Annotated in this window: 53 protein-coding genes and 2 pseudogenes; 23 read left to right on the top strand and 32 right to left on the bottom strand. The window is 65.9% G+C overall.

The annotated features are described in order from the left end of the window. Positions 1 to 142 precede the first annotated feature (142 nt). The 7 genes from ADT71_RS07765 to ADT71_RS07735 all read right to left on the bottom strand — a co-directional run bounded on the left by ADT71_RS07765 (position 143) and on the right by ADT71_RS07735 (position 7,205). Positions 143 to 1,321: a hypothetical protein gene (locus tag ADT71_RS07765; RefSeq protein ID WP_054436061.1), complete on the bottom strand. Its 1,179-nt coding sequence runs from the start codon at positions 1,319 to 1,321 to the stop codon at positions 143 to 145. A gap of 476 nt (positions 1,322 to 1,797) precedes the next feature. Continuing rightward, positions 1,798 to 2,640: a SapC family protein gene (locus tag ADT71_RS07760; protein ID WP_054436060.1), complete on the bottom strand. Its 843-nt coding sequence runs from the start codon at positions 2,638 to 2,640 to the stop codon at positions 1,798 to 1,800. A gap of 350 nt (positions 2,641 to 2,990) precedes the next feature. Further along, on the bottom strand, positions 2,991 to 3,704 hold the full coding sequence (locus ADT71_RS07755) for an SDR family NAD(P)-dependent oxidoreductase (protein ID WP_082370216.1): 714 nt from the start codon (positions 3,702 to 3,704) through the stop codon (positions 2,991 to 2,993). Then, entirely contained in the window at positions 3,697 to 4,911 is a 1,215-nt protein-coding gene (locus ADT71_RS07750) for an MFS transporter (RefSeq protein WP_082370215.1), read from the bottom strand. The genes ADT71_RS07755 and ADT71_RS07750 overlap by 8 nt, the downstream gene beginning before the upstream one ends. Before the next feature lie 55 nt (positions 4,912 to 4,966). After that, positions 4,967 to 5,716 (bottom strand): SDR family NAD(P)-dependent oxidoreductase, encoded by a 750-nt coding sequence (locus tag ADT71_RS07745; RefSeq protein ID WP_054436057.1) that lies wholly within the window; start codon positions 5,714 to 5,716, stop codon positions 4,967 to 4,969. After that, on the bottom strand, positions 5,716 to 6,264 hold the full coding sequence (locus ADT71_RS07740; protein WP_054436056.1) for a cupin domain-containing protein: 549 nt from the start codon (positions 6,262 to 6,264) through the stop codon (positions 5,716 to 5,718). Before ADT71_RS07740 ends, ADT71_RS07745 begins: the two co-directional genes overlap by 1 nt. Then, positions 6,261 to 7,205 (bottom strand): fumarylacetoacetate hydrolase family protein, encoded by a 945-nt coding sequence (locus ADT71_RS07735; RefSeq protein ID WP_054436055.1) that lies wholly within the window; start codon positions 7,203 to 7,205, stop codon positions 6,261 to 6,263. Before ADT71_RS07735 ends, ADT71_RS07740 begins: the two co-directional genes overlap by 4 nt. A 173-nt stretch (positions 7,206 to 7,378) precedes the next feature. On the opposite strand from ADT71_RS07735, the gene hisD reads away from it, so the two are divergent. The 5 genes from hisD to ADT71_RS07710 are packed head-to-tail and all read left to right on the top strand — an operon-like array spanning position 7,379 to position 11,345. Next, positions 7,379 to 8,710, top strand: coding sequence for a histidinol dehydrogenase (hisD, locus tag ADT71_RS07730; protein WP_054436054.1), 1,332 nt, complete (start codon positions 7,379 to 7,381; stop codon positions 8,708 to 8,710). 2 nt (positions 8,711 to 8,712) lie between these two features. Next, positions 8,713 to 9,468 (top strand): SDR family NAD(P)-dependent oxidoreductase, encoded by a 756-nt coding sequence (locus ADT71_RS07725; RefSeq protein ID WP_054436053.1) that lies wholly within the window; start codon positions 8,713 to 8,715, stop codon positions 9,466 to 9,468. 25 nt (positions 9,469 to 9,493) lie between these two features. After that, positions 9,494 to 10,645: an alpha/beta hydrolase gene (locus ADT71_RS07720; protein WP_054436052.1), complete on the top strand. Its 1,152-nt coding sequence runs from the start codon at positions 9,494 to 9,496 to the stop codon at positions 10,643 to 10,645. A gap of 5 nt (positions 10,646 to 10,650) precedes the next feature. Beyond that, complete coding sequence (locus ADT71_RS07715) at positions 10,651 to 11,058, top strand: VOC family protein (protein ID WP_054436051.1); 408 nt, start codon at positions 10,651 to 10,653, stop codon at positions 11,056 to 11,058. Further along, positions 11,055 to 11,345 carry an antibiotic biosynthesis monooxygenase gene (locus ADT71_RS07710; protein ID WP_054436050.1) on the top strand — a complete coding sequence of 97 codons (291 nt, stop codon included), beginning with the start codon at positions 11,055 to 11,057 and terminating at the stop codon, positions 11,343 to 11,345. Before ADT71_RS07715 ends, ADT71_RS07710 begins: the two co-directional genes overlap by 4 nt. Before the next feature lie 8 nt (positions 11,346 to 11,353). On the opposite strand, the gene ADT71_RS07705 is transcribed toward ADT71_RS07710, so the two are convergent. The 5 genes from ADT71_RS07705 to ADT71_RS07685 form a co-directional block, all read right to left on the bottom strand. Continuing rightward, the gene (locus ADT71_RS07705) at positions 11,354 to 12,325 is read right to left on the bottom strand and encodes a nucleoside hydrolase (protein ID WP_231635707.1); all 972 of its coding nucleotides are present in this window, start codon (positions 12,323 to 12,325) and stop codon (positions 11,354 to 11,356) included. 92 nt (positions 12,326 to 12,417) lie between these two features. Further along, entirely contained in the window at positions 12,418 to 13,488 is a 1,071-nt protein-coding gene (locus ADT71_RS07700) for a VOC family protein (RefSeq protein ID WP_054436048.1), read from the bottom strand. Between the two features lie 110 nt (positions 13,489 to 13,598). Next, positions 13,599 to 13,835: a hypothetical protein gene (locus ADT71_RS07695; RefSeq protein ID WP_054436047.1), complete on the bottom strand. Its 237-nt coding sequence runs from the start codon at positions 13,833 to 13,835 to the stop codon at positions 13,599 to 13,601. Then, entirely contained in the window at positions 13,835 to 15,418 is a 1,584-nt protein-coding gene (locus ADT71_RS07690) for an NAD(P)/FAD-dependent oxidoreductase (RefSeq protein ID WP_054436046.1), read from the bottom strand. The genes ADT71_RS07695 and ADT71_RS07690 overlap by 1 nt, the downstream gene beginning before the upstream one ends. Beyond that, positions 15,415 to 16,227 (bottom strand): SDR family NAD(P)-dependent oxidoreductase, encoded by an 813-nt coding sequence (locus tag ADT71_RS07685; RefSeq protein WP_054436045.1) that lies wholly within the window; start codon positions 16,225 to 16,227, stop codon positions 15,415 to 15,417. Before ADT71_RS07685 ends, ADT71_RS07690 begins: the two co-directional genes overlap by 4 nt. Before the next feature lie 104 nt (positions 16,228 to 16,331). Here ADT71_RS07685 and ADT71_RS07680 point away from each other — a divergent pair, with 104 nt between their 5' ends. Beyond that, complete coding sequence (locus ADT71_RS07680) at positions 16,332 to 16,763, top strand: helix-turn-helix domain-containing protein (RefSeq protein WP_054436044.1); 432 nt, start codon at positions 16,332 to 16,334, stop codon at positions 16,761 to 16,763. Positions 16,764 to 16,783: 20 nt separating this feature from the next. On the opposite strand, the gene ADT71_RS07675 is transcribed toward ADT71_RS07680, so the two are convergent. The 3 genes and pseudogenes from ADT71_RS07675 to ADT71_RS33225 form a co-directional block, all read right to left on the bottom strand. Further along, positions 16,784 to 17,686 carry an SDR family NAD(P)-dependent oxidoreductase gene (locus ADT71_RS07675; RefSeq protein WP_054436043.1) on the bottom strand — a complete coding sequence of 301 codons (903 nt, stop codon included), beginning with the start codon at positions 17,684 to 17,686 and terminating at the stop codon, positions 16,784 to 16,786. An 11-nt stretch (positions 17,687 to 17,697) separates the two neighbouring features. Further along, positions 17,698 to 17,934, bottom strand: coding sequence for a hypothetical protein (locus ADT71_RS33230; RefSeq protein WP_231635706.1), 237 nt, complete (start codon positions 17,932 to 17,934; stop codon positions 17,698 to 17,700). Positions 17,935 to 18,077: 143 nt separating this feature from the next. Next, positions 18,078 to 18,623 (bottom strand): annotated as a pseudogene (locus ADT71_RS33225) (SDR family NAD(P)-dependent oxidoreductase); the annotation flags it as partial. Between the two features lie 135 nt (positions 18,624 to 18,758). On the opposite strand from ADT71_RS33225, the gene ADT71_RS07665 reads away from it, so the two are divergent. The 6 genes from ADT71_RS07665 (at position 18,759) to ADT71_RS07645 (ending at position 25,231) form a co-directional block, all read left to right on the top strand. Then, a complete protein-coding gene (locus ADT71_RS07665; protein WP_054436065.1) occupies positions 18,759 to 20,174 on the top strand; it encodes an MFS transporter in 1,416 nt (471 codons plus the stop codon). Positions 20,175 to 20,221: 47 nt separating this feature from the next. Continuing rightward, positions 20,222 to 20,986 (top strand): nuclear transport factor 2 family protein, encoded by a 765-nt coding sequence (locus ADT71_RS07660; protein ID WP_054436042.1) that lies wholly within the window; start codon positions 20,222 to 20,224, stop codon positions 20,984 to 20,986. Between the two features lie 82 nt (positions 20,987 to 21,068). Continuing rightward, positions 21,069 to 22,499 carry an NAD-dependent succinate-semialdehyde dehydrogenase gene (locus tag ADT71_RS07655; protein ID WP_197282944.1) on the top strand — a complete coding sequence of 477 codons (1,431 nt, stop codon included), beginning with the start codon at positions 21,069 to 21,071 and terminating at the stop codon, positions 22,497 to 22,499. Positions 22,500 to 22,503: 4 nt separating this feature from the next. Next, positions 22,504 to 23,601, top strand: a complete 1,098-nt coding sequence (locus ADT71_RS07650) for an amidohydrolase family protein (RefSeq protein WP_231635705.1) — start codon at positions 22,504 to 22,506, stop codon at positions 23,599 to 23,601. An 8-nt stretch (positions 23,602 to 23,609) separates the two neighbouring features. After that, positions 23,610 to 24,170 (top strand): MFS transporter, encoded by a 561-nt coding sequence (locus ADT71_RS33220; protein WP_231635704.1) that lies wholly within the window; start codon positions 23,610 to 23,612, stop codon positions 24,168 to 24,170. Then, complete coding sequence (locus tag ADT71_RS07645; RefSeq protein ID WP_231635703.1) at positions 24,101 to 25,231, top strand: MFS transporter; 1,131 nt, start codon at positions 24,101 to 24,103, stop codon at positions 25,229 to 25,231. Before ADT71_RS33220 ends, ADT71_RS07645 begins: the two co-directional genes overlap by 70 nt. A 104-nt stretch (positions 25,232 to 25,335) precedes the next feature. Here ADT71_RS07645 and ADT71_RS07640 read toward each other — a convergent pair whose 3' ends face one another. Next, complete coding sequence (locus ADT71_RS07640; protein WP_054436040.1) at positions 25,336 to 26,805, bottom strand: carotenoid oxygenase family protein; 1,470 nt, start codon at positions 26,803 to 26,805, stop codon at positions 25,336 to 25,338. Positions 26,806 to 26,910: 105 nt separating this feature from the next. On the opposite strand from ADT71_RS07640, the gene ADT71_RS07635 reads away from it, so the two are divergent. Next, entirely contained in the window at positions 26,911 to 27,378 is a 468-nt protein-coding gene (locus ADT71_RS07635; protein ID WP_054436039.1) for a MarR family winged helix-turn-helix transcriptional regulator, read from the top strand. Here the strand turns inward: ADT71_RS07635 and ADT71_RS07630 are convergent. The 3 genes from ADT71_RS07630 to ADT71_RS07620 form a co-directional block, all read right to left on the bottom strand. Further along, positions 27,286 to 29,097, bottom strand: coding sequence for an acyl-CoA dehydrogenase family protein (locus tag ADT71_RS07630; protein WP_054436038.1), 1,812 nt, complete (start codon positions 29,095 to 29,097; stop codon positions 27,286 to 27,288). The genes ADT71_RS07635 and ADT71_RS07630 overlap by 93 nt on opposite strands. A gap of 78 nt (positions 29,098 to 29,175) precedes the next feature. Continuing rightward, on the bottom strand, positions 29,176 to 30,417 hold the full coding sequence (locus tag ADT71_RS07625; RefSeq protein ID WP_369818200.1) for an MFS transporter: 1,242 nt from the start codon (positions 30,415 to 30,417) through the stop codon (positions 29,176 to 29,178). Positions 30,418 to 30,486: 69 nt separating this feature from the next. Continuing rightward, entirely contained in the window at positions 30,487 to 31,212 is a 726-nt protein-coding gene (locus ADT71_RS07620) for a nuclear transport factor 2 family protein (RefSeq protein ID WP_054436037.1), read from the bottom strand. Between the two features lie 67 nt (positions 31,213 to 31,279). Here ADT71_RS07620 and ADT71_RS07615 point away from each other — a divergent pair, with 67 nt between their 5' ends. Further along, positions 31,280 to 32,194 carry an SDR family oxidoreductase gene (locus ADT71_RS07615; RefSeq protein ID WP_054436036.1) on the top strand — a complete coding sequence of 305 codons (915 nt, stop codon included), beginning with the start codon at positions 31,280 to 31,282 and terminating at the stop codon, positions 32,192 to 32,194. Positions 32,195 to 32,268: 74 nt separating this feature from the next. Here ADT71_RS07615 and ADT71_RS07610 read toward each other — a convergent pair whose 3' ends face one another. The 4 genes from ADT71_RS07610 to ADT71_RS07595 are packed head-to-tail and all read right to left on the bottom strand — an operon-like array spanning position 32,269 to position 36,170. After that, positions 32,269 to 33,705 (bottom strand): aldehyde dehydrogenase family protein, encoded by a 1,437-nt coding sequence (locus tag ADT71_RS07610; RefSeq protein ID WP_054436035.1) that lies wholly within the window; start codon positions 33,703 to 33,705, stop codon positions 32,269 to 32,271. 40 nt (positions 33,706 to 33,745) lie between these two features. After that, entirely contained in the window at positions 33,746 to 34,567 is an 822-nt protein-coding gene (locus ADT71_RS07605) for a glutathione S-transferase family protein (RefSeq protein ID WP_231635702.1), read from the bottom strand. Between the two features lie 14 nt (positions 34,568 to 34,581). After that, positions 34,582 to 35,403: a beta-etherase gene (locus tag ADT71_RS07600; protein WP_054436034.1), complete on the bottom strand. Its 822-nt coding sequence runs from the start codon at positions 35,401 to 35,403 to the stop codon at positions 34,582 to 34,584. Positions 35,404 to 35,417: 14 nt separating this feature from the next. Beyond that, positions 35,418 to 36,170 (bottom strand): glutathione S-transferase family protein, encoded by a 753-nt coding sequence (locus tag ADT71_RS07595; RefSeq protein WP_054436033.1) that lies wholly within the window; start codon positions 36,168 to 36,170, stop codon positions 35,418 to 35,420. A 233-nt stretch (positions 36,171 to 36,403) separates the two neighbouring features. On the opposite strand from ADT71_RS07595, the gene ADT71_RS07590 reads away from it, so the two are divergent. From ADT71_RS07590 to ADT71_RS30170, 4 genes and pseudogenes are all read left to right on the top strand, one after another. Beyond that, on the top strand, positions 36,404 to 37,084 hold the full coding sequence (locus ADT71_RS07590) for a glutathione S-transferase family protein (RefSeq protein WP_054436032.1): 681 nt from the start codon (positions 36,404 to 36,406) through the stop codon (positions 37,082 to 37,084). A 2-nt stretch (positions 37,085 to 37,086) separates the two neighbouring features. Continuing rightward, a complete protein-coding gene (locus ADT71_RS07585; protein ID WP_054436031.1) occupies positions 37,087 to 37,509 on the top strand; it encodes a thioesterase family protein in 423 nt (140 codons plus the stop codon). 56 nt (positions 37,510 to 37,565) lie between these two features. Further along, positions 37,566 to 38,435 (top strand): CmcJ/NvfI family oxidoreductase, encoded by an 870-nt coding sequence (locus ADT71_RS07580; RefSeq protein ID WP_054436030.1) that lies wholly within the window; start codon positions 37,566 to 37,568, stop codon positions 38,433 to 38,435. Continuing rightward, positions 38,374 to 39,762, top strand: a pseudogene (locus ADT71_RS30170) (MFS transporter); the annotation flags it as partial. The gene ADT71_RS07580 and the pseudogene ADT71_RS30170, both read left to right, overlap by 62 nt. 47 nt (positions 39,763 to 39,809) lie before the next feature. On the opposite strand, the gene ADT71_RS33215 reads toward ADT71_RS30170, so the two are convergent. Next, entirely contained in the window at positions 39,810 to 40,607 is a 798-nt protein-coding gene (locus ADT71_RS33215) for a helix-turn-helix transcriptional regulator (RefSeq protein ID WP_231635701.1), read from the bottom strand. 189 nt (positions 40,608 to 40,796) lie between these two features. Between ADT71_RS33215 and ADT71_RS07570 the strand changes: the two genes are divergently transcribed. From ADT71_RS07570 to ADT71_RS07555, 3 genes are read left to right on the top strand one after another with little or no spacing between them, the layout of a single operon-like run. After that, entirely contained in the window at positions 40,797 to 41,684 is an 888-nt protein-coding gene (locus ADT71_RS07570) for a 3-keto-5-aminohexanoate cleavage protein (RefSeq protein ID WP_082370213.1), read from the top strand. Then, on the top strand, positions 41,588 to 42,613 hold the full coding sequence (locus ADT71_RS07560) for an SDR family oxidoreductase (RefSeq protein WP_231635708.1): 1,026 nt from the start codon (positions 41,588 to 41,590) through the stop codon (positions 42,611 to 42,613). Before ADT71_RS07570 ends, ADT71_RS07560 begins: the two co-directional genes overlap by 97 nt. Then, a complete protein-coding gene (locus ADT71_RS07555; protein ID WP_231635700.1) occupies positions 42,610 to 43,047 on the top strand; it encodes a VOC family protein in 438 nt (145 codons plus the stop codon). Before ADT71_RS07560 ends, ADT71_RS07555 begins: the two co-directional genes overlap by 4 nt. Positions 43,048 to 43,084: 37 nt before the next feature. On the opposite strand, the gene ADT71_RS07550 is transcribed toward ADT71_RS07555, so the two are convergent. The 7 genes from ADT71_RS07550 to ADT71_RS07525 form a co-directional block, all read right to left on the bottom strand. Further along, complete coding sequence (locus tag ADT71_RS07550) at positions 43,085 to 43,831, bottom strand: SDR family NAD(P)-dependent oxidoreductase (RefSeq protein ID WP_054436025.1); 747 nt, start codon at positions 43,829 to 43,831, stop codon at positions 43,085 to 43,087. Between the two features lie 61 nt (positions 43,832 to 43,892). Beyond that, entirely contained in the window at positions 43,893 to 44,711 is an 819-nt protein-coding gene (locus tag ADT71_RS07545; protein ID WP_231635699.1) for an amidohydrolase family protein, read from the bottom strand. After that, entirely contained in the window at positions 44,708 to 46,852 is a 2,145-nt protein-coding gene (locus ADT71_RS07540; protein WP_054436024.1) for a PQQ-dependent dehydrogenase, methanol/ethanol family, read from the bottom strand. The genes ADT71_RS07545 and ADT71_RS07540 overlap by 4 nt, the downstream gene beginning before the upstream one ends. Positions 46,853 to 46,925: 73 nt before the next feature. Continuing rightward, on the bottom strand, positions 46,926 to 47,183 hold the full coding sequence (locus ADT71_RS33210) for a glutathione S-transferase family protein (RefSeq protein ID WP_231635698.1): 258 nt from the start codon (positions 47,181 to 47,183) through the stop codon (positions 46,926 to 46,928). After that, positions 47,138 to 47,707 carry a glutathione S-transferase family protein gene (locus ADT71_RS07535; RefSeq protein WP_231635697.1) on the bottom strand — a complete coding sequence of 190 codons (570 nt, stop codon included), beginning with the start codon at positions 47,705 to 47,707 and terminating at the stop codon, positions 47,138 to 47,140. Before ADT71_RS07535 ends, ADT71_RS33210 begins: the two co-directional genes overlap by 46 nt. Then, positions 47,707 to 48,474: a glutathione S-transferase family protein gene (locus ADT71_RS07530; RefSeq protein WP_054436023.1), complete on the bottom strand. Its 768-nt coding sequence runs from the start codon at positions 48,472 to 48,474 to the stop codon at positions 47,707 to 47,709. Before ADT71_RS07530 ends, ADT71_RS07535 begins: the two co-directional genes overlap by 1 nt. Positions 48,475 to 48,559: 85 nt before the next feature. Beyond that, positions 48,560 to 50,974 (bottom strand): TonB-dependent receptor, encoded by a 2,415-nt coding sequence (locus ADT71_RS07525; protein WP_054436022.1) that lies wholly within the window; start codon positions 50,972 to 50,974, stop codon positions 48,560 to 48,562. 526 nt (positions 50,975 to 51,500) lie between these two features. Here ADT71_RS07525 and ADT71_RS33205 point away from each other — a divergent pair. Further along, positions 51,501 to 52,004: a CmcJ/NvfI family oxidoreductase gene (locus ADT71_RS33205; RefSeq protein WP_054436021.1), complete on the top strand. Its 504-nt coding sequence runs from the start codon at positions 51,501 to 51,503 to the stop codon at positions 52,002 to 52,004. Positions 52,005 to 52,045: 41 nt separating this feature from the next. Here ADT71_RS33205 and ADT71_RS07515 read toward each other — a convergent pair whose 3' ends face one another. Further along, complete coding sequence (locus tag ADT71_RS07515) at positions 52,046 to 53,449, bottom strand: aminomethyltransferase family protein (protein ID WP_082370212.1); 1,404 nt, start codon at positions 53,447 to 53,449, stop codon at positions 52,046 to 52,048. A gap of 172 nt (positions 53,450 to 53,621) precedes the next feature. On the opposite strand from ADT71_RS07515, the gene ADT71_RS07510 reads away from it, so the two are divergent. Continuing rightward, positions 53,622 to 54,089, top strand: coding sequence for a MarR family winged helix-turn-helix transcriptional regulator (locus ADT71_RS07510; RefSeq protein WP_231635696.1), 468 nt, complete (start codon positions 53,622 to 53,624; stop codon positions 54,087 to 54,089). Positions 54,090 to 54,260 lie beyond the last annotated feature (171 nt).

Raw genomic sequence — 54,260 nt, 5'->3', positions numbered from 1 at the left:
GCAACACCGGCGCTGCCGCCGCCGCCGCCGACCGACTGCGCCAGCACCGCGCTGCCGCCGCCGCCGCCGACCGACTGCGCCAGCACCGCGTAAGAGCCGGTGCCGGAGGTCGAGGCATAGGCACCGGCGGCAAGATTCACGATCACGGAGCCCGCGTCGCTGCCCTGGCTGCCCGCGCTGCCGAGCGCCACCAGACCCACCGTGGTGCCGCCGTTGCCGCCGCCGCCGCCGATGGACTGCGCGAAGAAGGCAGGGCGAAATCGCCGGAAGTCTTGGTGGACGAATTGCTGCCGGCCGTGATCGTCGCGTCGCCGCCCGGACCGCCGGCGCCGCCGTTGCTGCCGTCGGCGAACAGGCCGCCGCCGCTGCCGCCATCGCCGCCCGAACCGCCGATGGATTCCGCGAGCACGCCGTGCGCGCCCTCGCCCTCGGTCTGGACCACACCGTTCTGGTTGACCCGGACGTCACCGCCCTTGCCGCCGTAGCTGCCGCCGCCGCTCGACGAGACGAGGCCCCAGCTACCGCCGCCGTCACCGGCCGAACCGCCGAGGCTCTGTGCGAGAATGCCGATCGAGCCTGCACCCTGCGTGGCGACCGTGCCGTTGTTCGTGGCCGTGGCGTCTCCGCCTACGCCCGGAGACCCGCCGCCTGAACCGCCGCCCGACAGGAAGCCGGAACCACCCGCGCCGCCCTTGCCCGACGAACTGCTGACGAGAATACCGTAGCTGTTGCTGCCGGTGGTCAGGACCTGGGCATTGCTGACGAGGTTGACGTCTCCGCCGACGCCGGCGTTGCCGCCCGAACCGCCGTCCGAACCAAGATAGCCGTTGCCGCCCTTGCCGCCGTCACCGCCGATGCTCTGCACGATGACGGCCGCCAGATTGTTCGACCGCGAGGTATAGGACCCCGAAATCGTCTGGTTGATGTCATCGCCCTTGGCGCCGGAGCCACCGTCCCCGGCGGAAATGAACAGCGCGCCGATATGGCCATTGCCGCCGTTCCGCCCGCGCAGGACCTTGCGGTAGATGCTGTCGTTGATGCCTGACTGGAACTGCACCTCGTCGGCGCCGGTGGCATTGGTGGCAGGCGCAATCGAGGTGACGGCGTCGGTCGTGCTGATCGTGTTGTCGGCAGAGCTTTCCAGCGAAACCGCGGTCACGGCGCCGCCCGCATCCGTGGTGACCGCGGTGACCGTGTAGGTCGTGCCCGAAACGTCGAACGTCTGTCCGACCTCGTCCGCGAGCAGGATAACGTTGTTGCCGTCCGTCTGCACCTGCATCGGCGGCAATTGCTTGGTGACGGTCTCGAACTCGCCGGTCACCGGGTTGAGGACCTGCGCGCGACCGGCGGCATGACGATCGGGGACGGCGTGGGGGCAGGCGCGGGGGATGGCGTCGGGGTTGGAGCGGCAGAAGCCTGAGCCGGCAGGACACCGCCGAATACCATCATCGCTGCAAGCGTCGCCACGGACGCGCTCGAACGCCAGGAACGGGACGGGCGGTCCTGCGCCGTGCTCGCGGTGGAACGGCCAGCGAAAGGTTCAGAAGTGTACAAGGTATGCCCCCCGGATGCCTGGTCGGCAAGTTGCCCGGCCCGCCCCCGGGGCGGGATTTCACAGCTGTACGACACGGGATCGCCAGCGGGGAATCCGGGACAACACTTAGAAATGAAGAGGAAGAATTTCTTACTTATCAGATTGTTAAGAAATTTTTTCCGGTTTGATTACGCGCACGCGAGTCAACGCCGCCCTCCCCGCTCCCATCGGGAGCAGGCAAGGCGGTGCCGGTCGGGTCGGTGTCAGGTGTCGCGCGCGACGGCCGCCAGGGCGTCCCACTTCGCTTGCGAAGCGATCTGCGCATGGATCGCGGGCAGCGCTCCCGCTTCGCGCAGCCGCAGGAACTGTTCGGAATCCAGCCCCTCGAACCGGGCGCGGTTCACGGTCACATATTCCACCAGCAGGCTAGGCTCGGTCGAATTCGGCGCCGTGTAATGGACCCGCTTGGGCTCGAACAGGTCGAGTTCGTCCAGAAGGGCAATGAGAACGCGGGTGCGTGCCTGAGCCGCTTCGTAATTCTCGCAGAAGTGCAGCGCCTGCAGCGTCAGTTCGGTAGGTTCGCCCTTTTCGAAAAGGACGACCGAATCTTCATCGCCCCTGTTCGCAACGCGGCCCGACGCGTGGTCGAGGCAGAGGATCAGGCGATCGCTTCCCTCGTCACGGGCGAAGACGAAGGGATAGCGGCGCAGGTAGGCCGGAATGTAGGCCCCCGCCTGATAGCGCCCTTCCGAAACGAAAAGGTTCCGCTCGGCTTCGAGGCCGGTAACGACGTAGGGCTGACGATCTTCGCCGAAGAACAGGATCGGATAGTCGAGTGCCGCGCGCTCGAACTCATCAACAGTGAGCTGGATCATCGGTGCGGTAGCGGCAAAGCCGAAATCGGTCGGCGCGACGACGACAGCTGCATCGGCGTGCGTGACGCTGTGTACAGGCCGCGGTTCGCGGTAGAGCGGCAGACTGCCGTTCACCTGCGGCTCAGCCACGGCCCCACCCGCGACAGCGCCTGCAACGGTGCCACCGACAGCGGCGTCAACACCGGCTGCCACATCGACGGCCTTGCGATTCTTTTGCTTAATTTCGGTCATGCCCCACCAAACTATAATGCCCCAAAATCACCCCCCCCGACAGATCGCACCCCAATCGCGCTATCCATCGGAATTCAGTGACTTATACAGTTTGCGGCCTAGGGAAAGGTAAACAAGGCCGCAAGGATGAATTCTATCGGACACACCAATCCGCGGTGCAATCCGGACATTTACCTATTGGCTAATATAGGAGGTAAACGGCCCCTGCGATTTCGCGGCGCCGAAATTGTGCGCGACACGGGCAATTGGGGGCTTCAAACCCTAACGCGGAGGGCACTGGTCCGGATGTTTCGGGGCAGCAAACACCGCCGGCACGATAGGCGGGCACGATAAGCCGCCTCTGGCCGCTGTCACCAACCCGTGGCGCCGGCATCGATCGCGATATCTGCAGCGGTAACGTAGCGGGCCTCGTCGCTTGCGAGCCAGGTGGCGGCCCATGCGATGTCCTCGGGCTCGCCGAGTCGCTTGAGCATGTTCTTCGCCAGAACCTGCTGCTCGAAGGCCGGGTCCGCCTCGAGGTGGCGCGCGGTGGCCGCGGTGCGGATGAAACCGGGCGCGATGGTGTTGGCGCGGATCCCATGCGGAGCGCCTTCCATCGCGAGCTGCCGCGTCATGGCCAGTACGCCTCCCTTGCCCGCACAATGCGCCAGCGCAGGAGAACCTTCAAGGGCATGACGGGCATTGGCGGAGGCGAAGTTGACGATGCTGGCCCTGCCGCTTGCCCTGAGCCACGGCCAGGCCGCGCGGGTCGCCAGATAGACGATGTCGAGTTCGCCGGTCAGCGTTTTCCGCCAGTCGGCATAACCAAGGTCCTCTATCCAGCCGAACACCGCAAAGGCCGCCGCGTTCACAAGTATGTCGATGCGCCCGCACGAAGCGCCGATTTCCGCAAATAGTGCGTTCGTGGCCGCTTCGTCAGTGAGGTCGCAGTTCCGATCCGTTCCCGAAAGGTCGACACCGATCACCGCGGCGCCCTCCTTGCGGAACATGTCCGCCACGCCTTCTCCGATGCCGTTCGCCGCACCCGTGACGACCGCGATCTTGTCGTTCAGACGCTCAGCCATGCGCCATCGCTCCGTTCCTGCCATGAGACGCGCGCGCAGCCAGCAAGGCGACGATCACGCCGCCCAGCGCCGCTATCGAGAGCACCGAGAAAGCGCCAAGCAAGCCCCCGATGCGCTGACCCGCGAAGGTCACCACGATGGGCGAAAGGAACTGGCCGAAAGCGAAAGCCGATTGCCAGAAGCCGGTTCCGCGTCCACGGAATTCGAACTTCAGGATCGACATGGACCACACCAGCAAGGTCGGCAGAAGCAGGCCCGCGCCTACCTGGTTGACGAAGCACCCGGCGAGAAAGCCCGGCACCGCGCCAGACCGGGCCATCAGCATGAAGCCCATCGAGAGCAGCGCGAATTCAAGGAGCAGCAGCCTGCCGACAGGCCACTTACGGCCCAGCCGCGAATAGAGGAAGGTGCCCAGCGGCACGCCGATCGAAGCGATCGAGGTCAGGAAACCTCGCTCGGCCGGGCTGGCGAGGCCCAGTTCGGCAAGCCCGCTCGGTGCCTGGATCTGCACCGTATAGAAGAACACCGAACCGTAGACGGTAATGGCAACGATCATCGCCATCCTTGCCCAGGGGAACCCCTCCCAAGAGCGGTTATGCGGCGCTGTATCGGCGCCCTCTTCCCCGGAGCCGTCCCCCGAGGGCTCCCAGGTGAACTTCCAGACCAGGACAAACATCACCAGCGCCGAGGCATAGGCCCAGAACGGCGTGCGCCAGCCACCCTCGCCCATGATACCGCCGAGGTTGAAGAAGAGCAGCGCCGACATCGAGGCGAAGGCGGTCTGCGCCGCCAGCCATTTGTCCCGCGAGGCACCCTTGTAATAGTCGCCGATCATCGTCGTCGAAAGCACGTAGATCAGCGCTTCGGCAATCCCCACGCCCACGCGCGAGATCAGGATATGCGTGAGGTCGGTCAGGAAGACCGGCATGACGCCAACAACCGCATAGAGCAGGAATGCCGCCAACAGAAGGCGCCGCCGGCCGAACCAGTCACCCAGCATCCCTGCGAGCGGACAGAGCAGCGCCACGCAGAGCGAAGGCAACGTCAGGACCATCGGCACCCAGTATTCGTGTCCGGGTACCGTGCGGTAATGCGCCATCAGATCGGGGATGATCGGCGTCAACAGCACGATCGCCATCGTTGTCAGCGTGATCGGCAGCAGCAGCGAGATGCCGGTCAGCATGCCCGGTTCATGATGGCGTGTCATTCTCTCCCTTTCCTTCGGCCGGTTCTCTTTCCGGCCTGATATCAAAGCGCTTTTTTCAGCTACCGTCGGTTATCAGCGTGCCGCCGTCCACCACGAGGTTGTGCCCGGTGACGAAAGCCCCTGCGTCGGAAGCCAGGAACACGGCAGCGCCTGCGACCTCCTGCGGCGTGCCGGGGCGGCGAAGCGGCGTCATCGCCATGCGGCGGGCCATGAAGGCCTCGTCCGCCAGCAAAGGTCCTGACAGTTCGGTGGCGATGAAACCGGGCGAGATCGCATTCACGCGCACCCCGCGCGGCCCCCACTCCACCGCCAGATTACGCGCCAGTTGCGCAACACCCGCCTTGGCGAGAGCATAAGCGTTGATTCGCCCGTTGCCCCTCAGCCCCGAAAGGCTGGAAACCAGCACCGCAGCCCCGCCGCCGCGCTCCGCGATTTTCGGCAGGGCCAGATTGCAGAGCGCGACCTGACTGGTAAGATTGATCGCCATGACACGGGCATAGTCGGCCATGTCGAGATCGGCGAAAGGCCCCGCCCTGCCGGTGATCCCGGCATTGCAGACAAGCACGTCCAGCCCGCCGAATTCAGCCACCGCGCGATCCACCAAGGCGGCCAGCGCCGCATCGTCGGTCACATCGCAAGGCTGGCCCGGCATCTCGAGTTCGGCAGCGACGCGTGCGGTGTCCTGCGCATCCTCGCTGGAGATCACCACGCGCGCGCCTTGTGCGATCAGCCCTTCGGCAATGGCGCGTCCGATCCCGCGTGTGGAGCCGGTGACGATCGCGCTTTTGCCGGAGAGGTCGAACATCAGCCCTTGTCCGCCGCCGCGTTGTAGACCGGATCGACCTGCTCGGGCTTGGCCTCGTCCAGCGGCACGCCGTTGTGGAGATAGGCCGGTGCCTCGATCAGGATGAAGGCGATCCGGCAAACCTCTGCGGTAGTATTGCGCCAGAGATGGTTGGTCCCGCGCTGGACGATGATGCCGCCTTCGCGCACAATCGTCTTGCGGCCGTCTTCCAGCTCCAGTTCGATCGTGCCCTTCAGCACGATGCCGTAATCGATCGAATTGGTGCGGTGCATAGGGCTCTGCTTGCCCGGCAGCATATCGACCACGCGGATCACCGATCCACCTTCGAGCGTGGTGCCGGTGGGGCGTTCGCGGCCTTCGGTCTCGTCGTTGTTGTCCGCAGGGACAGTGGCTGTGGTCCAGATCGTCAGGAACGAGGCATCGCCCGAGGGGATCATCTTCGTTGGCGTCACATCTTCGGAGCGGAACACCGCGCGGCCTTGCGCATCATGCCCGGTAACGACGCGCTGGATGGGCGGGAGGCCGGAATCGGATAGAACTTCACTCATGCCTTCACGACCTTCTGTTCGATGACGCCGAACGGCGCGCGGCCATCGGCAAGGGTTCCCTGCATCCGCACGGTGTCGCCAAAGCGCATGAATTCGGTGCGGGGCTCTCCGAAATCGACCAGTTCGATGCCGCGACGCTCGGCGATGCAGGAGGAGCCGATCTCGCGGTAGTTTGCGTTGGAGACGGTGCCCGATCCGATCACCGTGCCCGCCACCAGATCGCGCGTGGCGCAGGCGTGGGCGACCAGTTCGTGGAAGCCATGGCCCATCGGTTCGCCATTGGCGGCGCCGAAGCGCTGGCCGTTCCAGTCCACCAGCAGGTCCATACAGACGCGGCCATCGCGCCACTCACCGCCCAGTTCCTCCGGCGTGACCGCGAAGGGTGCCATCGAACACGGCGGCTTGGCCTGAACCCAGCCAAAACCGGTCTTCATCTCCGGCCCGGCCAACTTGCGCAGTGACCAGTCGTTGATCTGCACGATCAGGCGGATGTGCTTCATGCAGTCTGCCGCCGAAGTGCCCATCGGCACGGCATCGACGATCACGCCGAACTCGCCCTCGAAATCGATGCCGGTCTCTTCGGTGAGGAAACGCACATCCTCGGCGGGACCGTAGAATTTGTCGGAAGTGCCCTGATACATCAGCGGCTTGCCGGTTTTCACCGGCACCACGCCCAGTGCCTTGTCCATCAGATCGCCGTGGCAGGCGAAAGCGGAACCATCGAGCCACTGCCACGCACGCGGCAGCGGAGCACGCAGCAACGCGGCATCCAATTCTTCGGGAAACTCCGAAATCCCGGCCAGCACGGGCGCGACGAAGGCCCAGCTTTCCATCGCCTGCTGCAGCGTATCCACAGGCGCAGGCGCGAAACGGTCGCCCTCGGGCGAAACGACGACGAGGCGCCCGTCGGGGGTGCCGTCATCGAGAGTGGCGAGGCGCATTGTTCCTTGTTCTCCCGGAATGCTCTTTGCTTGGAAGAACGGCTAGCGAAGCCCCCCTGCGGCAACAACGGCATAGGATCGATAGCAAGCCATCGATAACATGCGATGGTCCCCGCTCGCCCGCCGACGCTAGGTCCGATGAAAATCACGTCACACCGGATCGGGAGAATACAATGGCCACCTGGCTGAAGCGCGGCGCCACTGCCGAGGCAAAGGCAGACGCGGATCGCAAGGTTCGCGACATCGTCGAGGCGGCACTTGCCGATATCGAGAAGCGCGGCGACGAAGCGGTGCGCGAGATGTCCATCAAGTTCGACGGCTGGGACCGTGACGACTATCGCCTTTCACAGGCCGAGATCGACGCCTGCGTCGACAGCCTGACCCCGCAGGAACGCAAGGACATCGAGTTCGCGCAGGCGCAAGTGAAGAACTTCGCGCAGATCCAGCGCGATTCGATGAAGGACGTGGAGGTCGAGACGCTGCCCGGCGTCGTGCTCGGCCACAGGAACATCCCGCTGGGTTCGGCCGGCTGCTACGTGCCCGGCGGCAAGTATCCGCTGCTCGCCTCCGCGCACATGTCGGTGATCACCGCCAAGGTCGCGGGGGTAAAGCGCGTCGTGACCTGCGCCCCGCCGTTCCAGGGCAAGCCGGCGCGCGCCATTGTCGCAGCCCAAGCCATGGCCGGGGCCGATGCGATCTATGCGCTGGGCGGCATTCAGGCCGTCGGCGCGATGGCGATCGGCACGCAGAGCATCGATCCGGTCGATATCCTCGTCGGCCCCGGCAATGCCTTCGTCGCCGAAGCCAAGCGCCAGCTTTTCGGCCGCGTCGGCATCGACCTCTTCGCCGGGCCGACCGAAACGCTGATCATTGCCGACGAGATCGGCTGCGACCCCGAAATCGCTGCCACCGATATCCTCGGGCAAGTCGAGCACGGGCCTGACAGCCCCGGCGTGCTGCTGACCAATTCCGAGAAGTTCGCCCGCGCCACCATGGCCGAGATCGAGCGACTGCTCCAGATCCTCCCCACCGCCGATCATGCCCGCAAGGCCTGGGAGAACTTCGGCGAAGTGATCGTGGCCGACAGCTACGAGGAGATGGTCAACATCGCCGACGAGATCGCCAGCGAGCACGTGCAGGTGATGACCGCCGATCCGGACTACTTCCTCCAGAACATGACCAATTACGGCGCGCTGTTCCTGGGGAGCCGCACCAATGTCAGCTTCGGCGACAAGGTGATCGGCACCAACCACACGCTGCCCACCAAGAAATCGGCGCGCTACACGGGCGGTCTCTGGGTCGGCAAATTCCTGAAGACCTGCACCTATCAGCGCGTCACCACCGATGAGGCTTCGGCGCTGATCGGCGAATATTGCTCGCGTCTCTGTGCGCTGGAGGGCTTCGCGGGGCACGGCGAGCAGGCGAATATCCGCGTGCGCCGCTTTGGCGGGCGCAACGTGCCCTATGCCGGGCAGGCCGAACCGACACCCGAAACGGCGGCCTGACCGTGGCGATCCCGCAGACGCCGAGCCTGCGCCTTGACGGGCGACGGGCTCTGGTGACCGGGGCGGGCCGAGGCATCGGCCTCGGCGCCGCCGCCTCGCTGGCGGCAGCGGGCGCGGAGGTCACGCTTGTTGCCCGCTCCTCCGCCGAGATCGAAGCTGCAGCAGCAGAGATCGGTAACGGTGCTCGCGCGGCGGCACTCGACGTTTCGGACCTCGGCGCCGTCGCCGCATTCTTCGCGGACCGCGCCCCATTCCACGTCCTCGTCAACAATGCCGGCACCAACCGCCCCAAGCCGATGTGGGAGGTGAGCGAGGACGATTACGACGCCGTGCTCGACCTCAATCTCAAGTCCGCCTTCTTCGTGGCGCAGGCCTGCGTGAAGCGGATGATCGATATCGGCACGCCGGGCAGCCTGATTCACATGGGCAGCCAGATGGGGCACGTGGGCGGACCGAACCGCACGCTTTACTGCGCCAGCAAATGGGCGCTGGAGGGCATGAACAAGGCCATGGCGCTGGACCTTGCCCCGCACGGCATCCGCTCCAACACCATCGCGCCCACTTTCATCGAAACCCCGCTGACCAAGCCGTTCTTCGAAGACGAAGCCTTCAAGGCCAGCGTGCTGTCCAGGATCAAGCTCGGCCGCATCGGTCAGGTGGAGGATCTGATGGGCGCGGTGCTGTTCCTCGCCTCCGACGCTTCCGCGCTGATGACCGGCACCAGCCTTGTCGTCGATGGCGGCTGGACCGCCGAATAACTCCCTTACGCTTTCAGGATAGATCATGTTCGAACCGTTCCCCGGAAACTACGTCTGGAACCTCGCCACCAACCTCGCGCTCGCCTGTGGCGGCAATTATGGTGAGATCGACGAGGCCAACCGCCCGATCATGGAAGCGAGCAAGGCCGGCGCCGATGCCGGTTCCGCGCAGATGTTCGATAGCTGGATCGCCGTCGCCGATCAGGTCACGGCCAATGCGGAAGGCGACGAAGCCGCCGGCTACCTGCTCTCCGCCGGCACCAAGTACTTGCGCGCCTCCGGCTACTACCTCGCTGCCGAACGGATGCAGAGCCGCGACTATGCCCCGCGCTGGGCGGCATACGACAAGGGTCTGGAGCTGTTCCACAGGGGCGCGAAGCTGCGCGGGCTGCATGTCGACAAAGTGGAGATTCCCTACGAGGACGGCGCCTACACCGCCATTTTCGTCCACGACGGTTCGGGCACGCCGCGCCCCACGCTGGTCTCGGTCAACGGGCTCGATTCGATGAAGGAGCAGGTCTGCATGGCGGGCCATGGCCAGTCGAATCTGGAGCGGGGGATGAACACCCTGTTCGTGGACCAGCCCGGCACCGGCGAGGCGATCCGCAAGCGCGGGCTTCCCGCCGTGTTCGATGCAGAACGCTGGGGCACGCCCGCGCTCGAATACCTGCTGACGCGCAGCGATGTGATCCATGACCGGATCGGCATTTTCGGGCTCTCCTTCGGCGGCTACCACGCGCCGCGCATCGCCGCCAACGAGCCGCGCTATGCGCTCTGCGCGGTGATGGGCGCCAACCACGTCTGGGGCCGCCGCCAGCGCGAACGCCTCGCCAACGAGGGCGAGAACCCGGTGCCGCACTACTGGGATCACGTCATGTGGGTCTTCGGCATCGAAGACCGCGACGCTTTCCTCGAATATGCCGACCAGATCACGCTCGACGGGCAGGTGGAGAAAATCCGCGTGCCGTTCCTCGTCACCCACGGCGAGAACGACCGCCAGATCCCCGCCTTCAACGCGCAGCTCAGCTACGATCAGGCGGTGAACAGCCCCAGGCGCACGCTCCGCATCTTCACCAGGAAGGATTTCGAGGTAGAGCACTGCGGCGCCGACAACGGCACCGGCATGCGCGACTATATCGCCGACTGGTGTGCCGAAACCTTCTCGGAAATGGACTGAGCGAGATGGCCGAATTCACCTTCCACCACGGCGGCGTTTCCGTCCCCAGCCTTGACGAGGCGATCGACTGGTACGGCCGCGTGCTCGGCTTCGAGGTCGAGAAAAAGTTCTATATCGAGGCGGCGAAATCCCGCACCGCCATGGTCCGCAAGGGCCCGCTGCGGTTCGAGATCTTCGAGGTGGAAGGTGCCGCCGCCCTCCCCGAAGACCGCCGCTTCCCCCCGCGCGATCTCAAGACCCATGGCAACAAGCACGTTGCCTTCCGGGTGGAAGACCTCGAAGTGTTCCTGACGGAAATGGCGGAAAAGCACGCGGACGTGGCATTCGTGGTGCGGGAGGCCTTCGGCAAGGGCTGCTTCATCCGCGACTGCGCGGGCAACCTGATCGAATTCGTCGAGGAGCCGAGCCTGTGATCCACGAAATCGCCACCCTCACCATCGACCCGGCGCGCGCCGCCACCTTCGAGGCGGCCGTTGCCAAGGCCCGCCCGCATTTCGAAGCGGCCAAGGGCTTCGTCTCCTTCGCACTGCACCGCTCGGTGGAGAATCCCGCGCGCTATCACCTCGTGGTCGGCTGGGAGAGCGTAGAGGCCCACATGGTCGATTTCCGCGAGTCCGAAGGTTTTCAGGCCTGGCGCGCGCTGGCAGGACCCTTCTTCGTCGAAGCCCCCTCGGTCGAGCATTTCGTGCAGGCCTGCTGAGCTAAACTTCACCTGCGCGCGTGGAGCCGCATCAGGGCAAAGAAATCTCCGAACGTAAGCCGCGCATCCAGCGTTCGGAACACGCGCAAGGTCCGGCCCGCGATTTCCTCACCATATGTGCAGTCCGCCTTGATCCGCCGGCCGGCAGATCGACATGCGTGCTGCTCTCCTGCGAAATCGCGCTGAGCAACACGGTCGGGGCTGTCGCCCAGCGGCCAGCTGCCGCCCACGTCGACGAACGACGGCGGCGTCGTGAAACGGTCGTAGAGCCATTCGCCTAAGGGCGAGATCGGCCGAAGCTGCTCGGCCAGTTCCGCGACCGAGAACTGCATCTGCCGATAGGCATCCTGCGGAATCTGCCAGAGCGGCACTTTCGACTGCTCGATCACGATCTGTGCGGCGGCGATGTCGGCGGAAAGATTGTATTCCCAGCCGCCCGCCGGATAGGCGCCGCCGCCGATCCAGATCACCGTCATGCGTCCGGCGATCTTCGGTTCAAGGCGCAGCGCCGCCGCCAGGTTGGTGAGCGGGCCGCCGCAAGTGAAGTAGAGCGGCAGGGGATCGTCGCGCATGGCCTCGGCCACGATGGCCCGCGCCGCAGCGCTCGCCTCGGGCTGGACGGCGCCCAGCAGCTCCGACCCGGCCACCACCGGCGGCGCATTTGCGATCCCCGCGCGGCGGATGAGTTCCGTCGCCACGGCGCGTCCGGCAGCAGCCGTGGTTCCGGCAGGTACATCGCCCAGCAGCTTCGGGTCGAGCGCGGACGCAGTGACAAGCACGGTCTTGGTACGGGGCGACAGCAACTGGTGCGCCAGCGCAACCAGACCGTCCGGATCGCCGGCGAAATCGTTGTCCACGATGACCCGTGCCGACGCCTTCTGCGGGATCCGGCGATAGGTTTCCGCACGGCCGAGACCCGGAAGCAGCGCGCTTCCCACGATCACCCCGCAGGACGCGACGAAACTGCGACGTGATGGCACGCACCTCTCCCATTCAAGAATTATCATTCCAATTTATACGGCTGAGGCCGGCATGCAAGTCGCAAGCCGGCCGATCCGTCAGCCCCGCACCGTCAAAGCGCGTGCTCGTCGTCCTCGGTCAGTTCGTTCAGCTTGCCATGGACCGGGAGCTTGCCGGGCCGGGTCTTGCGAAACGGCGCGAAACTGGCGCGATCGGCGTCGAACGCCATGTCCCAGGGAATATTGTCGCCCCGGAAGATCGGTGGGGCATTGTTCGACCAGAGCAGCGAGCCGAAGCGGAAATCCCAGGCGCGCGGCACCCAGTTATCGTCCAGATAGTCGGTATCGGCGTGGTACTCCGCCTCGCCCGCCTTTCCGGGCATGTCGCAGTAATAGTAGATCGCGCTGGAAATGCGGTGGCGGGATATGCCGCCCGAACTGTTCATGCTCTCGTTCTTCCAGCCCTTTCGCTCCATGATGTTGGCGCCCAGCATGACTTCGTCGATGTCGTCCATGCCGAAGGCGATGTGCATGAATTTGAAGTGGTCGGGCGCGATAGGCAGGTCGCAGTTCACCCAGAAGATCGAATGATGCTCATACGTGCCGTCCGCCCGCGCGAAGATGCCCGAGCCCTTCGAATGATCGACATAACGGAAGCCGAAATGGCGTTCGTAGAATTCGAAGCTGCCGACATAATCGGGAGAGAAGAACACGACGTGATTGATCGTCTTGGGTATCGCTGCCCGGCGCCAGATGCGGTGCTGGTTGAAGCGCGGATAGCTGGTGGGCGTGTTCACCGGGCTCGCTTCCGAATGGAACACCCGCTTGTCCCACACGCGCAGCGCAATCGGCTGACCATCGGGGCAGACAGCGTGGACGGCGCCGTCCGCATCGCGGGAAACGGCAACGTCGCGCGCCAGGCTGACGGCAATCGCTTCGAGGCTGTCGGCCGTGTCCACGCCCCAGACGGTTTCCTTGAGGCCGTCTCCGGGAAACGGATCGGGGCTCGGCAGGCGCGCATCGCCGTGGCGCAGGAGGATGACCCGGCTGCCCGATGCGAGGCGGAACACCGTTTCGTCCGCTCCTGCGCTTTCCAGCGGCAGGCCGAAATCGGTCCAGAACCGCGTATGTTCCGCCAGGTCCGTCACCCCGAACAGAACGCTCTCAACTCCCAGAATGCTCATGCTTGTTTCAATCCTGACTGCTCCGGAGTCCCCTTATGGGGGGCCGGAGCAGCCTGGAAAAACGCATGGAATCGGATCGCTTCTATCGAGCCCGCCGATGCCCCGCGCTGTCAGCGGCTCCTGCGAAACAGCAGGCTCAGCAGGAACAGCACCGTCTTTGCGTCAAGCAGTCGGAGCGCCGCGCGTGCCTCCTGCGGCGTGACTTTCGCCACCATCGGCATGGCGCCGAAGATCTTGCCGCGAATGACCAGATTGTCGCCGTCCCGCTCGATCCGGCGCACGGCCATCAGTTCCTTGTCCTGCGCATCGAGGATGCGCATCACCGGAGCCTTCTTCCTGTCCACCATCACACCGCTCCCGCGCAGACCTTGTCGAATTCGATATCGAGGTCATCCATCATCTGGATCGCCGTTGCCCGGCCCGCGCCGAACACCCCGCCGCCCGGATGCATGAACGGCCCGACGAGATAGAGCCCCTCTATCCCCGGAACCCTGAGCGAGCCAAGGTCCGGCGTGGGCCGGTGCGCGACGGACTGGTAGAAGAACGGCGCGCAGCCATGGATATCGCCCTTGAGGAAGCTGGCCGGGCTGTCCCGCTCATGATCGACGGGGGAGCGGATCAGGCGGCCGGTGATGTTGCCGTCATCGAGGTTCGCGTAGAATTTCCGGTACTGCGCCAGCGCGCGGTCGGCGATCTCCTCCTTGCGTTCGTCCCAAGAACCCGGACCGCCGGGCCAAAGATCATAGGGCGCGAAGTTCACCCCGTAGAACACGCCTGCACCTTCGGGGGCACGACTGGGGTCGAAGATCGTGTTGTCCCCGCCCGCGATCAGCCGTTCGGACACTTCGCCGCGCCGCAGCTTGTCGTACTCCAGCAGCATGTCGCGCATGGTGTAGAAGTCCATCAGCTCGGTCATCATGGCATTGGTTTCATTGCCGACCTTCAGCCTCAGCCGCTCCTTCAGGGTCAGGTGCGTGAGGTTGATCGAGAAGGTGGACTGGGTGACCCGCTCCGCCCGCTGGAGCACCGCCTCGGGCGTTTCGGCCACGAACTTGCGCAGGACATGCGGATGGATCGCGCCGATCACGCCGTCCTTGGCGGTAAACGTCTCGCCATCCACCAGTTCGAGGCCGACCGCCTTGCCGCCCGAGACGACGACCCGGCGCACTTCGGCATTGCACCGCACTTCGCCGCCGAAATGCTCGATCGCGCGGACCAGCGCGTGGGAAAGCTGGCCGGAACCGCCCCTGGGCATCGAACAGCCATAGGCGTGGATGATCCCCGGCATCAGGAAAGCACCCATGCCGGTGCCCAGTTCATCGGGCATCTGGAGGTTCTCGGTGACCATGCGCACGATGTGGATGCGCAGGAGGTCGCTTTCGAAGTACTGGTTCACCACGTCGAGCGCCGAACGCTGCATGACATCGAGGAGGAAACGCCCCTCGTCCGACTGGTCCATCATCGCCACGAAGGCCCCCATCGGGAACGGCGGGGCATAGAGGCCGGACATGAACATCGGCAGCGCCGCCATCGAGGCGGTGGCGAACTTGCGATAGGCCTCCGCGTCCCTTGGCGAGAACATGGCGATTTCCTCGCAAGTCCGGTCGAGATCGCGCCACGAGCGCACGATCGTGCCGTCCTCCCAGATCGAGGCATGGGGCGGTTCGGGATAGATGTATTCGAGACCGAACTTGCTCAAGAGGCCCAGTTCGTCCTCGCGCAGCATCGGGTTGCCCTGAATCATGATGTGCACGTTGGAGTGTTCGTCATGCCAGAAGCCGGGCTGGATCAGCTCACGCGTGGAAACGCCGCCGCCGTAGTGGGGCTTGCGTTCGAGCACGATCACCTTCTTGCCCGCCTTGGCCATGTAGGCGGCGGCAACGAGGCCGTTGTGCCCTCCGCCCATGACGACGATATCGTACTGGCTCATGCCTCGCCTCCCGCAAGAAAGGCGCGGAACGGAGCGATGCCGGGGACATGGCTGGCGCAGCCGCCATCGGCGACGAGCACCTGGCCCGTGATGTTGCGCGCCGCTTCCGAAGCGAGGAAGGCCACCGCTTCGGCGATGTCGCCGGGCTCGCCCAGCCGATCCCGCAGGGTCTCGTCCTCCACCATCTTGCGAAGCGGCGGGGGGAAGGCTTCCCGCAGGGCGGGCGTCATCGTCATGCCCGGCGCAACGGCATTGCAGCGTATGCCGTGGATGCCGTGGCTGGCCGCGATGGATCGCGTCATCTGGATGACCGCCGCCTTGGAAGAGGCATAGGCGGCCTGGATGACATGGCCCTGCAATGCCAGATTGGTGACCGTGTTGACCACGTTGCCCCGGCTTTCCCGCAAGTGCGGCAGCGCGGCGCGGCAGGCGATCATGGTTCCGCGCACATTGATCCGGTAGGTCCGCTCCCACAGCGCGGTATCCATGCCCTCGATATCGCCATCGTCCCGCGCGATTTCGGGACCGAGCAGCGCAGCATTGTTGTGCAGCACATCGAGCTGTCCGAAGTGGCGCACGGTGGCGGCGATCATCGTCTCGATCGAGCCTTCGTCCTCGAGATCGAGCGGCACCGCGATCGCACCAGGCAATTCCTCCGCCAGCGCGGTCGCCGCGTCGAAGGCGATGTCGGCAATGGCGACCCTGGCCCCGCGCGCGGTTAGGAGGCGCGCGGTGGCGGAACCGATCCCGCCGGCGCCGCCGGTTACGATGGCGACTTTCCCGTCGAGGCGGATGGCGTCAATGGCCATGTTTCTCTCCCATGATTGATCTTGCCCGCAAAGGTCATAAAGTGTCGGAAGGCAGCAGGAAGAAGGCACTTTTTTGTGCCCTCGCGATGAGGGATGCAGGTAAATTGGAAAGCGGGGAGCAGGAGCGCGGGGGCATCGCCGAACTCGCGGCGGACATGCAGGCGCATGGCACCGCGCGCGACGCCCCGGTGCGCAGCGTCATGGGCCTGCTGGGCGATCGCTGGTCGACGCTGATCCTGCTGGTGCTCAGGACCGGCGAAAGACGCCACGCCGACCTGCGACGCACGCTTTGCGACCTTTCCGAAGAAGGCGACATTTCGCAGCGCGTGCTGACGCTCAAGCTGCGCACGCTCGAACGCGACGGCTTTGCCGAACGGACGGTGAGCGAGGACATACCGCCGCGCGTGACTTATGCCCTCACCCCGCTCGGCGAGGAACTGGGCGACCGGGCGCGCGGCATGATCGACTGGGTGAACCAGCACCAGCAGGTCATTCGCAGCGCCCGCCTTCGTTTCGACGCGCGCGAGGCGGACTGACACATTCAGCCGCCCCCGCCTTACACCGGCTGCCGGGCCGCCTCCCGCGCCTCCCTGTAGCGCGCACGGCGGCCTTCCTCGATCTTCATGCGCGCGTCGAAGCCGGGATCGGCGGGATAATCCCTGAACTCGCCGATGACCTCGGCAAAGACCTCCGCCAGTTCCTCGCGAAATTCGGGATGGGAAAACACGTAGAACCGGTTCTCCTTCAACGCATCGATGGTGCGCCGCGCGATTACTTCCGGCTCCATGCCAGCCTGATGGACCTGTTCGAGCTGGCCGACGAAGGCCGTGTTCACCGCCTTGGCCCCTGCCTTGAGCGCTTCGGGGCGGATCTCGTCGCTGGCATAGATATGCGTCTTCACCAGACCGGGGCAAAGCATCGAAACTCCGATCCCGTGCGGCGCGAGGCTGTAGCGCAGGGATTCGCTGAGCCCGCGCACCGCGAACTTGGTGGTGTTGTAGATGCCCGGCACCCCGCTGCCGAGGAATGCTGCCATCGAGGCCGTGTTGCAGACATGCCCGCCCTGCCCGCGCTCCTTCATGCGCGGAATGAACGTCGCCACGCCGTTGATCACGCCGTGCAGGTTCACGCCCAGCAGCCAGTCCCAGTCGTCGTAGGAAGATTCGTCGATCGACTGGAACAGGTTCACCCCCGCATTGTTGAACAGCAGGCTCACCGGCCCAAGCTCGCGCTCCACCCGGTCCGCCGCCTCGGCGAAGCCCCCGCGCGAGGACACGTCGAGCGGCACGCCGATCACGGGCTGGTTCTCCAGCGTCTTCAGCGCCTCGGCAATCGCATCCTCGCGCACATCGGCGATGGCCACCTTGCAGCCCTCGGCCAGCAGCGTCCGTGCGAGGCCAAGGCCGACGCCGTTGGCCCCGCCGGTGACGAATGCGGTTCTTCCCGCCAGATCCTTCATCGGCGTCCTCCTCAGGCTTCGGCGCGCTGGTCCGCGCGGAGGCGGTTCTGGCGCGCGATCTCATCGGTGATGGCCGGATTGCGGAACAGAATTGCGAAGGTACGCTTATATTCTTCGTTATCCGGAAGCTGGGTCTGGACTGCTGCCGTGGTGGCTTCCCCGCGCTCGCGCACACCCACCAGGAACTCTCCGTGCGTGAGGATGTAAAGCTCGTCGTTGAGAATGCCCTCCAGCACCCGCTGCCCCACTTCCTCCTTGGTCTGGTAGAGGTGGAAGAACTGCCGCCCGCCTGGCGGCCCTTGTCGGCCTCGGCATAACCGGTCTCCCCAAGCGCGTCGGGGCGGGTCTGGCTGGCCTGCGCGATGTTGGACTGGACCGCGCCGGGACAGAACGCCGAACAGATCACTCCGCGGGATTCCAGTTCGGGTCTCATGCATTCCATCATGGAGGCGACCGCCGCCTTGCCGGAGGAGTAGATCGTCGTCCCGGGAGCCGGCACGAGGGCCGACATCGAAGCCGTGTTGACGATATGCCCAGCTTCGCCATGTGACAGGATTCTGGGCAAAATCGTGACGATTCCGTTGACCGTGCCGCCCAGGTTGACGCCCATCACCCAGTCCCAGTCGGCAAACGTGGCAACGTCGGTCGGGCCGACGACAGCGACGCCGGCATTGTTGCAAAGCAGGTGAATCCTGCCGAACCTGGCCTCTGCCCGATCCGCCGCCGCGGCAAAGGCGGCACGGTCGGTCACGTCCAGCCGGATCGCCAGAACCCGCTCGCCCCCGTCCAGTTCGGCCACCGCTTCGTCAAGATGGTCCTGCCGGATATCGGCGATGGTCACGTTCATCCCCGCGCCCAGCAGCGCCTTCGCAATTCCCAGTCCGATGCCGCTGGCCCCGCCCGTCACGAAAGCGGTCTTCCCCGGAAGATCCTGCATGCCCTCTCTCCTCTCGATGTGCTTTTTTCGAATCTGATCTCTTTTGTTCACCATCGAGAGATTGTATGCAAGGCTAACAATCACGAATGAGCCTATGCCGAACACGACAGGGCGAGAGGATGGATGGGAGAGGCCATGGCGGTAGCAGCAGCCAGTATCGCGCCAATCGAGGAACCGGCGCCCGGAACCGCCCCGCAGGGCGCGGAAGAACGCAATTGGCCGGGTTCGGCCTCGGCCTACTGGGCGCTGACGGTGATCGTCCTTGCCACCTTCCTGACTTTCTTCGACCAGGTCGTGTTCGGCATGCTGGCGGAGCGAATCAAGACCGACTTCGGCCTCACCGATTCGCAGCTCGGCTTCCTGGCCGGGCCCGCGAGCATCATCTGCTATCTCTTCGTCGGCATCCCGCTGGCCCGGCTCGCCGATATCTGGCCGCGCAAATATGTGCTGGCAGGCGGGGTCACGGTGATCGGGTTCGTCACGATGCTGGGCGGGATCGCGCAGACCTTCACCCAGTTCGTGGGCAGCCGCGTGTTCCTGGCGGCAGGCGGATCGGCCCATGCGCCCTCGTCCTATTCGCTGATCGCGGACATGTTCCCGCCCAAAAAGATCACCCGCGCCTTCGCGATCCTGCAATTCGGCTTCATCGGCGGATCGACGCTCGGCCCACTGGTGGGCGGCCAGCTCATCGCCCTGACCGCGCACTGGGCGCCGACCGCCCTCGGGCCGCTGCGCATCCTGGGCTGGCAGTGGATACTGGTGTGGATCGGGATGCCCGCCTTTCTCATCGCCCTGCTGTTCCTGACCGTGCGTGAGCCGCAGCGGCTGGTCCGTCACGACATCGCATCGCAGATCCCCGAGGGGGCGACGCTCGCCCGCCGCGTCATGACCTTCACCGGCCTCGATGCCGCCAAGGCGATCCGCGCCAACCGCCGGGTCTATTATCCGCTGTTCCTCGGGCTTGCGCTCAGCGCGCTGGAGAGCTTCGGCCTCGCCTTCTGGCGCGTGCCGTTCCTGATCCGCACTTATGGCTGGAACGAGGCGCAGATCGGCGCGGTAACGTCCGTGACCGTGCTGGTTTCCTCGCTGCTCGGGCTGCTGCTGGGCGGTACTTTCGTCGAATGGCTGGCCAGGCGCCACAAGGACGCCAACGTGCGCGCCGCCTTCATCTGCTTTGCGGTGGTGACGGTCTGCTCGATCCTGGCGCCGCTGATGCCGACCGGGCTGCTCTCGATCCTCGTCATGTCCTTCGGCGCGATGTTCGGGATTGCCGGGGCGGTGCCGCAGAACGCCGCGATCCAGCGCGTGGCGCCCAATGCCATGCGCGGCCAGGTGACGGCGATCTACCTGTTCATGTTCACGTTCTTCGGGGCGATGGGCAGCTTCGTGATCGGTCTGGTCGCGCAATACATCGTGGTCGATCCGGCGAAGCTCTGGCTGGCGCTGGAGATCACCGCCGTGGTCCTGCTGCCGCTGGCAACGCTGTGCATCTACCGCGCCATCCGCCCCTATCGCGAGGAGATCGAGCGGCTCGAAGAGCTTGGAATGTAACGATCCTGCCAATTGAAAACCAACAGGACGACAAGGAGAGAACCGAAATGGCCGACACTGACCGGATCAACGCGCTGGAAGCGCAAGTGGCTGAACTGGCGCGCCGCCTCACCGTGCGCGAGGACGAGCTTGACGTGCGCAAGCTCCAGCATCTCTACGGCTACCTGATCGACAAGTGCATGTACAACGAAGTGATCGACCTATTCACCGAAGATGGCGAAGTGCGCTTCTTCGGCGGCGTGTGGAAGGGCCGGGAGGGTGTGCACCGCCTCTATGTCGAACGTTTCCAGAAGCGTTTCACGCACGGCAACAACGGCCCGATCGACGGCTTCCTGCTCGACCATCCGCAGCTGCAGGACATCGTCACCATCGAGGCGGACGGCGTAACCGCCCATGCCCGCGCCCGCTCGATGATGCAGGCCGGCCGGCACCGCGACTATACCGACCCCTCCAACCCCCTCACCGCCAATGCGCGCCAGTGGTGGGAAGGCGGCATTTACGAGAACACCTACAAGAAGGTGGACGGCGTCTGGCGCATCCATGTGCTCAACTACTTCCCGCACTGGCACGCCGATTTCGACAAGGGCTGGGCCTTCACCGAGGCCGAATACGTGCCCTTCCCCAAGACCCTCTACCCGGAAGACCCCAGCGGCCCCGATGCCCTGATCGAGGATCACTGGCTGTGGCCGACGCACAAGCTGCTGCCGTTCCACCTGCCTCACCCGGTTACCGGAAAGCCCATGGTGGCGGAGCGCTGGCAGGGCGACATCGATCGCGAGAACGCGCGCAGCGCCGCCGTTCCCGCCGAGTAGAGACGCGCAGCGCGCGTCCGCCTGTCCGCCGGGGCTCCCTCCCCGGCGGACAGGCTCCCCATTCCTCCGGCCCAGGTGAGGCATGATCCAGTACCCCGCGCTTTCCATGATCATCGACGGCGAATGCGTATCCGGCGGCACGCGCCGCACGCACGCCGTGCTCAATCCCGCCACCGGCGAAGTGCTGGGCCAGCTCCCGCTTGCCGACGCCGCCGATCTCGACCGCGCGCTGGAGGTGGCCGCCGCCGGCTTCCGCCTCTGGCGAAGATCCACGCCGCAGCAGCGCGCCGATGTGCTGCAGGGCGCCGCGCGGCTGATGCGCGAGCGGTGCGAGGAGATCGCCCATGTCGCCGTGCTCGAACAGGGCAAGACCCTGAGCGAGGCCCGCGTGGAAGTGGGCATGAACATCGGCCTGTTCGAATTCTACGCCGGAGAGTGCTTCCGCCTTTACGGCCGCGCGCTGGTGCGCCCGGAAGGGATGCGCTCTACCGTGGTCCATGAACCGGTAGGCCCGGTCGCCGCATTCGCGCCGTGGAACTTTCCCATCGGCAACCCCGGCCGCAAGCTTGGCGCACCGATCGCGGCGGGGTGCTCGGTCATCCTGAAGGCGGCGGAGGAAACCCCGGCCTCGGCGCTCGCGGTGCTGCAGTGCCTGCTCGACGCGGGCCTTCCGCCGGCGGCGGCGCAAGCCGTGTTCGGCGTGCCGGACGAAGTGAGCCGCCACCTGCTGGCCAGCCCGGTGATCCGCAAGCTCTCCTTCACGGGATCGACCACGGTGGGCCGCCACCTTGCGAAACTCGCCGCAGACGACCTCAAGCGCACGACCATGGAACTGGGCGGGCACGGCCCGGTGCTGGTCTTCGCCGACGTGGACCTCGACCGCGTGCTCGATACCGTGGTGAGCCACAAGTATCGCAACGCCGGGCAGGTCTGCGTCTCGCCCACCCGCTTCATCGTCGAGGATGCGGTGTTCGAGGATTTCCGCGAAGGCTTCGCCCGCCGCGCGCGCGGGTTGAAAGTGGGAGACGGCCTCGCGCCGGACAGCCAGGTCGGCCCGCTCACCAATCCGCGGCGGGTCGAGGCCATCGACGCACTCGTGCGCGAGGCGGTGGCGGCGGGCGCCCGGCTGGAGGCAGGCGGCGAGCGGATCGGCAACCGCGGCTTCTTCTATGCCCCCACCGTGCTGTCCGACACGCCCCTCTCCGCGCGGATCATGAACGAGGAGCCGTTCGGCCCCGTCGCGCTCATCAACCGCTTCTCCGGGGAGGAGGCGATGATCGAGGAGGCCAACCGCCTGCCCTATGGGCTCGCCGCCTATGCCTGGACCGGCGACGGGGCGCGGCAGAAACGCCTCGCCGCGCAGATCGAAACCGGAATGCTCGGCATCAACACCACCATGATCGGCGGCGCCGATGCGCCGTTCGGCGGGGTCAAATGGTCGGGACATGGGCACGAAGACGGACCGGAAGGCGTCATGGCCTGCCTCGTCACCAAGGCCGTCCACGAAGGATAAGAGGATGGGATCGCAGATGATCGACGAATTGCCGGCCACCACGCCCGAAACCGGCGCCCTCAGGACCGGCGGCAGGCAGGGCTACCTGCGCATCGCCACCGAGGAAGCCTTCGCCACGCGCGAACAGATCGACGTCTACTTGCGCATGGTGCGCGACGGCACGGCGGACCGGGGCATGACCTCGCTCTGGGGGTTCTATGCCCAGAGCCCCAGCGAACGCGCGATGCAGATCATCGAGCGCCTGCTCGATCTCGGCGAGCGCCGCATCGCCGACATGGATGCGACCGGCATCGACAAGGCCGTGCTCGCGCTCACTTCGCCGGGCGTCCAGCCCCTGCTCGACCTGGACGAGGCGCGCGGCATCGCGCTTTCCGCCAACGACCTGCTGGCCGAACGCTGCGAGGCCCACCCGGATCGCTTCATCGGCATGACCGCCGTGGCGCCGCAGGACCCGGAATGGTCCGCCCGCGAAATCCGGCGCGGCGCTTTCGAGCTGGGTTTCCGGGGCGTGCAGATCAACAGCCACACGCAAGGCCGCTATCTCGACGATCCTGCCTTCGACCCGATCTTCCGCGCGCTGGCCGATACCGACCAGCCGCTTTACATCCATCCCGGCACGCCGCCCGACGCGATGATCGGACCGCTGCTCGAATCCGGGCTGGACGGCGCGATCTACGGCTTCGGCGTGGAAACCGGGATGCACCTGCTGCGGCTCATCACCATCGGCATCTTCGACCGCTATCCCGACCTCCAGATCATGGTCGGCCACATGGGCGAGGCGCTGCCATACTGGCTCTACCGGCTGGACTACATGCACCAGGCCGGAATCCGCTCCCAGCGCTACGAACGGATGAAGCCGCTCAACAAGACCATCGCCGAATACTTCCGCAGCAACGTGCTGGTGACGTGCAGCGGGATGGCCTGGGAACCGGCGATCCGTTTCGCCCAGCAGGTCATGGGCGAGGACCGGGTGATGTACGCCATGGACTATCCCTATCAGTACGAAGCCGGAGAGGTCCGCGCGCTCGATGCCATGGACATGGCTCCGGAGGTGAAGCGCAAGTTCTTCCAGACCAACGCCGAACGCTGGTTCGCCCTGTGAAGGCAGACGTGAAACCGCCGGTCGGACAGGTCGCGACGGGTCCGGCCCGCCATGTCGCGCGCGGCGGATGGTACGCGCTGGCGCTGATCGCCCTGACCAATGCGATGAGCCTGCTGGACCGCCAGATCCTCGCGATCCTGGCCCCGGCGATCAAACAGGACCTCGGTATCGGCGATGCCGAGATGGGCCTGCTGTTCGGCACCGTCTTCGCACTGTTCTACGCGCTGTTCTCGCTGCCGGTCGGCCGCCTTGCCGATGGCTGGCTGCGCGGGCGGCTGCTGTCGCTGAGCATCCTGTTCTGGTCGGCCGCCACCGCCATGGCGGGGATGACCTCCAGCTTCGCCATGCTGGCCGCGTCCCGGCTCTGCGTCGGCATCGGCGAAGCGGCGACGCAGCCTGCGGGCACCTCGCTGATCTACGACTACTGGCCGCGCCACCGGCGGGGCTTCGTGATGGCGGTGATGGCCTCGGCCTTGCGCTGGGGCTGGGCGGATCGCTGGTGCTGGGCGGACTGGCCGCGCAGATGTGGAGCGACGCCTTCGTGCCGGGCACCGCGCCGCTGGGCCTGAAGGGCTGGCAATTCGCCTTCCTCGTGGCCGCCGCGCCCGGCTTCGTGCTTTCGATCTTCCTCTGGCGCCTGCGCGAACCCGAACGCGGCGTGATGGACGGCATCGCCACGCCGCCCGATCCGCATCCCTTCCGTGCCAGCCTCTCGCTGCTGGGCGCGGTGACGCCGGGCTGCCACTGGGTGGCCATGGCGCTGCGCCGGGCAAGCCTGCGCAGCGTGGCCATCAACTTTGCCGCACTCGCGCTGATCCTGGTGGCGGGAACCGTGCTGGCGCGGATCGGCATGGCCCGGTCACCGCGCCCGCCGCTCGGCTTCGGCGCCTTCGCGATCGATCCGCACGTCCTGCAATGGCTGGTGATCGGCATTGGCCTGCTGGTCGTCGTCAACCTGCTGCAAGGGGTGAAGGCCAGCGACCGGCAGGCCTTCCGCGTGATCGCCGGATCGCCGACCCTCATCATGGCGATTGCCGTGGGCACGCTGCAATCGACGATCAACTACGGAATGATGGCCTTCAACCCCAGCTTCCTGATCCGCACCTACCACCTCTCGCTGGCCGACACCGCCTTGCAGTTCGGCCTGCTCTCGGCCGCGACCGGCATCGTCGGCCCGCTGATCTGGGGGCCGCTGTCCGACCGGCTGCACCAGCGGTTTCCCGGCGGCGGCCGGGCGGGAATCGCGCTGATGTCGATGGGCCTGTCGCCGCTGCTGTCGTTCTGGGTCTACTGGGCACCTTCGCCCGGGGACTTCTACTTGCGCTTCGTGGTCTACAGCATCGTGCTGACAGGATGGATGCCGCCGCTCTACGCGATCCTCTACGATCAGGTCCTGCCGCGCATGAGGGGGCTCACCGCCAGCCTCTACCTGCTGGTCATGACCATTCTCGGCATGGGCGTGGGCCCTTATGTGGTCGGGCTGATATCCGACATCACCGGCGATCTGCGCACGGCGATGCTGAGCATCAACGTGGTCGCCGTGCCCATCGTGGTGCTGATCCTGCTTGTTTCCCGCCGCGCCGCCCGGGATGAGGCGAACCTCAAGGCCCGCGCCGGCATCGCGGACTGAATTCCGCCGAACCCATCCGCCTTTTCGGCCCGCAACCGCCGGAAGCTTGGGAGAAGCCGCCTGCCCCGGCAGCGGCTTCTCCCCTTTTTTGCGGGCCTTCCTCCTCAGGCCGCCAGCCCGATCGCACCGGCATCGGCCCAGTTGCCGTGGAGCCCGAAGCGCAGCCGGATCGGAACGTGGATGGTCGCCACCGGCCCCTTCTCGATATCGAGCGCATCGAAGATCAGCAGGTCGCTGCGGTGGTCCTCCAGCCGGTTGCAGACCTGCACGATCCAGCCATCCCCCTCGGGCGCATCGGCGGAGCGGGGCACGAAGCACGGTTCCTGCAAGCTGGACACCGGCCCGCACCACCAGTGCTGCTCGCGCCCGGTTTCGAGGTCCTTGAGGAACAGGCAGTTCATCAGCAGCCCGCCCGCGCTGCCGCCACGCAGTTCCACCGGGCGGCGCATGTCCATCTCCAGCATCCAGCCGTAACGCGTCTTGCGCCCGGTGAAGCGGTCGTCGATGCGGGGAAACTCGGCGGCGGTATCGGACAGGCGGCTGATCGCCTCGAAGCTATCGCCGTTGGAGGCCATGTCCACGGTCCAGTCGGTCAGATAGCTCATCGCCTCCATGCCGTTGAACGGGGCGCCGTGGACGTCCGGGAAGAACGGGAACATGTTGTTCTTCGCCTCGGCAGTGAGGAAGTGGACCCGCGATCCCTCCTGCCATGCGTTCAGGACATGGCTGGCGAAGCAATTGTCGCGGCGGAACCAGCGGATCTCCTCGCCTGTCACCCCTTCTCGGCGCGGCAGCACGCCCAGATAGACCGGCAGGCTCGTGTCGAACCCGAAGTGCGGAAGGCCCTTATCGAGCCGGTCCCAGCTTCCCACGGAGGGCACGATGTGGATCACCAAATAGTCCCGGGTGATCGCGAAATCGTGCATCATGCAATAGTAGGGCGCCTTGAACCACACCTCGCGCAGCAGCGCGCCATCGGGGCCGACCTCGTAATAGGCCACGTCGTCGGTGCAGAGCCCCGAGGCGGCATAGCCGATCGCCACCATGTTGCCGGTGACCGGATCGACCTTGGGATGCGCGGTGAAGGTCTGCCCGCGCATGGCTCCGCCGAAGGTCTCGAAACCGATGGTCTCCATCGTCGCCGGGTCCATCAGCAGCGCCGGGCTGTCCTCCTTCATCGCCCAGAGCTTGCCCGCGTAGATCCAGGCATTGGTGTTCGCAGTGGAGCGGAACCGGCCCTCCACCGCGGGATCGTCCGTCAACGGATTGCGATAGGCGCCGAACAGCCCCTTTCCGGCTTCGCGTTCCAGCTTCCACTTGTCGGTATGGGCCCAGCGCTGGCGCAAGTCGCACCGGCCGTCGTGGATATGGAACCGCGTGATCATGCCGTCGCCGTTGAAGGCGATATCGTCGCCAAGGCGCGGCGGGAACTGCGGATCGGGCTGGACGCGGAAGAACGCACCGTTCAGTTCGGGCGGAATCGTGCCCTCATGCGCAAGGTCGGCGATATCCGCCTCGATCCGCGATGGGGTGTTGAACCCGGTAAAGCTCGGGGTTTCCGGGAAATGGGCCATAACCTCTCCAGTCTTATATTGTCGTCGCGATATTGTATGCTTCACTGACAATTATTTTCCAAGCCATCGCTTGACGATTCCCGCAAACGCTCGCAACAGGACGTGATGAGAGACGCCGAAACATTCGCGGGACTGACAGCCGGTCGCACGCTAGATCACGTTCTGGACCTGCACCTGCGCTTGGCCCAAAGCGCCACGCAGCGCCGTTTTTCGGAGATCTTCAGCGATCTGGGCATTACCCAGACCCAGCTTACCGCGATGCTCCTGATCGCCGAGAATCCCGGCACCTCGCAAGCCGACATCGGCCGAACGCTCCAGATGGACCGCGCCACGGTGATGGGCATCATCAACCGTCTGGAAGGCCGCGAACTGATCGTGCGCGGGCAATCCACCGAGGATCGCCGCCGCCAGACGCTGGAAATCACCGAGCAGGGCGTGGCCATGCTTTCCGCCGCGCATGAGCGCAGCGGCGAACTCGGACTATGGCTGCGCGAACGCTTCTCCGATGCCGAGTTCCACATGCTCGCAGCCCTCCTGAAGCGCATTCACGACGTCGATATCGGCGGCCTCTGAGAGCGGCGCCGCCAAAAGCCCGCTAATCGAGAAGCGCGGCGATCCCCTCCAGCCGCTGCGCACCAAGGCGCGCCAGCCCGGCCTGCGCTTCGGCGCGAACGGCAATTCGGCGAGATGAAAACGCGCCGCCGCCTTCATGCGCCTGCCCACCGCATCGTCGCCCGCGCGGTGGACCAGGCGCAGCGCCATCCAGCCGCAGGCAGCCATGCCGCACAAGTCCAGGAAGGCGGTCGCGCCGGCCTCTGCCCCTCGCGCCGCGCTCCGCATGGCCGAAAGATCGGCGGCGGTCCGCTCCAGCAGGTCCAGCACTTGCGCCAGTTGGCGGGAGGGCTCGCCATCCCGCAATTCGCCGCGCGCCCATGCAAGGAAGCGCGCCAGCCCCTCGCCCTCCTCGCGCCAGAGGCGGCGGTGAAGCATGTCGATGGCCTGAATGCCGCTGGTCCCTTCGAACACGGAGAAGACCCGCGCATCGCGCAGCCGCTGCTCGACGGACCATTCGCGGGTATAGCCGGCCCCGCCCAGCACCTGCAGCGCCTCGCTCGCCACGTCGAAGGCGAGCCGCGCCGCGCCGTCCTTTACGATGGGCAACAGGAATTGCGAGAGCGACAGCCACTGCGCCCGCGCGTCCCCGTCCGCAGCGCGGCTGCCGAGTTCCAGCGCCGTCGTACAGGTCAGCGCCAGTGCGCGCGCGGTCTCGATCCTGCCCGCCATGCCCAGCAGCATCCGCTGTACATCGGCATGAGCGGCAATGGGCACGGGCGGTGCATCGGGGGCGCCGCCCTGTCGCCGCTCCTGCGCATAGCGCAGCGCGGTTTCGAAGGCTCCGCTGGCCACCCCGATCCCCTGCGGACCGCAGGAAAGCCGCATACGCAGCATCATGTGGAACAGGGTCTGGAGCCCGCGACCCTCCTGCCCGATCAGCACGGCGGGCGCATCCTCGAAGCCGAGCACGCAAGTCGGCGAACCATGAAGTCCGAGCTTCTCCTCGATCCGGCGCAGGAACACGCCGCCACGCGCGCCCTCCCCGTCGCCGTCAGGCACGAGGAACAGGCCGAGCCCGCGAACGCCCTGCCCTTCGCCAGACCGGGCCAGCATGAAGTGCCCGATCCGCCCGGCAAGATCATGGTCGCCATAGGAAATCCAGCATTTCTCGCCAGTCACGCGCCATGCGCCGTCTTCGCCCTTTACCGCCCGCGTGCGGATGCGGCCGACGTCCGAGCCGGCGTCAGGTTCGGAAATGCAGATAGTGGCGGCCCATTCGCCCGAAAGCAGGCGCGGCACCCATTCCCCGGCCAGCTCTTCCGCCGCGCTTTCCAGCAGCAGCTCCGCCGCCGTGCGGCCAGGGGTGGCCAGCATGGCGAAGGCGGGCGAGGCGCGGTTGAGCAGTTCCTCGCAGGCGCCCTGCAGGAGCAACGGCAACCCCATGCCGCCCATCGCTTCCGGCAGCGGCAGCCCGAGCCAGCCGTCCTGCACATAGCGCGCCCAGGCCTCGCGGTGGCCGGGCGCGGTCCGCACGCGGCCTCCCGCCACCTGAGCGCCCTGCCGATCCAGCACCGGATCGAGCGGCGCTACCAGCTCTTCCGCCATGCGCGCGGCCTGCGTGACGACGTGCCCCCAGGTTTCGGGATCGACCTCCACGCCCGCCTCGGCAAGGTCCGAAAGGAAGGGCGTGATCTCCAGATGCCGGACAAGGGCATCGACATGCGACTGGTATTGCAAGACGAACCTCCAATCAGCCGCGCACGCGCAGCTTGAGGCAGGACAGGGCGATTGCCGCGAGGAACGAGCCGCCGGCAATCAGCGTGGAAACCATGGCCAGCGGCAGGCCCGCCTCGAAGAGCATGCCTGCCACGATGGGAGACAGCGCCGCGCCGCCGCGCCCGACGCCGATGGCAAAGCCGGTGCCGGTCGCCCGGACATGGTGGGGAAGGCCAGCGCGAAGATCGTGTAGAGCCCGGACACCGCGCTGTTGGTGAACAGGCCCGAGGCGAAGGCGAGCGCGGAGAGCCCGGCCAGCGTGTTCACGCCAAGCGCGCCGAACAACGCCACCATCACGGACGACCCAAGCAGCACCGCCACCGTCGCGCCCTTCAGCGGCAATCGCTGCACCGCCACGCCGAACAGCGCCCCGCCGATCGCCCCGCCAAGGTTCGCCCACACCAGCACACCGGCCGCTTCGGGCGGAGGAAAGCCGATGTCGACAACGATCTTCGGCACCCATTTCAGGATGAAGTAGAAGCTCACGACATGGGCGAAGTAAGCAAATGTGACCAGCAGCGTCGTGCCGATCAGGCCGGGGCGCAGGATGTCCGCGATGGAGGCGGCGGATTCCTCCACGGTGGACGGCGGCAGCGCCGAAACCGGAGGATGGCCGCAGCGGGCCAGCACGGCATTGACCCGCGCCAGCGTGCCCGGACCGCGCCGCACCAGCAGGAACTGCACCGGCTCCGGCACCAGGAACCACACCAGCGGGATGAACGCCGCCGTCGCGAGGCAGCCGAACCAGAAGATCGCGTGCCAGTCGAACAGGGTCAGCAGCCAGGCGGCAGCGAGCCCGCCGATCACCGCGCCCAGCGGATAGCCGATCACCATCACCGCCAGCGCCAGGTTGCGGCGACGGGCATTGGCGAATTCCGCGGTCACCGCGTTGATCGCCGCCAGCATCCCGCCGATGCCGAGCCCGGTGAGCACGCGCCAGACCGAAAGCGTCGCCACGCCTGTCGCCTGCGTCGCCATCGCCATGCCCAGCGCCATGACGCAGAGACAGCCGAGGATCGTGCGCCGCCGCCCGACCCGGTCCGCGACGCTGCCGAGCACCACCGAACCGATGGCCATGCCGATCAGTTCCATCGACAGCACGACCCCCAGCGCCACCCGGTCGATCCCCCAGTCCGCCGCGATGCCGGGCGCGGCGAAGCTGATCGACAGCACATCGAACCCGTCAAGCGCATTGAGCCCGACCATGATCGCCACGGTCGCCACTTGCGCCCGTGACATCGGGGCACGCTCGATGATCTCACGCGGATCTGTTGCCGGCACGCTTTCCCTTTCTTTTATCGTCTTTTTTGCGAGGCTAGCGGCTCTCCCCGCCGCTGTCCTGGCGGATTTTCAGCCCACTTCCTGACCGGCCAGAACATTGCCGAACCGGGGATGGGCGAAATGCATCGGCACGTCGTGGCGATAGGGCCAGGTGGGCCGGTGGGCGCTTTGCGGCAGCAGGCGATCGGGGCCGATCGGGTCTTCGGGGAACGTCAGCGCGGCGGGCTGGAGATGCGAGGTGGTGTGCGCCCAACCTTGCTCATAATCGCCCTGCCACTGCATCATGTAGTCCAGCCGCTTGATCTTCCACACGCCGTCCTCGCGCACGTAATCGTTCTCGTAGATGCCGGCTTCCATGAACTGCTGCGGCATGATCTCCTCGCGCGTGTCCTGGAAATCGTCGTGCCAGCCGCCGAACAGCATGCCGCGAAAGCGCCCCTTGGCGGTCTGGCGATCGGGCGCGACGGTGATCACGTCCTGCATCTGGAAATGATCGAGCAGCAACCCGTTCACCGGCCCCGGCTTTCCGCCGGTGAAGCGCTGCTGGATCCAGTCGCCGTAAAGGCGCTTCACCCCTGCATGGCCGACGTACTCGCCCGACAGGAACACGACCACGCCGTCCTCGGCAAAGAGTTCGGCAACCTGATCCGGCAGGTTGAAATCGATGTAATAGCCATAGGCCCAGTGCAGGCGGCGAATGGCATTCACATCCTCCAGTTCGCCCACCCGGTGCTCCAGCGCATCGAGACGGGCTTCGAGATGGGCGGGAGGCAGGTTCGAATCAGGCTCTGGCATCTCGATCTCTCCTCGATTATTGATTTGCTACACTAACGAATAAATTCGTCTTGCCGAGAGGATTGTCATGAAAAACAGCAAACGCGTGGCCTTCGTGACAGGAGGGGTTTCGGGCCTGGGCTTCGGAATCGCCCGGGCCTTGTCGAACGCGGGTTTCCGGCTTGCGCTAAGCTACCGCAATGAGGACTACCGCGCAGAAGCGGAGCGATGGTTCGCGGAAAATGGCAGGGAAACGCCGATTTTCCTGAAACTGGACGTGACCGACCGTGCCCGCTTCGCCGAAGTCGCCAGGGAAATCGAGGCGACCTTCGGCCGGCTCGACGTGCTGGTGAACAATGCCGGCGTCTCCGTGTTCGGCCCGACCGACGAAGCCAGCCATGCCGATTACGACTGGATCATGGGCGTGAACTTCGGAGGTGTAGTAAACGGACTTGTCGCGTTGCTTCCTCTGCTGAAACGGACCGGGCCGGGAAGCCATGTCGTCAATGTCGCATCCATGGCCGCCTATCTCTCCGGTCCGCAGGCCGGCATCTACACCGCCAGCAAGTTCGCGGTGCGCGGCCTTACCGAATCCTTGCGCTACAACCTTGCCCCGCAGGGCATCGGCGTATCGCTGCTCTGCCCCGGCCTTACCCGCACCAACGCCTGGGACAGCGCCTTCCGCCGCCCCGAGACATTCGGCGAAAGCGGCTTCGGCGAGCTTGACCGCGCGGCGCTGACGCAGTTCGGCGCTGCCTTCGACCTCGGCATGGACCCGCTCGAAGTGGGCGAGAAGGCCCTGCGCGGGATCGAGGAGAATGCCCCCCTGATCTTCTCCCACCCCGAATATGCCGAGGATTTTCGCGAGATTTACGAGGCCTCGCTGGCGGCCCTGCCCGACGAACCGGCCCCCGCGGCCCGTCTGGAGATCGAACGCCTGCGCCGCGAGGGAAACCGCGCGGCGGCGGGCGGACGAACCGTGTCGATCGCCGATCTGACCTGATCCATCCGCCCTGCGCCCCCGTCCGACCATTGCGGGGCGGGCATATGGGGCCGGGAGATACCGGCCCCCCTTCGTCACGCCTCGACCGGCTGGTACTGGCCGATGACCGACTTGACCTCGAGGAACTCCTCGATCCCGAACTTGCCGAATTCGCGGCCATTGCCGGACTGCTTGTAACCGCCGAACGGCATGTCGAAAGCAAGGCCCCCGGAATTCACGAAGACCGCGCCCGCGCGCAGCTTGCCCACCAGCTTGCCCGCCCGCGCCGGATCGCCCGCGATATAGGCGCCAAGGCCGTAAGGCGTGTCATTGGCGATGCGCACCGCGTCGGCTTCATCGTCATAAGGCATGATGACCAGCACCGGGCCGAAGATTTCCTCCTGCGCGATGGTCATGTCGGGCGTCACGTCGGCGAAGACGGTGGGCTTGACGTAATAGCCCTTGTCCAGCCCGTCGGGCCGCCCGAGCCCGCCGGTCACCAGTGTCGCGCCTTCTTCGATGCCCTTCTGGATCAGGCCCTGGATCTTCTCGTACTGCGTCTTGTTCACCACCGGGCCGATGTGCGGCCCTTCGCTGAGCGGATCGCCAACCGGCTTGGCGGCGAACATCTCGCCCACCTTCTCGGCCGCATCGGCATGCTGCGAACGGTGGACCAGCATGCGCGTAGGCGCCACGCAGCTCTGGCCGGAGTTGAGCAGCACCCCGCCCACGCCGCCGGGAAGCGCCACGTCCAGCGGCGTGCCTTCGAGGATGATGTTAGGCGACTTGCCGCCCAGTTCCTGCGACACCCGCTTCACGGTATCGGCGGCGTTCTTGGCCACCATGATCCCGGCGCGGGTGGAGCCGGTGAAGGAGATCATGTCGATCCCAGGATGCCGCGCCAGCGCGGTGCCCACTTCCGCGCCGTCACCCTGCACGAGGTTGAACACTCCCGCCGGAACGCCTGCGGCCTCCATCACTTCGGCGAAGATCGCGGCGGAACTGGGTGCTTCCTCGCTCGGCTTGAGGATCATCGTGCAACCGGCGGCAAGGCACGGCCCCACTTTGGCGACGATCTGGTTCATCGGCCAGTTCCACGGCGTGATGAGCGCGACGACGCCGATCGGCTCGCGCAGCACCGTATTGTCGCCGATCTTCTCGGAGAATTCGAAGGCATCGAGCGAAGCCAGCGCCTGTCCGAGATGGGCCACGCCCGATCCCGCCTGCGCGGTCGAGGCCGTGGAGATCGGGCAGCCCATTTCGGTGGCGATAGCCTCCGCAATGTCGGGAATGCGGGCCTTGTAGGCTTCGATCACTTTCCCGATCAGCGCCATGCGTTCCTGCTTGCCGGTCTGCGAGAACGTCTCAAACGCCCGCCGCGCGGCTTCCACGGCAAGGTCCACGTCGGCCGCGGTGCCCAGCACGATCTCGCTCGCCTGCCCCTCGGTAGCCGGGTTGACCACCGAATGACGGCGGCCGCCCCGGCTGTCGGTCCAGCGGCCGTCGATATAGTTCTGCGGATAGCTCTTCATGATCCTGCTCCCGTTGGAGGGTTGTTCTCGTCGATGATGGTCAGGCCGCGATGAGCCCGAGTTCGGCGTCGGTCGCCGGAGGTCCCCACTTGTCGCGCGGGGGCATCGGGCGCGTGTTCCAGGCGGGATCAAGCGTGAAGCTCGACACCGCGCGGCCTTCCGGCAGGCGCCCGTTCCCGCCGCCCTGCGCATAGTCGTAATAGAGCGTCATCAGTTCGCGGTGCCCGTGGTGGCGCTGCACGACCGGGTGCGAAAGGCACGCCTCGCGCCAGCGCAGCACGCGCGAAAGGTGCTGCGGCACTTCGTAGGCCTCGTAGTATTCGAGGAACCACAGCCGCTTGAACATCGGCGCGAAGGCAACTTCCGCCCAGCCGAACCGGTCGAACAGATAGTTCCCGTCAGGTGCATAGTGCCGCAGGAAGTCGTCGAGGCGGGCATATTGCGCATCGACTTCGGCCCGGTGCTCTTCGCGCTTGGCCGCATCCCGGTTGAGGATCATCCGGTAACCCGCGCCGGTGAACTGCCCGTCCGTGGCGCAAAGCATCGCCTCCACTGCATGTTCGAAGGGATCGGCCCGCGCCACCGGCACTTCGGGAAAGCGATCCTCGAAGTAGCGCATGATGACCATGCTCTCCTTCAGCGTCTCGCCGTTTTCCAGTTCCAGCGCCGGTAGCGCGGTGGTTCCCCGCGTCTTGGCCAGAAGCCAGTCGGGCCGGGCCAGCGAAATGTCGATCTCGTGATCGGCCATGAGCCCAGACAGCCCCTTGAGATCCAGCAGCAGCTCGACCCGTTCGGAAAAGGGGCAGCCCGGTATGTGGTACATCCGCAAGGCGCCGCCCGGCGGCTCGTCATGCCATGCCATAGCCTGTGCTCCGTTCAATCGGCGGGTTCGACCTGCGGCGCGGCGCCGCGATTGACCGGCGCCACCTCTATCCCCGCGCCGCCGGATTCGAAGGGTTCCGGGTCGCCCGGCCGCAGCCGGAGCCCGAACAGCGTGTGCATGGCGGGATGACGGCCTAGCCCGCCGAAGAAGTCGAAGCCCCGGTCCAGCCAGTCGCGCAGGGGATCGTCCCCGGTAAGCGGCGGGGTGGTGGCGACAGAGGCCGTCCAGAGGAACACCGCCAGCGCCGTATAATCGGCGAAGTTGGGCTTTTCCCCGCCCAGCCACGGCGTATCGCGCAGCAGCTTGCGGAAGGGTTCGAGCGTGGGCGGCACCAGCGGCAGCCGGTCCTCGCGCCCGGCCTGCACGTCCTCCAGCTTGCGCCCGCCAAGGAACATCGTCTCGCGCGAGTGCCGGACATAGGCGTGGTCCTGCGGCAGCGACAGGTCGTGGTAATCGAGGATATAGCACGAGAACCACGGCCCGATCGCCGTCGTCCAGAGCCAGGCGTCGAGGAACCTGGTCAGTTCCTTCATCGAAGGTCCCTCGAACAGCATGGGGCGGTCGGGGTATTTCTCGTCGAGATATTCCGCGATCTTCCAGCTATCGAGCACCCATTCGCCGTCATCGACGATCACCGGCACGCGTTCGCTGCGCCCGCCGGTCCGCTCGGCGATGCCGGTGAAGCCGCCGGGCACGAGGTCCACGTCGAAACCCTTGTGTGCCAGCGCATACCTGGTGCGCCACACGAAGGGACTGATCGTGCAGCCCGAAGCGAGCTGCAGATCGTAGAGCGTGATGCGGTTGTCCCTGGCCATCGCCCTTCTCCCCTTCAGACCGTGACCTTGCGGCCGCGATCGCCGAATTCGCTTTTCGAATTGGCGAACATCTTCTGGCAGCCGGGGCGGTCGTTGATGCGATCGATCCAGCCCACCAGATGCGGCGTCGCCTCGCGGTTCACGATATCCGCGAAGCTGTTCTGCATGCCGTTGGCGATGGCGAAGTTGCACACGTCGGCCAGCGTGAATTGCTCGCCCACCAGCCAGGTGCTTTCGGAAAGCCGCTTCTCGACACGGTCCACCGAGACGCGGATCTTGCGCATTTCCTCTTCCAGCACGTCCCTGGGGAAGCCGGCACGGGCGGTGCGCCACTTGGTGCGCTGCTCGGGGATCGGGATGCGGGCGACCTTGGCCTCGAACTCCTCGTCCGAAAGCGCGCGGGCCATCGGCCCGATGCCGCGCTCCCACCCCAGCGTGGAGACGCACCAGCAGAAATATTCGTCCACCCACTTGGTCCACACGCGCATCTCGGCGATCTGCACAGGGTCGGTCGGGCGCAACTTGGGCGCATCGGGGAAGGCATCTTCGAGGTATTCGCAGATCACCGTCGATTCGGTGATGATGTGGCCGTCATGGTCAAGCGCGGGCACCTGTCCGCGCGGATTGATCTTCTTGAACCAGTCCTCGTGATGCTCGAACCGCGTGGGATCGACGAAGCGCGGGGTGAATTCCAGCCCCTTTTCATAGAGCGCGAGCAGCGGCTTGAGCGAATTGGCCGCAGGGCCAAAGCTGTAGAGCGTCAACATGTATCGGCAGTCCCTCTCCGTTCGTCCTTGCGGATCTGGAAGGCAGACTGCGTTGGGAATGCGGCGCGTGGAAGCCCAGCATCAATACTATTAGAATCGCCAACTGGTTGAGGCGGGCCAGCCTGTCACTGCCAGTGATACTGTTTGTGCTCTTCTGGTCGCGCGCGCCGCTCTCTGCTCTCTTCCCTGCGCAAGGCGCGCCGAATCGCGCGGCGAACACCCGGGAGAGACGCTTGCTCGAACTGCTGACTTCGGAAACGCCCAACGGCTGGAAGACCACGATCATGCTGGAGGAGCTCGGCGTGCCTTACAGGCTGCGCGCGATCTCGCTCACCGATCGGGAGCAGAAGGAGGACTGGTATGTCCGCCTCAACCCCAACGGCCGCATCCCGACTTTGATCGACCACGATGTGGAGACCGAAAATGGCGGCTTTGCGGTGTTCGAATCCGGTGCGATCCTGATTTACCTCGCCGAAAAATTCGGCCGCTTCCTGCCTGCCGACGTGGCCGGGCGCAGCCGCGTGATCCAGTGGGTCATGTGGCAGATGTCCGGGCTCGGCCCGATGATGGGGCAGGCCACGGTGTTCAACCGCTACTTCGAGGAGAAGCTGCCCGCCGTGATAGACCGCTACACGCGCGAAAGCCGCCGCCTGTTCGAAGTGATGGACGCGCGGCTGGCGCAGAGCGAATACCTCGCCGGGGACTATTCGATCGCCGATATCGCCTGCTTCCCGTGGGTTCGCGGGCATGACTGGGCCTGCATCGACATGGAGGGCCTGCCGCATCTCCGGCGCTGGTTCGGCACCGTCGGCGCGCGCCCCGCGGTGCAGCGCGGCCTCATGCTGCCCCAGCCGCCATCCGCCGAGGAAATGGCCGAGAAGACGACCCGGCAGGGCAAGAACATCCTGGCCTGACGATGGCGCCCTTCCTCACGCGCGAGCATCGCATCGAATGGGGCCAGTGCGATCCGGCCGGGATCGTCTTCGCCCCCCGTTTCATCGACATGTTCGCCGAAAGCACGGTCCTGCTGTTCGAAGCGGCCGGACTGCCCCGAAAGCGCGACATGCTAGCCGAGCTGGGCGTCGCCGGCTTTCCGCTGGTGGACCTGTCCGCCCGCTTCGGCTTTCCGGCGAGCTACGGCGACGTCGTGACCATCGAGGCCGACGCGCCGGAGTTCGGAAACAGCAGCTTCACCATCGCCCACCGCATCCGGCTGGGGGAGCGGATTTGCGTGGAAGGCACCGAGAAGCGCGTCTGGACCGTGCCCGCGCCGGACCGGCCCGGCGGCCTCCAGTCCGCGCGCGTACCCGAAGCCGTCAGGAACCGCTTCCTGCGCTGAGCACCTTGCCTGCCCGCACCGGCGCAAAGCCGGGCGGCATCCTTGGGAGAGAGAGCATGACCGATTCAGCCACGCGCAGCCGCCCCGGCGCGCAAGTAGAGACCACGATAGATTACCTGCTGCCCTCCTCGCGCATCAACCGGCGCTTCTGGGCGCCGGGCAAGGAGTTCAACACCGGCGTCTACCAGCCCTATCCGGTAACGATCCGCAACGCCCGGCTGGCCGAGCGTCCGTTCACGCTCGATGAGCACGGCTTCTGCATTTCCCGCCATGAAACCGCCGTGCAGGACTTTGCCGACCCGCGGCAGCTCGCCGCCTATCCCGAGGAAGTGGCCCGTGCCGCCAGGGCCCTGACCGGGTGCGACTACGTGTTCTGCATGGGCGGGCAGCTGCGCTCGCCGATCATCGCGGGCGAAGGCTACCAGCCGCCCGCCGCCGAGGCCCATGTCGACTTCAACTCGCGCTCGGCCCACAAGATCGCCGCCGCCCTTTACGAAAAAGGCCGCCCGGACGGGCCGGGATATGACCGTTTCATCGCCTTCAGCCTGTGGCGCACGTTCTCCCCTCCGCCGCAGGACTGGCCGCTGGCGCTTTGCGAAGGGCCGTCGGTGGGAGACGAGGACAGCGTGGCCAACGTCAAGGTGGACGTGGACGAGATCCCGCAAGGCGATGCGCTCTACGCCCCGATAGAGGGCGAGGAGGACATGGTTGCCGCCACGATCTTCCGGCACAGCCCCGGCCATCGCTGGTGGTATTTCCCGGACATGACGCGGGACGAAGTGATCTTCATCAAGTTCCACGACAGCGACCACGACCGCGCCTGGCGCGCGCCGCACACCGCCTTCCACGACACCAGCCGCCCGGATGCACACGTGCGTGAAAGCTACGAATTCCGCGCCATCGCCTACTTCGAAAAGCCGCGATGACCGAAGTTCCGGCCGAGACATCGGCGATCCGCGCGCGGTGGCCATGATGGTCGCCTTCGTGATGTTCCTCTCGATCCTCGAAGCGACGGTGATCGCCACCGCCCTGCCCGACATGGCGCGCGATTTCGGCGTGGCGCCCAGCGGAATGGGCATAGGCATCACCGCCTACCTGCTGGTTTCCACCGCGTTCCTGCCGCTCAGCAGCTGGGCGGCCCAGCGCCTTGGCCCGCGCCGGGTGCTGACCGGCTCGGTGCTGGGTTTCGGCCTCGCCTCGCTGCTCTGTTCGCTGAGCACGGGTCTGGCGTTCTTCGTGGCGGCCCGCGCGCTGCAGGCGCTCTGCTCCAGCCTGATGACGCCGGTGGGCAACCTCGTGCTGCTGCGGGTCACGCCCAAGCACCGGCTGGTGGAAATGCTGGCGATCAGCACCACGCCCGCCCTGATCGCCCCGGTCATCGGCCCGCCGCTGGGCGGGCTGCTGACCGAAACGCTCGGCTGGCAGTCGATCTTCCTCATCAACCTGCCGCTCACCCTGATCGGCGCGCTGCTGACCCGCAAGCTGATCCCCCGCATCGCGCCCCGGCCCGCCCCGTTCGACCCGCTGGGCTTCGCGCTGGTCGCGATAGCGCTGGCCCTGCTGATCTACGGCTTCGACCGGCTCGGCGCCCATCCCGGCGCGGCATTGCTTCCCGCCGCGATGATCGCCTGCGGCAGCGCCGCGGCGCTGCTCGCCTTCCGCTATCTGCGCGCAAGGCCGGACGGACTGGTGCCGCTCACCGCCCTGCGCCACACGACCTTCCGCTCGATCGCGTTCGGTGCGGGCATGTTGATGCGCATCCCCCACATGGGCCAGGCGCTGGTCCTGCCGCTCTATTTCCAGCTCGCGTTCGGCATGTCCCCCGGACTTGCCGGGCTCCTGCTGCTGGCCAACAACCTCGGCGATCTCGCGCTCAAGCCGGTGGTGGGCCGCGTGATCCGGGCGAGCGGCTTTCGCATGGCGCTTTCGGCGGGCACCGCGATGATGATGGCCTCGCTCGCGGCCATCGCCGCCTTCACGGCGCAGATGTCGCCATGGCTGATGGCCGCCGCGATGCTTCTGGTTGGCATGGCGCGGTCCGTGCCCTTCACCGGCATGGTCTCGCTCGCCTTCGCGGACGTGGCGCAGGAGGAACTGCCCGGCGCCATCGTGCTCAACAGCATCGGCAACGCACTTTCGGCCGCCATCGGCATCTCGCTGGGAGCCTTGTTCCTGAACCTGCGGATATTCACGCCGGACAGCACGGAAGGACCCTATCGCCTGGCCCTGGTGGCACTTGCCCTGATCGGCATGGGCGCGGTTCCCCTGTTCGCCCGGCTGCGCCGAAGCGGGCGCGCGCATCACCGCACGGCCGCTTCGAGAGGGCCAAGCTCCGGCCTGAGCGCGCGCAGCCGCTCCAGCAGCATGGCATCGCGTTCCTCGTTGGGCGCGAATACGATCAGGCGCTGGCTGGGCACTTCCTCGATGGCGTAGGAGGTATGGCGGAACCAGATTTCGCCGATCTCGGGGAAGAAGCTGGAATTGATCCCCTCGAAATGGGAACGGATCTCGCTGCGCGCCCAGCTTTCGCGGAACAGCGCCGAACGTTCGGTGAGTTCGGCGATGATCTCGTCGAATATCTCGGGCTGCGCGGTCTGGCTGTAATCCCACTTGAAGCGCGCGGTCAGGCGCTGGCCCATTTCGCGGAAGAATTCGGGATCGCCCTGATAGCGCTCGTTGAGCATGAGGATCTTGAACAGGTTCCGCTCGCTCCGCGCGAGCGGTGCGTAATCGCGGAAAGCCACCGAGACGAGCCGGTTCCAGCCCACCACCGTCCAGTCCTCGACGATCACCAGCGCCGGGATCGAGAGGCTGTCCAGCAAGTGCTGCGTGCCGGGGCGGATATCCTCGTCCAGCCGGGAGACCAGCGGCGGCGGGCGGTGCTGCGCCAGCGCGAAGAGATATTCCCGCTCGGTATCGGAAAGCCGCAAGGTGCGCCCCAGCCGCTCGATCATCGGGGCGGAGAGCTGGATTTCGCGCCCCTGCTCGAACCAGGTGTACCAGGTGACGCTCATCCCCGCGAGCGCGGCGACTTCCTCGCGGCGCAGGCCCTTGGCGCGTCGGCGCTCGCCATTGGGCAGGCCCACTTCGCTGGGCATCAGCCGTCCGCGCGCAGATTTCAGAAAAAGCGAAAGCTCCTCACGATGCGACATCGGTGCTCTATCTCCCTCCGGTCACGCCCTGAACCAGTTACCTGACGTGATAGGATATGTGCTGGCCTGTTCCGACCACTTCGAATTTGCGATCTCGCCCATATCAAGAAAAGACACAAGGCGAGGAGAGCGAGATTGGCGCAGAAAGTCTACATTACTTGCGCGGTGACTGGCAGTTCGCCGATGCCCAGCCATCCCAACTTCCCGTTCCGCCCGGATCACGTCGCGGCGGAAGCGCTGGCGGCGGCCGCGGCCGGTGCCTCGATCATCCACGTCCACGTCCGCGACGGCCAGACCGGCGAGCCTTCGCAGGCGCTGGAGGACTACCGCGAGGTGGTGGGCCTGATTCGGGAAAAGAACCGCGAGGTCATCCTCAACGTCACCACCGGGCCGGGCTGCACCTGGATGCAGAGCGACGAGGACCCCTCGGTCTGCGGCGAAGGCACGCTGATGTTCACTGCCGAGCGCCGGCTGGAGCACATCCTCGACCTCAGGCCCGACATGTGCACGCTCGACATCTGCACGATGCAACTCTGGGGCGGGGTTGCCATCAACCTCGATCCGATGATCACCCGCATGGGTCACATGATCCAGGAAGCGGGCGTGCTGCCGGAAATCGAATGCTTCGAGGCGGGCGATTTCGTCTTCGCGGACGATCTCATGGCCAAGGGCGCGATCCCGAAGAACGTGCCGTTCTCCTTCGTTCTGGGCACCAAGTACGGCCTTCCGGCCACGCCCGAGGCGATGCTCTATTCCGCCAACCAGATCCCGCGCGGCGCGGCGTTCACCGGCTTCGGCGTGAGCCGCCATTCCTATCCGATGGCGGCGCAGTCCGTCCTGCTGGGCGGCCATGTCCGCGTCGGGTTCGAGGATACGATCTTCCTGCGCAAGGGCCGCATGGCGCCCGACAACGCCGCCCACGTCAACTGGGCCGTCGAACTGATCGAGCGCATGGGCGCCGAAGTGTCGAGCGCGGGCGAAACGCGCGACCTGCTCGGACTGGAGAACCACGCCTACGCGTAGACAAGAGCGAAAAATCGCTATCGAGGGAGAGACAAGATGACAGAAGTGGCAGGACGCACGGCATTCATCACCGGCGGCGGCTCGGGCGTCGCGCTCGGCCAGGCCAAGGTCTTCGCGAAGGCGGGCTGCAAGGTCGCCATCGCCGACATCCGGCAGGACCATCTCGACGAGGCCGTGGCCTTCTTCGCCGGCACCGGCGCGCAGGTCATGCCGTCCATCTCGACATTACCGACCGCGAGGCATATCGCCGCGCCGCCGATGCGGTGGAGGCCCGGCTGGGTCCGGTGGAACTGCTGTTCAACACCGCCGGCGTCTCTCACTTCGGCGCCATCCAGGACGCCACCTTCGATGACTGGGACTGGCAGATCGACGTCAACCTGCGCGGCGTCATCAACGGCGTGCGCACTTTCCTGCCGCGCATGATCGAACGCGGAAACGGCGGGCACATCGTCAACACCGCATCGATGTCCGCCTTCGTGGCGCTCAAGGGCACCGGCATCTACTGCACCACCAAGATGGCGGTGCGCGGGCTGACCGAGTCGCTGGCGCTCGACCTCGAAGGCACCGGCATCGGCGTCTCGCTGCTGTGCCCGGGCGCGGTGAACACCAATATCCACGAGGCCCTGCTGACCCGCCCCGCCCACCTTTCCGATACCGGCTACTATCAGGCCGGGCCGGAAATGTTCGGCCATCTCAAGAAAGTGATCGAAGTGGGCATGGAGCCCGAAACGCTTGCCGCCCATGTCCTCGACGGCGTGCGCGAGAACCGGCTCTATATCCTGCCCTATGCCGAATTCCGCGGCACGCTGGAGGACATCCACGCCCGCGTCATGGGTTCGCTGGCCCGGCCGGAGGACGATCCCGACTACGGACGGCGCGTTGCTCACGGCGTTCCCGGCGGCGAGAAGAAAGAGGAGCAGGCGGCATGAACAGCCCTTTCATGGCCTTCGACACGCGCGTCCGCGCCCGCGTCGTCGCGCTTGACCATTACAACGTGGTGGTCGCCGATCTCGATCGCAGCGAGGCGTTCTACCGCGAAGTGCTCTCGCTGGAGAGCTACGCCCCGCCGCCGCCGCTCACCCGCCAGACCGCGCGCTGGATCTACGACAACGACGAGCGGCCGATCCTCCACCTCAACAGCCGCGACGCACCGCGCGCCATGGACCGCGAGATGTTCGGCGGCCCCACCGGCGCGCTGCATCACATCGCCCTGCGCTGCGAAGGCTTCGAGGAAATCCGCGACCGGATCGAGGATCGCGGGCTGCGGTACGAAAGCAACGTGATCCACTCGATCGGGCTGCGGCAGATCTTCGTGCATGACCCGGACGGAGTGCTGCTGGAACTGAATTTCTTCGACGATTGAGCCAGAAATTGTTCGTCGCCCCGGCTGATCGCGACGATCACACCCTCAACGTTCCCAGCACCCCGCCGTCCACCGCGATGCTCTGCCCGGTGACATGCGAGGCCGCGTCCGAAAGCAGGAACGCCGCCACCGCCGCCAGTTCCTCTGCGCTGCCGGTTCGTCCCTGCGGCACCTTGCCGGCAAGCGCTTCCAGCGCCTCGCCCGGAAGCGCGGCGAACATTTCCGTCTCGATGAACCCCGGCACCACGCAATTGCAGCGCACCCCGAAAGGCGCCGCCTCCAGCGCGACGGCGCGCGCCAGCCCCAGGACCGCGTGCTTGGACGCGACATAGGCGACGTTGTTCGCCATGCCACGCTCGCTGGCGAGGCTGCCGGTCACCAGTATCGCCCCGCGCCGCCGCGCCTTCATGGCCCGCAATGCCCGGGCGACAGCCCGAAACGGCGCAGTGAGGTTCACGGCCATGACCTGCGCGAAATCCGCTTCCGCATAGTCTTCCACCGGCGCGAAAGTGCCCCCGGTTCCGGCATTGAGGAACAGGCCGTCGATCGGCCCTCCCCCTGCGATCGCCGCATCGAGCGCGGCGTCAAGCGCAGGACCGTTGGCCACGTCCACAGCCTGCCAGCGGGCATCCGCACCCAGACTCGCGGCCAGTTCCGCCAGCCGGTCCGCCCGCCGCGCCAGCAGCGTGACCCGCCCGCCCAGCGCCGCGACATGCTCCGCCGTGGCCCGGCCGATGCCGCTGGATGCGCCGGTGATGACGACGTGGCGATCCGTGAAATCCATCCCGATCCCTTTCACGCCAGCCCCAGCACCCTTGCGGCATTGCCCTTCATGATGCCGGGCATCACGTCATCCCTGAAACCGATGCCGCGCGCCGCCTCGATTCCATTTTCCGGCCGATCAGCGGGAAGTCGGAACCGAACATCATCTTCCCCGCCAGCTGGCCATTGGCATAGCGCACGATCTGCGGCGGGAAATAACGTGGGCTCCAGCCGGAAAGGTCGATGAAGACGTTCTCCTTGTGAAGCGCCATCGAGAGGCTTTCATCCACCCACGGCCAGCTCGGATGAGCCAGGATGATCTTCATGTCCGGAAAATCGACCGCCACGTCGTCCACCAGCATGGGCCGCCCGTACTTGAGCCGCAGCCCGCCGCCGCCGCGCATCCCGGTGCCCATGCCGGAATGGCCGGTATGGAAGATCGCGGGCAGGCCATGGCCGGCGATCACCTCGTAGATCGGATAGCCCACACGATCTGCGGGGTGGCAGTCCTGCACGATATGGTGGAACTTGAAGCCGCGCACGCCGTGGTTCTCGATCAGGTCGCGCGCCTCCCGCGCGCCCAGCCTGCCCTTGCGCGGGTCTATCGAGGCGAAGGGGATGCAGATATCGGCATGGGCGGCGGCGAATTCCGCCACTTCGTAGTTCGACACGCGCCTGGCCCCCATGCCGCTTTCGGCATCCACGGTGAAGAGGCAGAAGGCGATGTTCTGCGCGCGGTAGATCTCGGCGATCTCCGGCATCTTCGGCCGTTCGCGCGGAGCCTTGAAATAGGCGGAGGCGGCATCGAAGAACTGCGCCATGACCGGGTCCTCCGGATCGTGGCACGAGACTTCCGCGTGGACGTGAACATCGATGCCCGCCAGCCCGGCGATGTCGATCACTTGCCGCCCGCTTTCTCCAGCGCCTTGTCCTCGTTGGCGCGGTGGATCACGTATTGGCGGATCGCCTCGATCTCTTCGGCCGACATCACGTCGGACCAGCCGACCATGCCGTTGCTCTTCAGCGCCCCGTCATGCACCACCGTCTGGAATGCGGCCTTGTCGCCGACAAGGGCCGAGCGGCGCAGGTCCGGCAGCAATCCGCCGCCCACCGCCGCATCCCCGTGGCAGGTGCCGCAATAGCGACCATAGCGATAGGAACCGGCCGCCACCTGCTCCGGCGTGCCGGTGAAAGCGGGCGGATCGAGCGGCAGTTCCTCCAGCTTCGGCGCGGGCGGCAGCGTGGCCGTGCCGCCCAGCCTGAAGACCAGCAACCGGCTGATATTGTGCACCGGACCACCGGATTGCGATATCACCCCGCCCGGCGCCAGCGCCCAGATGCCGCCCCAGCCGGCCACCACCGCCACGTACTGCGTGCCGCCCACCTTGTAAGTGATCGGCGGCGCGACCACCCCGGTCTGCACCGGCCAGGACCACAGCTTCGCGCCCGTATCGGTGGCATAGGCGGCCATCTCGCTCGTCATGTTGCCCTGGAACACCAGCCCGCCGCCGGTCGCCAGCAATCCGCCGTTGTTGGCGCTGGGGAAGGTCACGCGCCAGCGCTCCTTCTGCGCCACCGGGTCCCAGGCGATCAGCACGCCCTTGGTGGCCTTCGCCGCCGCCTCGCGAATTTTCGCATCGGCGGGCATCGAGGCCGCCGCCATGTCCACGCCGGTATTGAAGCCCTTGGCCTGGTGCTTCCAGTTCCTGTCCGGGAAATAGGGGAAGGCGGCGATCTGCGCCGGGATGAAGACCAGCTTCTCCTTCGGATCCCATGCCATCGGATGCCACGAATGCGCCCCGCCCGCGCCGGGCGATCCGACCCACGGTTTGCCGGTCCTGTAATAGCGTGCCTCGGGATTCTCGATCGGCCGCCCGGTCCGGGGATCGAGCCCGGAAGCCCAGTTCACCGGCACGAAGTTCTTGCCGGAGATGAATTCGCCGGTCTTTCGGTCGATCACGTAGAAGAACCCGTTCTTGGGCGCCTGCATCAGCACCTTGCGGGTCTTGCCGCCGATCTGGAGATCGGCCAGCATGATGTGCTGGGTGGCCGTGAAGTCCCAGGTTTCGCCCGGCGTGGTCTGGAAGTGCCAGACATATTCCCCGGTCTTCGGCCGGATCGCCACGATGGACGAGAGGTAGAGGTTGTCCCCCTTGCCCTGCGAACGGATGCCCTGGTTCCAGGGGCTGCCATTGCCCACGCCGATATAGAGCAGGTCCAGTTCGGGATCGTAGGCCATCGAATCCCACACGGTGCCGCCGCCGCCCTGCTTCCAGTATTCTCCGTACCAGGTCTTCTCGGCAGCCTTCAGATAGGGCTCGGCATTCCTGCCCGGCGCGTCGGGCACAGTGTAGAACCGCCAGAGCTGCTTGCCGGTCTCCGCGTCGTAGGCGGTGATATAGCCGCGCACGCCCATCTCGGCGCCGCCGTTGCCCACGATCACCTTGCCATCGATCACCCGCGGCGCGCCGGTGATGGTATAGGGCTTGGACTGGTCCACCGTGACCTTGCTCCACACCGGCTTGCCGCTATCGCGGTCAAGCGCGATCAGGCGGCCGTCGAACGTGCCGAGATAGAGCTTGTCCCCCCAGGCGCCGAGCCCCCGGTTCACGACATCGCAGCACCCCTTCACCCCGCTGTCGCCCGGGACTTCGGGATCGTAGGCCCACAGTTCCTTGCCGGTGGCGGCATCGTAGGCCCTTACCTTGGACCAGGCGGTGGTGATGTAGATCCTGCCGTCTATCACCAGCGGCGTCGATTCCTGCCCGCGCGCGGTATCGAGATCGGAAAACCAGGCGAGGCCAAGGCTCTTCACATTATCCCGGTTGATGTCGGAAAGCGGCGAGAAACGCTGTTCGTCGTAAGTGCGCCCATAGGAGAGCCACTCGCTGTCCGGCGCCTTGACGATCAGGGCGCCGGTAACGTCGCCGGTCCGCGCGGTCGCGGCGGCGGGGCCTTCCGCCCCGCCGCTGCCGCACCCCGCCAGCACCAGACATGCCCCCGCCGATACCGCGAGCCAGACCTTCGAACGCTTCGCAACCATTCTCTCACTCTTCCCGTTTCCCGGCCTCGTTTCGGACCGGCTTGTGCAACTGCGAGATTTTCGGGGGCCTGCTTCACCCCCAGCGATTGATCTCCGGCCCCGGCGCCCAGAAGCGGGTGGAATCACCGCCCGCATCCGCCAGCGCCGCCGTAACACTGGGACGGGCACGAACGCGCGACAGCCAGGCGGCGGTCAGCGGCTTGTCGGCGAAAGCCTCGGGCACGATCTGCTCCATCCCGGCGAGCCAGGCGAACGTCTCGAAATCGGCAATGGTCAAGGCGCCCATCAGCCATTCGCGGCCATCCGCCAGCTTGCCCTCGCAGCGTTCCACCGCCTGCGACACCTTGGCGCGGCTGTCCTCCACTTGTGCCGGATCGACGCGCCGTCACGCAGGACTTCCCAGCGCGCGCGCAAGTCGGCGCTGACGATGCGGTCCGCCATGGCGCCGAAATCGGCATCCGCCATCGCCGCCAGCCGCCCGCGCGAGAACGCGAGATTACCCAGCAGCGCCGCCGCCGGAGACAGGCGCTCGGTGATCTGGCGGCACCACATCATCATTTCCCAATGCGCAAAAGGATCGGCGGGCTGGAGCGAGGACACATCCGAAAGCTCGTCGAAGAACTGGGCAAGGAACACGGACTCGGTCATGGCCTCCCCGTCCACCAGCAGCACCGGGCCTTCGCCCTCGATCCCCATGTCGCGCGCAAGCGGCTCGTCGACGCCGGGCAGGTCATGGCGTTCCCCCGCGAGCAGGTCGATCGGGCGGCGTTCCACTGCCACCCCCGATTCCGCCAGAGCCGCAAGCACCGCCAGCGAAGGACCGTTCGCCGCGCCGTGATAGAGCACTATCGCCATCAGATCCGCTCCTGTTCGAGAATGGCCACCCGCTTGACCATGTCGGTCCGCCCCAGCGCCCAGCACTGCTTCACCGCCGGGCGGGCATAGACCGCGCGCAGCCAGCGCAGCAGGTTCGGCGTCTTTTCGTCATTGGAAAGTGTCGGCTGCGACAGGGGGATCGCATAGGCAAGGTTGAAGCCGTTGATGTCGGCCAGGCTGTAAGTGTCGCTCGCCAGCCATTCCCGCTTGCCCAGTTCCGCCTCCAGCAGTTCGATGCCCAGCGCGACGCGGCGCTGGCTTTCCGCCATTTCCGCCTCCGAGAACGTGCCGTGGATCGCTTTCCGCCACGAGACCCGCCGTTCCGGCAGGGGAATACGCTCGATCGCGGCTTCCAGTTCGGCCGGATCGCGCCGGCGCACCATCGGGCCGACGAAAACGCTCCATCCGATCATGGAAAAGCTGGGCGCCAGCCACTGGTCCATGAACTTCATCCACCAGCGCACCCGCCAGCGATCCTGCGCGCCTTGCGGCATCAGCGCGGGCCCGGCGAACGCCTCGTTGACGTATTCCATGATCGCGGTGCTTTCCACCAGCACGCGCGAACCGTGTGTCATCGCCGGGATCGTGCCTTGCGGATTGATCGCGAGATATTCCGGCCGATGCTGATCGAACTGCAGCATGTCGATGTAGTGGCTGTCGAAGGGGACGCCCTTCTCCATCAAGGCCAGCATGGGCTTGCCCGAATTGGCATTGGGCTCCCAGTGGTAAAGTGTCACGCCTGCCATCCGGCCCGTCTCCCTTGCACTGTTTTCATTGCGAAGGGACGGGGCCGGTCGCCCTCTTCCGGCGACCGGCCCCGCCACTCCCCCGTCAGAACTTCTTCTGCACGCTCACCGCCCATTCGCGCGGGCGGCCCACGTTCGAATAAGTGGTTCCCGCAGAGGCATAGAGCGCCGCGAAGCGGATCGGCAGGAGGTAGTACTTGTCGAACAGGTTCTGCACTTCGAACGAGATCGACAGGTCGTCATCCTCGTTGCGCCAGGTGAGGCGGGCATTGCCGATCACGCGCGAAGGGTTGTAGTCCAGCGTCGCGCTGCCCGGCAGGCGGCCGAGGCTCTGCTTGCCGGTATAGGCAAGGTCGAAGCGCGGCGTGATCGAGCCGTTCTTGCCAAGGTCGGCGCGGTACTGGATGCCGAAGCTGCCGCGCCAGTTGGGCGTGGTGATCGGATCGCCGATGCGGATCGAATTGCCCACCTGCGGGCCGATGCGCTTCCATTCTCCATCGATCCAGCTCAGCGAGGCGTCGATGTCCAGCCCGTCGAACGGGTTGGCGCCAAGTTCCAGTTCAGCGCCGTACATCTTGCCGTCACCGGCATTGCCGATCGCCGCGCAAGGATAGGGATCGGTGCCCGGCTCGAACCCGTCAAGGATCGCGCAGTCCGCCAGCGGAAGCTGGATGTTCTTGTAATCGTTGTAGAACGCCGCAAGATTGAGGCGCAGCCGCCGCCCGAACAGGTCGTTCTTTACGCCGATTTCATAAGCGGTAAGCGTCTCGGGCGTGAACGTGCCGTTGACCGCCTGCGCCTGGGTGAAGGGGCGCGCCGTCACGCCGCCGCCCTTGAAGCCGGTGCTGACCGTTGCATAGGCCAGCGTCTGCGGGCTGAAGCGGTAGTCCACCGAGATGCGGTAGTCCACGCGATCACCGTCGTAGTTCGCCACCGTCCCGTCCAGCGCGCCGACGCCGAAGATATCGGTGAGCGGGCCGCCGTTCCAGGCCTTGCGCACGAAGGTGTAGTCCTTGTGCTCCTTGGTGTAGCGGATGCCGCCGGTCACGTTGAGGTCGGGCGTGGGATGCAGGATCACGGTGCCGAACACCGCCTTGCTGTTCGCCCGGATCGGGTCGTCACCCTGGAACTGCAGGAACAGCACGGGGTTGCCGTGGCCGATGTAGCGGATGTCCTGGCGGGTGAAGTAGACCGACTTCTGGTCGCTGTAGTAGCCGCCCACGGTCAGGTCGGCAAAATCGCCGAACTTCGCGTTCAGGCGCAGCTCCTGGCTGAAGAACCGGAAGGTCAGGTCATTGAAGCCGCCGCCGCCGATGTTCGGGTTGGGCGTATAGTCGTCGTCCGTACCGTACATCTGGCGATATTCGCGGTAGGCGGTGATCGACTTGACGTTGAGATCGTCATTGAGGTCGATCGACATGTCGCTCGACACGCCCCAGCCGGTGAACTTCACGGTATTGGGCATGTAATATGCCTGCGCCGCCTGTCCGCCCTCGGGCAGATACCAGCTTGCATAGGTGCAGAACCGGCCGCAGACGAAGTCCACCCCGTCGGTCTTGGTGGTGTCGTTCTGGGTCAGCACGCCTGCCGCGGCGGTGCGCTTTTCGTAAGTGTAGTCGCCGGTCACGGTCCAGTCGAAACTGTCACTCGGGTTGAACCGCAAGGAGCCGCGCAGGCCGCCGTAGTTACGCTCGCCAAGCTTGTCGACGACGCAGTTGTCCGGGGTGGAGGGATTGCCGGCAATGCCCAGCGCATTGTCCGGATTGGCGCAGCCGTAGTCGATCTGGTCGACGTAGCCGTCCTGGTGCTTGTAGACCCCGGCAACGCGGGCGAACAGCGTGTCGGTCAGCCCGAAGTTCACGCTGCCGCGCAGGTCCACGCGCTGGCGTGCGCCGTAGACGACGTCGAACTTGCCGGAATCGTCGGCCGTGGGCCGGGCCGAGAACATCTTGATGGCGCCGCCGATCGAGTTGCGCCCGGTCAGCGTGCCCTGCGGCCCGCGCAGGATTTCCACGCGCTCCAGATCGAGCAGGTCCATGATGTTGCCGGTCAGCGTGGCATAGTAGACATCGTCCACGTACATGCCCACGCCCGGCTCGTAGGCGGGGTTGAAGTCGTACTGGCCGATTCCGCGCACATAGACCGCCATCGATGAACCGAAGGCGCCGCCCATTTCCGTAAGCTGCACGTTCGGCGCCTGTGCGGCGATCTGCGAAACGTCGGTCTGGTTGCGCGCTTCGAGCAGCGCGGCGTCCACCGCGGTGATCGACAGCGGAGTGTCCTGAAGCTTCTGTGCGCGAAACTGCGCGGTGACGATGATCTCGGGCATCGTCGGCGTCCGGGCGTCATCGGCCTGCTCACCGGCCTGTGGCGGCGCCCCTGCCTCATCCTGCGCCGCGGCCTTTTCCTCCGCCAGGGCCGGTGCGCCTGCAAGGGCCGCGCCGCATGAAACCGAAAGAAGAAGAGCGCGCCGCAGGCGTGCCGTCTTGGTGATGTGCATCTTGGTCCCTCTCCCGAACCAGCGCCGACACTTTGTTCGTGCCTTGCGCTTCCTGACCGCCCTTACCGGCGATATGTTGTTTGTATGGCATACAATATTGGGATGGCAAGAGGGTTGTCGTGTCTGATATCGAAATTGCCGGATCGCGGCCGATCGAGGCCCTTCGACAAGACCATGGCAAAATCACCGAAGGGCCGATTTTGGCCATTTCTTAACCACGTAAAAGGTGGAAAACAGGGATGGATGCAGAAATTGCCTATGTCGCGAGAACCGGCCATCGCATGGCCTACCGCGCCAACGACTCGTCACGCGACACCATCGTTCTCGCACCGCGGCGCATGTCGCTAAGTGATCTGAGGAACACAAAACCCACCCTGGATTCGGAAGGGTTCCAAATTGTTTCACATGTTAGTTCGATCGCCGATTTCGCCTGCGACGAAGAGGTGAAAGCGCATCATCCGCAGGAAATCGTGGACTTGCTGACCGGCCTGACAGGCGCCGACCTGGTGGTGGTGACCGCGCGGGCGTGCGCCGATTCGCGGAACGCTCCAACCTTTCCGGCCGGCTCGACAATTCACGCCCGGCGCGCTTTGCCCATGTCGATATCTCGGGAGAGACCGCGCGCGCCTTTTCCGCCCGCTCGCTGCCGGAAGGAAACGCGGCGCCGCGCCGGTCGGCACATTACAACATCTGGCGCGCCACCTCCGGCTCGCCGCAGGACGTGCCGCTGGCCCTGTGCGACGCGCGCAGCCTCGCCCCCGGAGACCTGCTGCCCGCAGACGCCATCTTCGACCGCGACGGCGTGGATGTGTGGTCCTTCGAAGGACTGGTGCTCGCCCATTCGCCGGGGCACCGCTGGTGCTGGTTCAGCGACATGACGCCCCGCGAAGTCATCGTGTTCAAGACCCACGACACCGACCCCGCCCGCGCCAACTGCGTCCCGCACGTCGCATTCGACAACCCGCTGACCCCGCCGGAAACCCCACCCCGCGCCTCGATCGAGATGCGCGCGATCGCTTACTGGTTCTGAAAGAACGGCCGGGCTGGAAGGGCCCGGCCGCCTTTTCGGGATCAGGCGTCGGCGCGCTGGGTGCGCCAGCCATCCTGATAGGTTTCGCGGGCCACGCGCGAATAGGGCACCGGCGAGACGATCGCGCGCACCGAAAGCTGCTTGTGCGGCTCTACCGTGGACTTGCGGGTGCCGCCGTTCTCCTCACCCCAGACCACGCGCACTTCGCTGCCGACCGGCACGTCGGGCTCGACCGTGGCAAGCGAAAGCGCCTGCTTCTCGTTGTAGGAATAGCCGGTGAACATCGAGAGGCCGATGGTGCGACCATCCGCGTCGGTCACGCGGTCGTAGTTGGACGAGGCATAGTTCGCCAGCGGCACGTCGAAGAACTTGTACTGCTCGCCGTCCGGATCGAACAGCGAGGCCATGATCTTCGCCATGTCCTCCGGGTGCCAGGCCAGCGTCACCTTCTTGCGCTGCCTTGCCGGATCGAGCGCTTCCAGCGCTTCGCGGCCGTGGAAGTCATGGTCGAACTTCACGAACGGCCCATAGCCCAGTTCCCAGGGGTTGAGGTAATAGTCCTCGATGTTGTCCGACACGAAGCTGCCGCCGATCGAGCCGGTCGCCTCGTAGCTGTCAGCGCCCAGCCATTCGCGGAATCCCTTGAGCTTTTCGCCCGTGTAGATGGCCGGAAGCGGCGAGGGAATCCAGCCGGATTCCAGCGTGTTGGAAGGATAGGCTCGGCTGCCGCAAGCGATCAGGCCGAATTCCTTGCCCGCTTCCAGGATCGCGGCGCGCACTTCCTCCTGCTCTTCGTAAGGGCCCCAGATTTCGAGGCCCGGCGCGCCGGACATGCCGTGGCGCAAGGTGCGGATAGTCTTTCCGGCGATGTTCATGGTGCTCATGTTGAAGAAGCGCAGCTTCTCCAGCGGGCCGCCGTTCAGCTTCTCGATCACGTCCCAGGCCTTCGGTCCCTGGATCTGGAAACGCCAGACCGAACGCGTGACCGGCTTGCCCATCGGCCGCATCGGCGAACGGTCGTCGAGTTCGAGTTGGACGTCGTAGCCCTGCTCCGCCTGATAGCGCAGCCAGTTCGAGGCGGGCGCACGGCCGACGTAGCAGAACTCCTCCGGCGCCTGCCAGAAGATGATGCCGTCACCGATGACGTGGCCATAGGGCGTGGTGGGCACGTACTGCTTCGCCTTGTTGACCTCCCACCCCTTGGGCGAGTTGATCATCGTATCGGACAGTAGCTTCATCGCGTCCTTGCCGCGAATGTAGAGGTTCACCATGTGGTGCGACTGGTCGAACAGGACGGCGCCGTGCTGCCAGGCCCATTGTTCCGAGCGCCAGTTCGAGAATTCCGGCGCCACGACCGGATAGACATAGGCGCCAAGCTGCGAATTCCGCAGCATTTCCACGGTATTTCCTGCCTTTTGCAGAACCTGTTCAAGGTTGCCGGCCATCACGAATCTCCCATTGTCCCGCCACGGCGCTGCCGCGTGCGTCCATGAAAAGTAACGCTGGGGGCAGGTGCGGACAAGCGAAATGTTCGTGCCACGAACAATATCGCGAGGAGACAGACTTCCGCCCGCAATCCGCTTGGCGCGGACCGGGAACGCGGCTAGCATCGCGCCCGTGGGCAAGAACAGAGACAGCGCAGACGCCGCGATCGCGGTTGCCGAAGTGGGTCGTGGCGACCTCGATTCGGTCCTGGGATTCCATATCCGGCTGGCGCATGGCGCGGTCTATCGGCACTTTACCGAAACCTTTTCCGAACTCGGCCTGACCCAGAAGCAGGTCTCGGTGCTCTGGCTGGTGGCTGACTGGCCGGGTCTTTCGCAGACCGATCTCTCGCAGCACCTCCAGATGGACCGGGCGACGACGACGGAGATCATCAACCGCCTCGCCGCGCGCGACCTGCTGCGGCGCGAACCCATTCCGGGGGACCGGCGCAAGCTGGCGCTGCACCTCCAGCCCGCCGGTGCCGAGATGCTGGAGCAGGCCCGCCAGGCCGTACGCGCGCACGAGGCCTGGCTGAAGCGGCGGTTCTCCGAAGCCGAAGTCGAGACCCTGATCAGCCTGCTGGAGCGCATTCACGGCTAGGCGACGTGGACACACCCCGTGGCGACCGACCGGCAGCTATCAGGAACTGCGGAAGATGGCCTTTATGTCAGGAATGGGGGGTGGGTTCAACGGGTGGCGGCAACACAGGCTTGAAAGCGCTCTGCGGGTGTTTGGTATTCGAGCGTTTTCCTTGGCCGTTCGTTGAGTTGC

It is taken from the genome of Novosphingobium sp. ST904 (assembly GCF_001298105.1).
Taxonomy (GTDB): domain Bacteria; phylum Pseudomonadota; class Alphaproteobacteria; order Sphingomonadales; family Sphingomonadaceae; genus Novosphingobium.
The sequence above is the reverse complement of the archived record's forward strand: the minus strand, read 5'-3'. Positions and strand labels throughout refer to the sequence as shown.

Bases quoted from the DNA above. Each gene is read 5' to 3' on its own strand.
- ADT71_RS07760 (WP_054436060.1), bottom strand. From the start codon at position 2,640: ATGACCGAAATTAAGCAAAAGAATCGCAAGGCCGTCGATGTGGCAGCC.
- ADT71_RS07755 (WP_082370216.1), bottom strand. From the start codon at position 3,704: ATGGCTGAGCGTCTGAACGACAAGATCGCGGTCGTCACGGGTGCGGCG.
- ADT71_RS07750 (WP_082370215.1), bottom strand. From the start codon at position 4,911: ATGACACGCCATCATGAACCGGGCATGCTGACCGGCATCTCGCTGCTG.
- ADT71_RS07745 (WP_054436057.1), bottom strand. From the start codon at position 5,716: ATGTTCGACCTCTCCGGCAAAAGCGCGATCGTCACCGGCTCCACACGC.
- ADT71_RS07740 (WP_054436056.1), bottom strand. From the start codon at position 6,264: ATGAGTGAAGTTCTATCCGATTCCGGCCTCCCGCCCATCCAGCGCGTC.
- ADT71_RS07735 (WP_054436055.1), bottom strand. From the start codon at position 7,205: ATGCGCCTCGCCACTCTCGATGACGGCACCCCCGACGGGCGCCTCGTC.
- hisD (WP_054436054.1), top strand. From the start codon at position 7,379: ATGGCCACCTGGCTGAAGCGCGGCGCCACTGCCGAGGCAAAGGCAGAC.
- ADT71_RS07720 (WP_054436052.1), top strand. From the start codon at position 9,494: ATGTTCGAACCGTTCCCCGGAAACTACGTCTGGAACCTCGCCACCAAC.
- ADT71_RS07715 (WP_054436051.1), top strand. From the start codon at position 10,651: ATGGCCGAATTCACCTTCCACCACGGCGGCGTTTCCGTCCCCAGCCTT.
- ADT71_RS07700 (WP_054436048.1), bottom strand. From the start codon at position 13,488: ATGAGCATTCTGGGAGTTGAGAGCGTTCTGTTCGGGGTGACGGACCTG.
- ADT71_RS07695 (WP_054436047.1), bottom strand. From the start codon at position 13,835: ATGGTGGACAGGAAGAAGGCTCCGGTGATGCGCATCCTCGATGCGCAG.
- ADT71_RS07690 (WP_054436046.1), bottom strand. From the start codon at position 15,418: ATGAGCCAGTACGATATCGTCGTCATGGGCGGAGGGCACAACGGCCTC.
- ADT71_RS07685 (WP_054436045.1), bottom strand. From the start codon at position 16,227: ATGGCCATTGACGCCATCCGCCTCGACGGGAAAGTCGCCATCGTAACC.
- ADT71_RS07675 (WP_054436043.1), bottom strand. From the start codon at position 17,686: ATGAAGGATCTGGCGGGAAGAACCGCATTCGTCACCGGCGGGGCCAAC.
- ADT71_RS07665 (WP_054436065.1), top strand. From the start codon at position 18,759: ATGGCGGTAGCAGCAGCCAGTATCGCGCCAATCGAGGAACCGGCGCCC.
- ADT71_RS07660 (WP_054436042.1), top strand. From the start codon at position 20,222: ATGGCCGACACTGACCGGATCAACGCGCTGGAAGCGCAAGTGGCTGAA.
- ADT71_RS07655 (WP_197282944.1), top strand. From the start codon at position 21,069: ATGATCCAGTACCCCGCGCTTTCCATGATCATCGACGGCGAATGCGTA.
- ADT71_RS07650 (WP_231635705.1), top strand. From the start codon at position 22,504: ATGGGATCGCAGATGATCGACGAATTGCCGGCCACCACGCCCGAAACC.
- ADT71_RS07640 (WP_054436040.1), bottom strand. From the start codon at position 26,805: ATGGCCCATTTCCCGGAAACCCCGAGCTTTACCGGGTTCAACACCCCA.
- ADT71_RS07635 (WP_054436039.1), top strand. From the start codon at position 26,911: ATGAGAGACGCCGAAACATTCGCGGGACTGACAGCCGGTCGCACGCTA.
- ADT71_RS07620 (WP_054436037.1), bottom strand. From the start codon at position 31,212: ATGCCAGAGCCTGATTCGAACCTGCCTCCCGCCCATCTCGAAGCCCGT.
- ADT71_RS07615 (WP_054436036.1), top strand. From the start codon at position 31,280: ATGAAAAACAGCAAACGCGTGGCCTTCGTGACAGGAGGGGTTTCGGGC.
- ADT71_RS07610 (WP_054436035.1), bottom strand. From the start codon at position 33,705: ATGAAGAGCTATCCGCAGAACTATATCGACGGCCGCTGGACCGACAGC.
- ADT71_RS07605 (WP_231635702.1), bottom strand. From the start codon at position 34,567: ATGGCATGGCATGACGAGCCGCCGGGCGGCGCCTTGCGGATGTACCAC.
- ADT71_RS07600 (WP_054436034.1), bottom strand. From the start codon at position 35,403: ATGGCCAGGGACAACCGCATCACGCTCTACGATCTGCAGCTCGCTTCG.
- ADT71_RS07595 (WP_054436033.1), bottom strand. From the start codon at position 36,170: ATGTTGACGCTCTACAGCTTTGGCCCTGCGGCCAATTCGCTCAAGCCG.
- ADT71_RS07585 (WP_054436031.1), top strand. From the start codon at position 37,087: ATGGCGCCCTTCCTCACGCGCGAGCATCGCATCGAATGGGGCCAGTGC.
- ADT71_RS07580 (WP_054436030.1), top strand. From the start codon at position 37,566: ATGACCGATTCAGCCACGCGCAGCCGCCCCGGCGCGCAAGTAGAGACC.
- ADT71_RS33215 (WP_231635701.1), bottom strand. From the start codon at position 40,607: ATGCCCAGCGAAGTGGGCCTGCCCAATGGCGAGCGCCGACGCGCCAAG.
- ADT71_RS07555 (WP_231635700.1), top strand. From the start codon at position 42,610: ATGAACAGCCCTTTCATGGCCTTCGACACGCGCGTCCGCGCCCGCGTC.
- ADT71_RS07550 (WP_054436025.1), bottom strand. From the start codon at position 43,831: ATGGATTTCACGGATCGCCACGTCGTCATCACCGGCGCATCCAGCGGC.
- ADT71_RS07540 (WP_054436024.1), bottom strand. From the start codon at position 46,852: ATGGTTGCGAAGCGTTCGAAGGTCTGGCTCGCGGTATCGGCGGGGGCA.
- ADT71_RS07535 (WP_231635697.1), bottom strand. From the start codon at position 47,707: ATGGCGATAGTGCTCTATCACGGCGCGGCGAACGGTCCTTCGCTGGCG.
- ADT71_RS07530 (WP_054436023.1), bottom strand. From the start codon at position 48,474: ATGGCAGGCGTGACACTTTACCACTGGGAGCCCAATGCCAATTCGGGC.
- ADT71_RS07525 (WP_054436022.1), bottom strand. From the start codon at position 50,974: ATGCACATCACCAAGACGGCACGCCTGCGGCGCGCTCTTCTTCTTTCG.
- ADT71_RS07515 (WP_082370212.1), bottom strand. From the start codon at position 53,449: ATGGCCGGCAACCTTGAACAGGTTCTGCAAAAGGCAGGAAATACCGTG.